Below are 42,524 nucleotides of genomic sequence, written 5' to 3' on the forward strand. Positions count from 1 at the left end.
CCGGGCTGGTGTTCTCCCGGGTGCGCAGCGCCCGGCCGACGATCTCTTCGCCGTCGAGCAGCGGGGAGAAGTCACCGCGCCGGGGCCCGGGGGCCTCGTAGGTGAACGTGAACGGGTTCTTGCCGACGCCGATCACCGGCAGCCCGGTGAGCACGCCCAGGTGGCTGGCGAGTCCGAAGCGGCGCGGGTGCGCCAGACCGTAGCCGTCGCAGACGACGAGACCGGGGTCGGCGCTCAGCTCTTCCAGGGCCTCCAGCACGGTGGGGATCTCCCGGAACGCCAGAAGCCCGGGAACGTACGGGAAGGAGACCTTGCCGACGGCGGTGGCCTCCTCGATCGTCTCCAGCGTGGCGGCGTCCAGCACCACGGCCGCCGCCACGACGACGTCCTTCACATCGTCGTAGGCCACGTCCACCCCGGTGACCAGCCCGGTTCCGGGCTCCGGCCCCGCCTCGTCCAGGATCACCCGGCCGCGCAGCCGGTCCTGGATCGCCCGGCCCTCGGCTTCGTCAGCAGGGGTTTCATGGGCGGGGGTGGGGGAGGTCGTCATGTCCGGAAGCTTATGCGGTGTCGGGACCTCTCCCGTTACGCGGTGTGCCGGAGGCCGCCCGCCGCGGGACCTCGGAGCGGTGTGCCGGAGGCCGCCCGCCGCGGGACCTCGGAGCGGCGGGCCGGGATCCCGTAGCCTGACGATCATGTTCGTACTCGAATTGACCTACACGGCTCCGGTCGAGCGCGTCGACGCGCTCATGCGGGAGCACATCGCCTGGCTCGACGAGCAGTACGCGGCCGGCGTCTTCATCGCATCGGGTCGCAAGAACCCCCGGGACGGCGGGGTGATCCTGGCCGTCGGGGACGACCGGGGCGCGATCGAGAAGGTCGCGGCGGCCGATCCCTTCGCGGCGCACGGTGTGTGCGCGTACCGGATCACCGAGTTCATCGCGACGAAGACCTCCCCCGAACTCGCTCCGTATCGGCAGCAGTTGCCGTAGCGGCGGGCCCGCCCCGCTCGGTTCGCCCGTGGCCGATGAGTTTCCCGGGCGGGGCCGGTCTGCACGGGTATGGAGACCTACACACTCGACACAGCCGGCGCCGATCTCGTCCACGACGTTCGCGGGCCCCTGCCGACCGCCGACGGCCGGCCGCCGTTGTTCATGATCGGGCAGCCGATGGACGCCACCGGGTTCGTCGCGCTCGCGGCCCGCTTTCCCGAGCGGACCGTTGTCACCTACGACCCGCGGGGGCTCGGCCGCAGCACCCGTAAGGACGGGCGGACCGACCACACACCGGAAACCCAGGCCGATGACGTGCATGCCGTCATCAAGGCGCTCGGCGCCGGGCCGGTCGAGATGTTCGCCAGCAGTGGCGGGGCGGTCACCGCGCTCGCCCTCGTGGCGCGGCACCCCGGTGACGTGGTCACCCTCGTCGCGCACGAGCCGCCGCTCATCACGCTCACCCCGGACGGCCCGGCGGCCGTCCGGGCGCGGGCCGGGGTCCGGGACGCGTACGAGAAGCGGGGGTGGGGCGCCGGGATGGCCGCGTTCGTGGCCATGACCTCGTGGGAGGGCGAGTTCACCGACGCGTACTTCGCGCGGCCCACGCCCGATCCCGCCGCGTTCGGCATGCCCACCGAGGACGACGGTTCACGTGACGACCCGCTGCTGTCCGACCGGTCGTGGGCGATCAGCGACCACCGGCCGGACGTCGACGCCATCGCCGCGGCCGGCACCCGCGTGGTGATCGCCGTGGGCGAGGAGTCCCGGAGCGTGCAGACCGGGCGCACGTCCGACGCGACCGCCGCGCTGCTCGGGCAGCGGGCGACCGTCTTCCCGAGCCATCACGGCGGCTTCCTCGACGGGGAGTTCGGCTATCCGGGGAAGCCGGACGCGTTCGGGCGCCGGCTGCGGGAGGTGCTCGACGGCGCCCGGGACGTGTCGGCCGCTTCCTAGAACCCCAGCCGGGCCACCCGCCCCTTCTCGCCCGCCGCCCAGCAGCCCAGGTCGGGCGTGCAGTCGACGGTGTCGTACGAGCCGGAGTCGACCGTTCGCCAGGTGCGTCCGCCGTCCAGGGTGAGGTCGGTGCCCGTCGGGCCGACGGCCAGGGCGGCGGAGCGGCTGTACGGCAGCCAGCTGACGCCGGAGCGGTAGGCGGGCGGCGGGGTGGTGGACTGCCGCCAGGTCCGACCGCCGTCCCCGGTGACGGCGGCGGCCTTCGGGGAGGCCTCCTCGGGGCGGTAGTCCCCGCCGACGGCGATGCCGTGCCCACGGTCGCGGAAGGCCACGGCGAAGACCCCGCGGGCCGGGTCGCCCGCCGGGAGGGTCGACGCGCTCGCCGTCCAGGTCAGGCCCCGGTCCCGGGAGTGCAGGACGCGGGCGGTCGACGCTCCCCCGGTGGTCAGCCAGACGTCCTTGGCGCCGGAGCTGACCAGGCACTGGCCGCTCGCCGCGAAGCCGGCCTCACCCGGCAGGGCGGCGGGCATCCCCGTGTCGGGCAGGACCCGCCAGGAACGGCCGCCGTCCGCCGTGGACAGGACCCGGAACTTCCCGTCCACCGGGTCGCCCGCCGCGAGACCGTGCCGGCTGTCGAAGAACGTCAGGCAGTTGAAGAAGGCACGGGGGTCAGTGTTGCGGAAGGACTCGGTCCAGGTCGCTCCGCCGTCCTCGGTGCGCAGGACCCGGGAGGCCTCACCCTCGCCGATGGCCAGGGCGACGGCCCGGCGGCCGTCGAACGCCTCGATGTCCCGCAGTTCCAGGTCGGCCGCGCCGGGCGGTGACACGTCCCGCCAGGTGCGGCCGCCGTCGCCGGTGCGCAGGACCGTACCCTTCGACCCGGCGACCCAGGCGGTGGTGCGGCTGACCGGGGCCAGCCCCCGGAAGCGGGCGTCGGTGCCGGTGTCGGTGAGCTGCCAGCCGGGCAGGAGCCCGCGGGCGACCGCGTCCCCGGCCGGCTGCCTGGACTCGGCTCCCCCGGACGCGCTCCCGGAAGGCGGTGCCGCGTGTGCGCCCGGCGCGACCAGTACGGCGGCCAGCGCCGCACCGCCGGTCACCAGTGCCATCAGCCGTCTCGTGTTCCCCATGGCCTTCATGGCGCTGGAAGCTAGCCCACGGGTTCCGGCCCGTCCAGGGTGCGTTGCCGCCGAACGGGCAGGAGTGCGGGGGTGCGTGGAGGTCCGGACGGGACCGGCCGGAACCGGTGACGCAGCTCACGCCGCAAGCCGGTGCACGAAACGAGGAGTTCCGTCGTCTACTCCAGTGCCGGGAACCGTTCACCCAGCAGGGAGAGGGAGCAGGTCTTGTCCAGCGTTATCGAGCAGTCCGTGCAGGCCCGCATGGTCGCGTCCGCACCGCGGATGGAGACCCTGCCCGCCACTCTGAGTTACGACCGGCAGTATCCCTTCGCCGTACGCATGGCGTTCCCGGCCCCGGCGACCCTGGAGGGCACCGAGGTGTCCTGGGAGTTCTCCCGCGAGCTGCTGTCCACCGGGGTGGACTCCCCCACCGGGCAGGGAGACGTGCGCGTACGTCCTTTCGGGTACGAGCGGACCGTGCTGGAGTTCCACGCGCCCGAGGGCATCGCCATGGTCCATGTGCGCACCGAGGAGCTGCGGCGGTTCCTCCAGCGGGCGCAGGAGCTGGTTCCGGTGGGCGACGAGCACCGGTATCTGGACCTGGACCGGAGTCTGACCGACCTGCTCGGCGGCCCCTGCTGATCTCGGTTCCTCCGTCGGGGCCGAGGCGTAAATCCGGTTGCCGGGCCCGCGCCCCGGCCCTACCTTCGTGGTGGTTCCTGTTGTCGTCGATCGGAGTGGGACGTTGCTGATCTGAGGTCCTGTGCACACCGTGCAGCGCCCGCCGCGCCTTGCCGTGGCCGGAGCGCCCGTGTGCGATCTCGGTTTTCTCAGCCGTCCTCAGTCGTTCCCCGACGTCCACGGGAGATCCGTATGTCTGCTTCCGACACCCACATCAGCTGTACCTCCCTCGCCTTCTCCTGGCCCGACGGCAGCGAGGTCTTCTCCGGCTTCGATCTGGCCGTGGGCCCCGGCCGCACCGGTCTGATCGGCCTCAACGGCTGTGGCAAGTCGACCCTGTTGCGGCTGCTCGCCGGTGAACTCGCCCCGCAGGACGGCGTGATCAAGGTCCGGGGCGACCTGGGGTATCTGCCGCAGACCCTCGTCCTGGACACCGCGCTGCGGGTCGACGAGGTGCTCGGCGTCGCGGACCGGCGCGCGGCGCTCGACGCGGTCGAGTCGGGCGACGTCCGGCCCGAGCACTTCGCGGTGATCGGCGACGACTGGGACGTCGAGGAACGGTCTCTCGCCACCCTGGACGGGCTCGGCCTCGGGCACATCGGGCTCGACCGCACCATCGGGGAGATGTCCGGCGGCGAGTGCGTCCTGCTGCGGCTGGCCGCGCTGCTGCTGGACCGGCCCGGGGTGCTGCTGCTGGACGAGCCGACGAACAACCTGGACGCGTACGCCCGTCGGCGGCTGTACGACGCGGTCGACGCCTGGACGGGGGCGCTCCTCGTCGTCAGCCACGACCGGGAGCTGCTGGAGCGGGTGGACCGGATCGCGGATCTGCGCGAGGGTTCGGTCACCTGGTACGGCGGGAATCTGTCGGCGTACGAGGAGGCGCTCGCCGTCGAGCAGGAGGCGGCGCAGCGCATGGTGCGGGCCGCCGAGTCGGACGTTCAGCGGCAGAAGCGCGAACTGTCCGACGCCCACATGAAGTTGGCCCGGCGCAAACGCTACGGGCAGAAGATGTGGGACACCAAGCGTGAACCCAAGGTCGTGATGGGGCAGCGCAAGCGCTCCGCGCAGGAGTCGGCCGGCAAGCACCGCATCCTGCACACGGAGCGGCTGGCCGCGGCGAGGGAGCGGCTGGACGAGGCGGAGCTGGCGGTGCGGGAGGACGAGGAGATCCGGGTCGAGCTGCCGGGGACCCGGGTCCACCCGGGCGGCGAGGTGCTGCTGCTGCGCGATCCGGTGCCGCCCTACGGGCCGCCGCTGCGGGGCGAGTTGATGGTGCGGGGTCCCGAGCGGATCGCGCTGACCGGGCGCAACGGGGCCGGAAAGACGGCGCTGCTCCGGACGATCGCGGGGCAGCTGGCTCCCCTCTCGGGCGAGGCGAGCCCCTTGGTCCCGACGGGGTTCCTGCCGCAGCGGCTGGATCTGCTGGACGACGCGTCGTCGGTGGCGCGGAACGTGGCCCGGTCGGCCCCCGGCAGCACGGACAACGCCGTCCGGGCGCGGCTGGCCCGCTTCCTGTTCAAGGGGGCCGCGGCGGACCGCCCGGCGGGGACCCTGTCGGGCGGGGAGCGGTTCCGGGCGACGCTGGCGATGCTGTTGCTGGCCGATCCGGCGCCCCGGCTGCTGCTGCTCGACGAGCCGACGAACAGCCTCGATCTGGCGAGCGTACGGCGGCTGACCGAGGCGCTGGAGGCGTACGAGGGGGCGCTGATCGTGGCGAGCCACGATGTGCCGTTCCTGGAGTCGATCGGGATCACCCGCTGGCTCGCGCTCGACGGCGGGTTGCGGGACACGACGGCGGAGGCGGTGCGCGAGGGGCGCTGAGTCCGCGCGGTGGTCACGGTTCCGGGCTCCGGCGGGCCGCGTCGGAGAGCGTGCGCAGGCTCCGCAGGAAGCTCTCCCGGTCGGCGTCCGCCAGCCGTCCCAGCCAGGACTCCTCGCGCCGCTGGATCTCGTCCCTCACGGAGTCCCGGAGCCGGCGGCCTTCGGGCGTGAGGGAGAGCAACCGGGCCCGGCGGTCCTTCGGGTCGGGCCTGCGCACGAGCAGGTCGCGCGACTCCAGGTCGTCCAGCACGGTGATGATGCGGGTCTTGTCGGCGTTGATGGCCGCCGCCAGTGCGGCCTGGGTGCGCACGGGGGTCTCGCCGAGGGCCGACAGCACCACGTATCCCCACATGCTCAGCCCATGCGCGTCCAGGACGGGTTGCTCGTCGGCCATCAGCGCCCGCCCGAGGGGGACGATCATCGCGGCGAGGTCGGGGCGGGGCTCGTCTTCGGCGGCAGCGTTCACGGTGCCGAATCCAATCATTGACAAGTGATAAGTGCAAGCAGATCATCTGTGCATGCCTACTAAAATCCTGAGGTCCTCCTGGACGGCCGGGCAGCTGGACGGCCTGCCCGGCCCGGTCCTGGTGAGCATCACCGACTTCGTACCCCGCAGACGTGTGGACCTGCCCGGGATATACCGGGCGGCCCGCCGCCTGTCCGCCGGCTGGCAGGAGCTGGAGGGGGCGCACGGGATGTGGCTGTGGGCGGAGCGCACCGGCCGGCGCTGCGGAGCCGTGGCGGTCTGGTGCGATCACGACGCCCTGCGTGGCTTCGTCGCCTGGCCGCCGCACATGGAGATCATGCGGACCTACCGCGGCAGGGGGCGGCTGACCTCGACCACCTGGAGAGCCGAGTCCTTCGAACCGGGCGTCGTCTGGACGCGGTCCCGGGCGCGCCTCCTCGGCGCGGCCGCGGGCGGGTGACCGTCGAATCGCCCGGAAAAGGCGACAGAAGCTGTCGGGTATCCCGCCTAGCGTCGCCCGCATGGATCGCTTCCCCCAGCGCGACGCGCAGCCGCACACCCCCGGCTCCGCGCACCGCGACATCGTCATCACCGGCGCGCGCGAGAACAATCTGCGCGACGTCTCCCTCCGCATCCCCAAGGGCCGGATCACCGTCTTCACCGGTGTGTCCGGTTCGGGCAAGTCGTCGGTCGTCTTCGACACGATCGCCGTGGAGTCGCAGCGGCAGCTGAACGAGACCTTCACCTCCTTCCTCCGCAACCGGCTGCCGAAGTACGAGCGGCCGCACGTCGAGTCCGTCGAGGACCTGTCGGTGGCCATCGTGATCGACCAGAAGCCGCTGGGCGGCAACGTCCGCTCCACGGTGGGTACGGCGACCGACATCTGGTCGGTGATCCGGGTGCTGTTCTCCCGGTGCGGGAGCCCCAGCGCGGGCGGGGCGACCGCGTATTCGTTCAACGACCCCGCCGGGATGTGCCCGGAGTGCGACGGGGTGGGGCGGACGGTCCAGCTGGATCTCGACCGGGCGATCGACCGGTCGAAGTCGCTGAACGAGGGGGCCCTGCTGCTGCCCGGTCTGTCGGTGGGCAGCTGGGAGTGGAATCTGTACGGGGGTTCGGGGCGCTTCGACAATGATCTGCCGCTGGCCGAGTTCGGCGAGGAGGAGCGCCAACTCCTGCTGTACGGCTCGGGTTTCACCGTCCGTATCGACATGCGGACCGGCTCGGCCGACATGCGGTTCGAAGGGGTCGTGACCCGCTTCGAGCGGCTGTACCTCAAGCGCGACACCGCCGCGCTGTCGGAGAAGCGGCGCGAGGCGGCCGCCCGGTTCACCGTGGAGCGGGTGTGCGGGGCCTGCGGCGGGGCACGGCTGAACGCGGCGGCGCTCGCCACCCGGATCGACGGGCTCTCGCCCGCCGACTACGCGCGGATGGAGGTCGCCGAACTCGTCGGCGTACTGGAGCGGATCGACGATCCGGTGGGCGCCCCCATCGCCGCCGCGGCCCGGGAACGGCTGGAGCGGCTGGCCGGCATCGGGCTCGGGTATCTGAGCCTGGACCGGGAGACCACGACCCTGTCGGGAGGCGAGGGCCAGCGGCTCAAGATGGTGCGGCATCTGGGCAGTTCGCTCACCGGGCTGACGTTCGTCTTCGACGAGCCCAGCGTCGGCCTGCATCCGCGCGACGTCGGACGGCTGGGCGATCTGCTGGTGCGGCTGCGCGACAAGGGCAACACCGTGCTGGTCGTCGAGCACGATCCGGATGTGATGGCCGTCGCCGACCATGTCGTCGACATGGGGCCGCGGGCCGGGGCCGACGGCGGTCACGTCGTCTTCGAGGGGCCCTTCGAGCGGCTGCGCGAGGCGGATACGCTCACCGGCCGGTCGCTGCGCCGCCGCACCCCGCTCAAGGGGACCGTCCGCTCCCCCACCGGCCAACTCCCTGTGTACGGGGCGGATCTGCACAACCTCAAGGGTCTGGACGTGTCGTTCCCCGCCGGGGTGCTGACCGCGGTGACGGGGGTGGCGGGTTCCGGGAAGTCGACCCTGGTGTCACGGGTGTTCACCGCGGCGTACCCGGAGGCGGTGGTGATCGACCAGAGCGCGATCACGGCCTCGTCGCGCTCCACCCCCGCCTCGTACATCGGCGCACTGGACGCCATCCGCAAGGTGTTCGCCCGGGAGAACGGGGTGGACGCGGGGTTGTTCAGCTTCAACTCCGCCGGGGCCTGCGCGGGTTGCTCGGGGCGCGGGGAGATCTCGACGGATCTGGCGTTCATGGATCCGGTCACCACGACCTGCCCGGAGTGCGAGGGCCGCCGCTTCCACGACGACGTGCTGAAGCACCGGGTCGGGGGCCGGTCGATCGTGGACGTCCTGGACATGACGGCGGCGCGGGCGGCCGGACTGTTCGAGGATCCGGTGCTGCTGCGGAAGCTGCGCACCCTCGACGCGGTCGGGCTCACCTACCTCACGCTGGGGCAGCCGCTCTCCTCGCTGTCGGGCGGCGAGCGGCAGCGGATCAAGCTCGCGACCCAGTTGCACCGCACTTCCAGCGTGTACGTGCTGGACGAGCCGACGACCGGACTGCACCTGGCGGACACGGGCGCGCTGGTGGATCTGCTGGACCGGCTGGTCGACGCGGGGAACACGGTGATCTGCGTGGAGCACAACCTGGATGTGGTCAAGCGGGCGGACTGGGTGATCGAACTCGGTCCGGACGGCGGCAAGGGCGGCGGGGAGCTGGTCTTCGCGGGGACGCCCGCCGGTCTGCTCGCGCATCCGACGTCCGTCACCGGGCGGTATCTGCGCCGGGATCCAGGGGTGGAATCACTGATTCCTGGGTAGCGGAACGGGGCTCCGGAAGGGCCCCCAGGGGGTCCCCGCACAACAGCCCACCTGCACACATGACCCTGTGTAGCCGATCACTGGCGGGAGCGGGCTTGGCTTTGGCCTTAACGTCGCTTTAACCTACGGTCACGTAACCTACGAAGCCGTAGGTAATTCTCCCGTCCCCAGGAGCTCCCCGTGACGATCACCTCTCCCCACCTCGGCAGTTCGAAGGCGTGGACCGACGCCCAACTGCTGTACGCGCTGGAAGAGGTGGTGGAGAAGGAACTCAACCGCCATCTCAAGGTCGCCAAGGACTGGATGCCGCACGAGTACGTTCCGTTCTCCGACGGGCGCAACTTCCCCGGCATCTTCGACGACGGCGAGGCGTGGGCGGCGGACCAGTCCAAGGTCACCGACATCGGCAAGATCGCCCTCGTGGTGAACCTGCTGACCGAGGACAACCTCCCCAGCTACCACCACGAGATCGCCTCCCTCTTCGGCCGCGACGGCGCGTGGGGCACCTGGGTGCACCGCTGGACCGCCGAGGAGGGCCGCCACGGCATCGTCATGCGCGACTACCTGCTCACCTCGCGCGCCGTGGACCCGGACAAGCTGGAGCAGTTCCGCATGGCGCACATGGCGGAGGGCTTCGAGTCGGACAACCGGCACTCGATGCTGCACTCCGTCGCGTACGTCGCCTTCCAGGAGCTGGCCACCCGCGTCTCGCACCGCAACACGGGTCACCAGTCCGGCGACCCGGTCTGTGACCGGATGCTGGCCCGGATCGCGACCGACGAGAACCTCCACATGGTCTTCTACCGCAACCTCCTGGGCGCCGCCTTCGAGCTGGCCCCGGACCTGACCATGCAGGCCGTGCGCGACGTCGTCGTCAACTTCCGGATGCCCGGACACGGCATGCCCGGCTTCGAGCGGGCCGCCGCGCAGATGGCTATCGGCGAGATCTACAACATGCGCATCCACCACGACGACGTGATCCAGCCCGTGCTGCGCTACCTGAAGGTCATGGACATCGACGGGCTCGGCCCGGAGGGCATGAAGGCGCAGGAGGAGCTCGGTCTGTACATGGGCGGGCTGGACAGCGAGGCGTCGAAGTTCGACGAGAAGCTCGCCGCCCGCAAGGCCCGGCTGGTGGCGCGCGGCCGCGCCTGATCCAGCTCCTCCCGCCCTCACTCCTCGGCGGTGGCCTGGGCGTACGCCACGTCGCGTACATCGTCCGAGGAGTGCTGGCGGAGCATCCGCAGCTGGGTGCGCCACGGCCCGGTCCACCCGGTGCGCAGGCCGCACGCCACGGTCAGTTCGGCGGCGAGCAGACCCTCGGCCGGGTCCCCCGTCGCCGCCAGCCGTGCGACGACGAGCAGCAGCGTTTCCGGGTCGCCGGCCTGCGACCCCGGGAATCCGACCAGCCGCCTGCCGACGGTCTGCGCGGTCCTGGCGGCGAGTGCCGGACGGCCGGTGTGCAGGGCGGCGAGCTCGACCAGCCCGGTGTGCACCGTGTCCGGGTCCGCCGCCAGCTCCACGGAGCGCGCGAGCAGGGCGACGGCGTCCGGCAGATGGTCGCGGTGGGCGGCCAGGGTCCGGCCCGCCTCGGCGAGCACCACCGAGGCGGGCCTGTTGTTCGGACCGGCCCGCAGCGACAGCGTCCTGGCCAGATGGCCGAGCCGCCGGCGGGCGGGCCGGTCCCGCTCCGCCCCCGCGTCGTCCGCCGTCTCACCGGTGGCCAGCAGGGACAGGGCGCGGTTCAGGGCCCCGACCGCCTCCGGGGTGGTCCGGGCGGCGTCCACGAGGGCCTCGGCGGCCGAGCGCCACCTCCCCCGCCGGTCCAGATCGGTGACCGCGTCGACCAGGACCGCCGCCGCGTGCGGGGCCCAGGGCAGCCAGGGGACCAGCGCGGTGTGGGCGAGGGCGGCCAGCGTGTCGTCGTCGGTACGGCCCACGTCCTGGATCAGCCGGGCGTAGCGCGGTCGCAGGGCCGGGTCCAGCTCCGTCGGGTGCGCCCGCAACACCGCCACCCGCAGCGCCCGTTCGCCGCCCGCCGCGTCCTCGGTCACCTCCCACATGCGTACGTCGCCGAGCAGCGGCGTACCTGCGTCCACACAGGCGGCCCGTACGTCGAGGTGCTGGCCGGGCTGTGCGTACGCGTCGGCGAGGAGGCCGGCCGCCTCCGCGCGCGGCAGCAGACCGGCGGCGAGCCGGACCATCTCCTTGCGGCTCGTCACCTTGCCGGTGCCCGGAGCCGTACGGGCGGCGAGCAGCGGGGCCAGCAGGGAGGGCCGGGTGCGGGCGGCGGCCCGGCCCGCCGCGTACACAGCGACGCGCGCCCGGTCGTCGCCCGCGTGCGCGAGCAGTTCGGGCAGCACCTCGGCTGGCCGGTCGGTGTACGCGAGGGCGGCGAGGGCTGCCTCGGCGATCACCACGTCCCCGTCGTCGGTCCAGGCGCGTACGGCGTCGGCGCCCCGCCCGGGTATCCGGGCGAGCTGCGCCAGGGCGGCGGTGCGCAGGTACAGCGGCAGCTTCTCGTCCGCCGCCGTGCGCTCCACCGCGCGCAGTGCGGCCCGCTGCTGACGGGGCGTCCAGCGTTCGGATCCGGTGACGTCGACGGTCCAGGGTGCGCCGGGCGCGAGGAACCGGCCCCGGGGCGGCGTCCCGTCGAGGTACGCCTCCAGCAGGTCCGTCCGGCGGCCGGTCACGACGCGCCGGACCTCCGGGAGCGCGACGGCGGAGGGGTGCCGGGCGAGCAGCCGCTCCACCCGCTCGTCCCGGCCGGCCGGGACCCGGAGCCAGAGGGCGGCGGCGCTCCGGGCGGCCGAGGGCTCGCCGTAGTTCACGGCCTGCCACAGCAGGTCCTGGAGACCGGGCATGGCGTCGGCGCGACGGCCCACGGCGCGGGCCAGGGCCAGGACGAGGCCGTAGTCGGAGCGTTCCGCGCCCGCTTCCAGCCAGGGCCGCAGCGCGTCGAACACCGTGTGCTCCTGGCCCCGGCGCAGCGACCGGTCCAGGCGGCCCAGGTCGGCGCTGCCGCTGCTGCCGGTGATCCGGACCAGGGTGCGCAGCGCCCAGTTGAGCAGGTCGCGCTGCCCGGTCGCCGCGTGCTCGCGCAGCACACCGACGGCCAGGGAGCCGAGGGCGGAACGGGTGGCGGCGGAGGAGTCGCGGGCCTCCACGGCGTCGGCGGCGATGCGGTCGAGCAGCGGTTCCACCGCGTCGGTGAAGAGGGCGGGCTCCACATCGTTCAGGGCGGTGAGGGCCGCGGAGCGGACGGGATCCTGTTCGTTGCGCAGGCGCAGCAGGTCCTCCAGCACGGTGGCGACGCGGGCCGGGTCGCCGGAGCGGCCCGCGCTGCCGACGAGCAGCGACCAGGCCGTGGCGCGGTCGTCGGGGGCCGGGCCCCGGGTGGCCGCCAGGAGCGGTTCGCGTGCCTCGTCGAAGGGGAGGTAGGACGTGGCGGCGAGGACGGCGGCGATGTCTCCGCGCGCCCGGGCCCGCTCCGCCGTCCGCCGGGCGACGGCCACCACCCCGCTGCGGGGCAGCGCGTCCAGCAGCCGGGTGTCGACGGTGCTCCCCGCCGCACCCTCGCCCCTGTCCTCGGTGACCGCTTCGTGGAGCGCGGTGCGACGGCCGGGCGGCAGGGCGCGCAGGAGCCGGGGCAGCAGCCCGTCGGGGTCCGGTGCGCTGCGGCCCAGTTCGACGAGGAGGGGGTCGGGCAGGGCGCGGACGAGGCGGCGCAGTCCGGTTCCGCTGAGTGCGTGGTGCACGTGCGCGCTGACATCGGGCCTGATGGCGAGCCGGGCGACCCGGGCGGGGTCGGCGGCGACGAGTCGTCCCAGGCGGCGGTGCAGGACGACCGGCAGCCGGGTGGGGCCGAGGTGTTCGAGGAGGTCGAGCACCCGGTGCGGGAGGGCCACCGCCGCGACGGCGACGCCCCGGGGGTGGCCGGGCCCCTGCCACCAGGCGTCCCGTCCCGCCACGGGGAGTCCGGTCAGTTCCTCCTCCGCGGAGTCCAGGACCGGTCCGGGGTGGTGGTGGCCGAGCGAGGGCCAGCAGTCCGCCGAGCGCCGCAGCTCCGGCAGCAGCGTCCTGACCGTGGCGGCCGAGCAGCCGGGCAGCAGACGGGCCGCCTCGAGGTCGCCCCAGGTGTCGCGCAGGACGGTGACCAGGCGGTCGGCGAGCGCGGTGCGGCGGTCGGCGACGATCGCCCGCACCAGTTGTCGGCGTACGGCGCCGGGCGCGTCGGCGAGGGCCGTCTCGTACGCCGTGTCCGGCACCCCGAGCACCCGCGCGGCGCGCAGGGCATGCCCGCGCACGACGGCGTCCTCGTCGGCGAGGTGCGCGGCGATCCACTCGGCGTCCCGGCCGACCGAAGCGGCCAGCGCCGCGATCCGGCGCTCGTACGGGTCGCCGTCCTCCAGTTCGTCGAGGACGGCGCGCAGCGAACCCTCGGCGGCCAGCCGGCCGGCCCGCACCGCCAGTTCGCTGACGCGCTGCGCATGGGGCAGCGGTTCGAGCGCGTCGAGGAGGGCGGCGGCGAGGACGAGCGGCGGGGCGTCGGTCATGGACCCGATTGTGCCGGGCCTGGCCCGAACACCCCAGGGGTTTACGGTGCGTGGGTGCGGCCGGGGGCGTTCAGCCCCGGTCGCGTCCTTCTCTGCGCAGCCGCTCGCGCTCCTTTTCGGACAGCCCGCCCCAGACGCCGAACCGCTCGTCGTTGGCGAGTGCGTACTCCAGGCAGGCCAGACGCCCTTCGCAGGCGTTGCACAGTTGCTTGGCCTCGCGGGTCGAACTGCCCGGGGCCGGGAAGAAGAACTCGGGTCCGGCCTGCGCGCACAGCGCGGTCTCCTGCCAGGCGAGCGCGTCGTCGGTCACGGTGTTGATCAGCATGGGGACCACGGTGCCCGGTGGCGATAAACAACTGATCAACGATTCATCAATCCGCCTCGCCGGTCCCGCCGCTACTGCCTCGGCTCGGGCCTCATGACCGCGAAGACCGCCCCGTACGGATCGGCGATGTTGGCCATCTTGCCGACGCCGGGCACCTCCATGGCGGCCAGGGTCTCCGTGCCGCCGAGCCGCTTCGCCCCGGCCACCGTGGCGTCGACGTCGGCCACGTCGAAATACGGCAGCCAGTGGGGGCCGCGGGCGGCCTCGGACGGGACGTCGCCCATCCGGACCAGGCCGCCGAACGACGCCTCCGGGCCGGCGCCGGCCGGGTGGACCGTGGTGTAGGTGTAGTCGGTGCCCTCCACCTTCAGCTCGTCGGTCCGCCAGCCGAGGACGCTTCCGAAGAACGCGGCCGCCGCCGGGACGTCGGTGGTGTACAGCTCGGCCCAGAGGAACGAGCCAGGCTCCTGGACGACGCCGAAGCCTTGGTGCTCCTTCGGCTGCCAGACACCGAAATACGCTCCGGCCGGGTCCGTGAAGCCGCCCATGCGGCCGTAGTCGAGGACGTCCATCGTCTCGAACGCGGCGCTTCCGCCCGCCTTCGTGATCGCCTCGGCGGTGGCGTCGACGTCGGGTGACTGGAAGGAGACCGACCAGGCACTCGGCGACTCCTCCTCGGACACCGTCATCACCCCGCCGACGTACCGGCCGTTCAGAGTGAGCATGCCGTACCCGCCGACCTCGGGGCCGCCGGGGATCAGGTCCCAGCCGAACAGCTCGCCGTAGAAGGCGGTGGCCCCTTCGAGGTCGGGCGTGCCGAGATCGACCCAGCTGGGCGCTCCGTCAAGGAAGGTGGGGCTGATCATGGCGCACTCCTCAGTCGGTCCGGGTGGTCCTGCTCGTCGGTACTGCCGGGGTTGTTCCTCTCGTTCCGAGTCTTGCACCGGGCACGGACGACCGCAGTCCGCGCGGGGCCGGCCGGGGCGCGGCCCACCGGCGGTGGTCACGTCCGCCGTGCGGCCCAGGGTAGGCATCGCGGGCCCGCCGGGGCGAAGCGTTGGACCGGCGCGTCGCCGGTGCGCCGCCCCGCGCACCGGCCGCCGCGACGGGGCCGGGAGTGTCGGCGGGGCATGGCACGATGACGAGGAGGCCGGAAGAGAGCGGGGTCCCGGGGCTGCGAGACGCCCCCTCGGGAGCAGAAGGACGCACATGAAGCAGAGCGGGGCGGCGGGCGGCACGGCCCTCGGGACACGCGCGCGCGGGGCCGCCGAGGGTCCGGTGCCCACGGGCGGCGCGGCCCGTGAGCTGCTCGCGCGGGCGGAGCGGCTCCTGGAGAGCGCCCGTGCCGTGCCGGCGGACCGGGCGAGCGCCGCGGACGCCGTACGTTCCGTGCTCGATCCGCTCCTCGACTCCCTGGTGGGCGGGGAGCTGGACCGTATCCCCGTCGCCCGGCTCAAGGACGTCACCGAGGGACGGCTGCGTCTCGGCGCGCTGGAGCAGGCCGGGTTCGGCACGGTCGGGCAGGTCCACGGCACGGGCCGCTACGCGCTCCGGCAGCTCCCCGGGGTGGGTGCGCACACCGCCGACCAGGCGCTGGCCGCCGCCGGGCAGATCGCCCACGCGGTGCGCGACACCGTCTCGGTGCGGATCGACGTGGACGCCCCGGACGACACGAGCACCGCCCTGGTGATCGCCCTGCACCGGCTGGTCGAGGCCGGTGCGGACGCGCGGCGGGCGGTGGACGCGGCCCGCCGGCTGACCGAGCTGCTCGGCCCTCCGGTGGTGGCGGCCGCACCGGCCGGGAGCCGGCTGCGGATGCTGTTCACCGGGCGGGAGGCACGGGCGCGGGTGCGGGAGGCGCTCGGTACGGTGCGGTCGGCCGTGGCGGACGCCGTGGAGCGGGGTCTGCCGGTGCTCCTCGCCCAGGCGTCGGCCGACCTGCTGCGGTCCCCGGCCTCGCCGGCCGAGGCCTGGGTGGACTTCGAGCTGCGGTCCGCCGAGTACTACAGCCTGCTGGCCGAGCTGTCCGGCAGCGGGCCCGACCGCGATGCCGCCGAGGGGTTCCTGCCCGCCGGGATCGCGGACCGGGTGCGGGCGCTGCGCCTCGACGACACGCATCTACGGGTGTCGCTGCGCGGCTACCAGGCGTTCGGGGCGCGCTTCGCGCTGGCACAGAAGCGGGTCGTCATCGGGGACGAGATGGGGCTCGGCAAGACCGTGCAGGCCATCGCCGCCCTCGCCCATCTCGCCGCCCACGGTGAGAGCCACTTCCTCGTGGTGTGCCCGGCGAGCGTGCTGATCAACTGGACCCGGGAGATCCGGGCCCGCTCCACGCTCCGCGCCGTTCCGGTGCACGGCGCGGAGCGGACCGAGGCGTTCGCGGACTGGCGGGAGAGCGGCGGGGTGGCGGTGACCACCTTCGACGCGCTGCGTCTGCTGCCCGAGGGCGCGGCGGCCGAGGTGCGGCCCGGGATGTTGGTGGTGGACGAGGCGCACTTCGTGAAGAACCCCGAGGCCCGCCGGTCCCGGGCGGTCGCCGCATGGGCGGAGCGGGTGGAGCGGGTGCTGTTCCTCACGGGCACCCCGATGGAGAACCGGGTCGAGGAGTTCCGCAGCCTGGTGCGCCAGCTGCGCCCCGAACTCGCCCCGGCGGTCAGCTCCACGCACGGCGCGGCCGGTTCGCGGGCCTTCCGCCGGGCCGTCGCCCCCGCCTATCTGCGCCGCAACCAGGTGGACGTGCTGGCCGAACTCCCGGCGCTGGTCCAGGTGGACGAGTGGGAGGAGTTCGGCTCCGAGGACCGGGACGCCTACCGCGAGGCGGTCGCCTCGGGGCGGTTCATGCGGATGCGCCGGGCCGCGTACGCCGTGCCCGAGGCGTCCGCCAAGCTGGAGCGGCTGCGCGAACTGGTCGACGAGGCACGGGACAACGGCCTGAAGGTGGTCGTCTTCTCCTACTTCCGCGAGGTCCTCGCGACGGTCGGCGATGCCCTGGGTCCGGAGGCGTACGGTCCGCTGTCCGGAAGCGTCCCGCCCGCCCGGCGACAGGAGTTGGTCGACGCGTTCTCCGCCGTGGACGGGCACGCGGTGCTGCTGAGCCAGATCCAGGCGGGCGGCACCGGGCTGAACATGCAGGCCGCGTCCGTGGTCATCCTGTGCGAGCCGCAGATCAAGCCCACCCTCGAACACCAGGCCGTCGCCCGCGCCCACCGGATGGGCCAGGTGCGCACGGTCCAGGTGCACCGGCTGCTCGCCACGGACAGCGTGGACCAGCGCCTGGTGGATCTGCTGGCCCGCAAGGACCGGCTCTTCGACGCGTACGCCCGGCGCAGCGACCTCGCGGAGACCACCCCGGACGCGGTGGACGTCTCCGACGCCGAGCTGGCCCGGCGCATCGTCGAGGAGGAGCAGCAGCGGCTGGCGGACGACACCCGCCGTCCGTGACAGGGCCCGCCCCCTCCGCGGGCTCCGTGACGGACGGGGTCAGTGCTGGTGCTCCGCCGCGCCCGCTTCGGAGCCCTTCTTCCCGTCCTTCTCTGTCTTCTCCGCCTTCTCGGTCTTCTCGGTCTTCTTCTCCGTGCCGCCCGCCGCGTGGTGGGGTTCGTAGCCCGGGATCGTGCCGTCGGCCTTCTTGATCAGCAGGAGCCCCGCCATCCCCATGTCGGAGTGGCTCTGGACGTGGCAGTGGTACATCCACGCGCCCGCGCCCACGCGTTCGCCCGCGATGATCTGGAGGCCGAAGGAGTCCGCGGGGCCGCAGATCTTGTTGTCGATGACCCGGCTGGGATCGTCCGGGCCGGTCAGCAGGCCGGTGCGGTTGTCGGCCCAGCGGTGACCGTGGATATGGAAGGTGTGGTAGTACTCGCCGTGCGTGATCATCACGAATTCGAGCCGATCACCCACCGTGGCCTCGAAGTTGGTGCTGTTGTGCTCGGCCTTGTTGTTGATCGTCATGTCGTTGAAGACGACCGTGCACGTCTGGTCCGGCAGGATGTCGCCCTTGCGGCGCACGATGACCGGCCCGTAGAGCCCCTTGCGGATGCCGCCGGTGCCGTGGTCCGTGCCGACGACATGGTCGTGGTAGTGCCAGTAGCCCGCGCTGCCCGGCTCCCAGGTGCCGTCCTTGCGGCGGCCCGGGGCGTGGGTGCGCCAGGTGTACGTCCGGGTGCCGCCGGGCTCGACATGGCTCTTGTTCATCCGGGTGCCGTCGTTGGCGATGTCGTAGTCGACGCCGTGGACATGGAGGCTGGCGTCGACGTCGGTGAGGTTCTCGAACTCGATGTGCAGCGTGTCGCCCTCGTTGACCTCGATGAGGGGGCCGGGGATCGAGGCCTTGCCCTTCTCGAAGCCGTAGCCCAGCTCGCCGTTCGGCAACTTCTCGGCGTACATCTTCAGTCGGCGCGTGACGCCGCCCGCCGGGGCCGTACGCGGCGGGTTCTCGGCCGAGCTTGCCTCCACCGCTCCGAGCGACAACGATGTCACCCCGGTCGCGGCCACGGCCGCGCCACCGACCAGCATCCGCCGGCTGAAGGTCCTTCGGTCCATGTCGAACTCCCCACTGCGATAAGGAAACTGGCGGAACCGCCGATACGGAACGGCCTCACGAGATCGCCGGAACGGGCCATACCGTAGCCGGGGCACTTCCGTTTATCCACACCCAGGACAAAGTTCGTGCGATTGCTGCCATAGCTATTGGCGGACCACGAAAAGAGGTCTAGCTTCGTGCGCTGTCGCAGTGAATCAAGTAGCACCGACGAAGAACTGACGCAGAGTGAGCAAGCCACAGTCACCGAGAGGTGCAGTGACCACAGAGGGGTGGGTGACCACATGCAGCGCGCATCACATCACCGGTCCAGATCACGACGCGGCCTCGCGGCGGCCGTGGCGGCCGGCGCACTGACCGTGTCCATGCTGGGCAGCGGCGGCCCGGCCAGCGCGGATCCGTCGCCGGACCGGGCCCTGGTGGAGAAGATGGCGACAACGTTGTCCCTGCCGTCCCCGCCGGGTGCCGCGAACCAGGTCAAGGTGCTGGTCTTCCACGCGTCGGCGGGCGACGAGGCACCGTACGCGGAGGCCGGGATCGCGGCGATCGAGAAGATCGGGCAGACCGGCCCGGAGGCCGGGCGGTTCACGACCGTGGCCACCGACAACCCGAACGTCTTCACCAACGGCAAGCGGCTCGGCTCCTTCCACGCCGTCGTCTTCCTGACCGGCGGGGGCGACGTCCTCGACCCGGAGCAGGAAGCGGGCCTGGAGGCGTACATGGAAGCCGGCGGCGGCTTCCTCGGCGTCCATGACGCGGCCCGCACCGAGCCGTACTCGGACTGGTTCACCGGTCTGGTCGGAGCCCGCCCGGCGGCGGACAGCCCGGCGTCCGTGCAGCGGGCGACCGTCGAGATCGGCGACCGGGTCCACCCGGCCACCAAGAGCCTGCCGTTGGAGTGGAAGCGCCCCGACAAGTGGCTGAACTGGACGAAGAACCCGTCCGGTGACGTCCACACCGTGGCGCGCGTACGGGAGTTGACGTACCAGCCGGGCGCGAGCGCCAACGGCTGGGACCACCCGGTCTCCTGGTGCCGCGACTACGACGGCGGCCGCTCCTTCTACACGGCGATGGGCGGCACGGCGGACAGCTTCGCCGAGACCGACTTCCGGGATCATCTGCGCGGCGCGCTCGCCTGGACCAACCGGACCTCGCAGGCCGACTGCAAGGCGACGATCACCTCCAACTACACCGCCGAGCGGGTCACCGAGCCCAACCAGCCGGGCCAGAACGACCAGATCGGCGAACCGCACGGTCTGGTGACCGCCCCGGACGGGCGGGTCTTCTACATCGGGCGCGGCGGGGCCGACAGCTCCCAGCCGGTCGTCATCGACTGGAACGACCCGGACATCGGCAAGGGCAAGGGCGAGATCCACGTCTACGACCCGGAGACGAAGAAGGTCACCCTGGCGGGTGCGCTGGACGTCTTCGGCAACAAGGGCGGCGGCGACGAACTGGTCAAGGTCGAGGAGGGGTTGCTCGGCATCGAGCTGGACCCGGACTTCGCGTCGAACGGGTGGGTGTATCTGCACTACACGCCGCACGCGAAGATCGACCGCGACAAGCGCATGGCGGTCCGGCAGGTCTCCCGCTTCACCTTCGACTCCGCGACGAACAAGCTGGACCTGGCCTCGGAGAAGGTGCTGCTCGACTGGCCGGTGCAGATCAACAGCTGCTGCCACGCGGGTGGTGGCCTGGCCTGGGACTCGAAGGACAACCTGTACATCGCGACCGGTGACAACAACTCCTCCGGTTTCAGCGACGGTTACTCCGGCAACAACCCGGAGCCGAACTACAAGGGCGTCTCCTTCGCCGACGCGCGGCGCACCTCGGGCAACACCAACAACCTCAACGGGAAGATCCTGCGGATCCACCCGGAAGACGACGGCACGTACACCCTGCCGTCCGGCAACCTCTTCACCGGCGAGGAGCCGGACGAGGGCGGCGGCAAGACCCGCGGCGAGATCTATGTGATGGGCGTGCGCAACCCGGCCCGGATCTCGATCGACACCTCGACGGACACGCTGTACGCGGGCTGGGTCGGCCCCGACGCGGGCGCGCCGTCCACCACCTGGGGCCCGGCGAAGTACGACACGTTCGCCGCGATCACCAAGGCGGGCAACCACGGCTGGCCGTACTGCATGGGCAACAACCAGCCCTACCGGGACCGTAATCTGCCGGACCCGACCAAGCCGCTGGGCTGGTACGACTGCAACGCCCCGAAGAACGAGTCGCCGAACAACGACGGGCTGGTCAAGCTGCCGCCGGTGACCCCGAACACCATCTGGTACTCCCCGCAGGGCGGCGGGGTCGACTACCCGCGCGACGAGAACGGCGTACCGAGCTACAAGACGGACGAGGGCAAGGAACTCCTGCCCTGGCTCAAGGGCGGCGGGCAGGCCACGATGAACGGCCCGGTCTACCGCTACGACGCACAGAGCGAGTCAGCAGCGAAGTGGCCGGCCTACTGGGACGGCAAGTGGTTCGTCGGCGACTTCTACGACGACACCCAGCCCCGGCACGCCGTGCTGACCGACCCGAAGACGGTCGGCAAGGGCGGACTGCCCACGCACGCCGAGTCGTTGAAGAAGATCATCCCGGTCGGGGCCGACGGCATCCGCAACCTGATGGACTGGAAGTTCGCGCCGGACGGTTCGCTGTACGTCCTGGACTACGGGCGCGGCTTCTTCACCTCGGACTCCGCGTCCGCGCTGTGGCGCGTCTCGTACAAGGGCGGCGACGCGACCCCGGCCGCCAAGGATCTCGTCGGAAAGGCGGCGGCGAAGTGAGACACCACTCGCTCCTTGCACGGAGGCGGCATCGTCCGCCGAGCTTCTGGGTGGCCCTGCTGGCCTCCCTCGTGATGGTCCTCGGGCTGACCTCCACCGCCGCGTACGGCAAGGGCGGCGACACTCCGGCGGCCAAGGCCGCCGACCAGGTCCTGACCTGGACCGCCGGCGACCCGATCGACCACTATCTGACGGCTCCGGAGACGGCGGTGGCCGGCAAGGCGACCATCGTCTTCGAGAACAGCACGGCCACCGGGAACACGACGAGCATGCCGCACACGCTGACGTTCAGCGTGTCGGACCCGGAGTACAACACCGACGTCCAGCTGAACATCCTGGCCAACCCCGGTGACTCCGAGGGCGGCAAGCACAGCGTCGAGGTCACGCTCACGCCGGGGAAGTACTTCTACCACTGCACGATCCCCGGCCACGGTGAGATGAAGGGCGTCCTGACCGTCACCGAGGACGGTGGCGGCGAGGACACCGAGGCCCCCGCGACCTCGGCGAAGGTCGACGGCGACCAGAACGGCGACGGCGCGTACATCGGCCAGGCCTCGGTCAGTGTCGAGGCCACCGACGCGGGCTCCGGCGTCGACACCGTCGAGTTCGCCCTGGGGGCCGACGGCGCGTGGCAGCCGTACACCGCGCCCGTCGTGGTGAACGAGGTGGGCGACCACACGGTCCGCTACCGGGCCACCGACAAGGCGGGCAACGCGTCCGAGGAGAAGTCCGTCGACTTCGCGGTCGCCGCCCCGCCGACCGACGACGAGACCCCGCCGGAGACCTCGGCGACCGTCTCGGGCGAGCAGGACGAGGCAGGCGCGTACCTGGGCATGGCCACGGTCACCGTGACCGCGTCCGACACCGGGTCGGGCGTCAACACCATCGAGTACGCGCTCGGCGCGGACGGCGCGTGGCAGCCGTACACGGAACCCGTGATGGTCCACGAGGTGGGCGAGCACACGGTCCGCTACCGGGCCACCGACCGCTCGGGCAATGTCGCGGACGAGCAGTCCGTCGACTTCACCGTGGTGGAGCCGCCGTCGCAGGATCAGACGGCTCCGGAGACCTCGGTGACCGTGGAGGGGAACAAGAACTCCGACGGCGCGTTCATCACCAGCGCCAAGGCGACCGTCACCGCGACCGACGACGACTCGGGCGTGGAGAAGGTCGAGTACAGCCTCGACGGCGGACCGTACCTCGCGTACACCGCCCCGGTGATCGTCGACCGGGTCGGCCACCACTCGATCGCCCACCGGGCGACGGACAAGGCGGGCAACACCTCCGAGGCGAAGAAGGCGTCGTTCACCATCGCCCAGGGCGGCGGCGTTCCCGCGCCGAACTGCGCGGAGTTCGACGAGCGGCACACCGTCTTCGTCGGCACGATCGACACGGGCGTCCCGAACCGGATCACCGGCAACCGCTGCACGATCAACGAGCTGATCGAGGACGAGAAGGACTGGTCCTCCAACGCGCTGTTCCTCAAGCACGTGAAGGCGGTCCTCGACAAGCTGAAGACCGACGGTGTCATCGACCAGCGCGAGCGCAAGGCGATCAACCAGGCCGCCAAGCAGTCGGGCATCGGCAAGCCGGGCCAGTCCGAGGGCTACACCAAGCTCTTCGACGGCACGACGGCCTCGCTCGCCAAGTGGGAGCAGGTGGGCGGCGGCAAGTTCGAGCTGAACGAGGAGGAGGGCTCGATCACCAGCTCCACCACGGTGGACGGGATGGGCATGCTGTGGCTGCCGAACCGGGCCTACGGCGACTACTCGCTGAAGCTCCAGTGGCGGGACGACGCCCCGGGCTCGGGCAACGCCAACGGCGGGGTCTTCGTCCGCTTCCCGAAGGTCCACGACCACCCGGAGGAGTCGCGTCCGGAGTGGGTCGCCATCAAGTACGGCCATGAGATCCAGGTCAACGACCGGCCGGACGGCGACATGTACAAGACCGGTTCGGTGTACGGCTTCGACCGCGTCGGTCTCGGCGGCGCCGGGGTCACCCCCAAGGGCACCTGGAACGACTACGAGATCAAGGTGGTGGACCAGCACTACGAGATCTACCGCAACGGTGTCCTGATCAACGAGTTCGACAACACCGGCGGTCAGCTCTTCGAGCCGCCGCGCGGCGACGACCCGGGCACCGACGGCCGGCGGTTCGCCTCCGGTTACATCGGGCTCCAGGTCCACGGAGTCACGGACGTCATCTCGTACCGCGACATCCGGATCAAGGAGCTGTAACCCGCGCGGAAGGTCTCAGGTGGCCGCGGCCGCATGCTCCGGCGTGCGGGCGCGGCCACCGGGGTGTCGGTGCCGCCACACCCAGAAGACCGCGCAGGAGACCAGCGCCCAGCCGGCGAGGACCAGGTACGGGAAGACGAACTGGTGGCCCTGGTAGTAGACGGCGGTGTGCTGGGCGTTGACGGAGGCTCCCGGCGGCAGCCAGCGGCCGATGTGGCCGAGCGCCGAGGGCAGCAGCGGCCAGGACACCGCCCCGCCGGACGACGGGTTGCCGAGCAGCACCATGACGCCCCAGGTCGGGATCATCGCCCAGCGGCCCATCAGGGTGTTGAACATGGTGAAGACCATGCCGGAGGTGAACATCGTGAACGCCAGGATCAGCCAGGACTGGACGAACGGCAGGTCCACCGCCCCGAGCCACCAGTCGACGGCCGCCGCGATGGCGAAGCCGCCGAGCAGGGCGTACGCGGCGGTGAAGGCGATCCGCTCGGCCGGGTTCAGGCCGTGGGCGTGCACGCTGAGCTGGATCGCGCCGAGGAAGCCCATGATCACTGCGGCCAGCGAGATGTAGAACAGGGCGAGCCCGCGTGGATCGCCCCTCTGGAGCGGCTTCACGTCCCGGACGGTGACCTCGACCCCGGTGGCGTCGCCCACCTTCAGCCCCGCCTCGCCCAGCAGTTCGGCCACGGACGCCCCCGAGGCCCCGGCCACGTCGAGCGCCACCCCGCCGCTGTCGGACGCGCGCACGATGGCGAAGACCTTCTGCTCGTCCAGGGCGCGGCGGGCGTCCGCGACGTCCGGGTAGTCACGCAGTTCGAGGGAGGCGTCGAGGGCCTTCTCCATCCCCGCGACGAACGCCTCACCGCGCTCCGCCGCCGGCCGGGTGACCAGGGCGGCGGGGATGCGGTGCGGAGTGGGGTCGGCCATGGCGTACGTGTAGGAGCCGGCGAAGAGGCCGGCCGCGGCGGCGACGATGAGGACGAGGACGGTCGCGGGGAGGAACGGGCTGTTCTTGTAGGCCTCCCAGCGTTCGCGCAGGGTGAGCGGCCGCCCGTGTGCGCCGTGCCTCTCACTGCTTCCGCCCTGCTCGCCGCCGTTCTCGTCGCTCCCGCTCACGCCATCTCGCCGTCGTCGTCATCGTGGCGGGCGCGGCTGGGCTGGACGCGCTTGGGCTCGCCGGGCATCTTCGGATACTCCGGCGGATAGGGCATGTCGCCGAGCCCGCGCTCCTTCTCGTCCCGGTCGGCCAGCTCCAGCAGCCCGTCGAGCCGGAACGCCTCCTGGTCCATGTCGGCGTGGACGTCGCCGAGTTCGGCGTAGCGCCCCGGCATCGTGCGGAGGTCGAAGTCGCGCGGTTCGGCGTCGTCGATCTCCTCCCAGCGCAGCGGCGCGGAGACCGGGGCGTGCGGGAAGGGGCGTACGGAGTAGGCGGAGGCGATGGTGCGGTCGCGGGCGGTCTGGTTGAAGTCGACGAAGATCCGCTCGCCGCGCTCCTCCTTCCACCAGGCGGTCGTCACCCGCTCGGGCATCCGCCGCTCCAGCTCGCGCCCGGCGGCGATGGCGGCGCGCCGCACCTCGACGAAGGTCCAGGCGGGCTCGATGGGCACGAAGACGTGCATCCCGCGGCCGCCGGAGGTCTTGGGCCAGCCGCGAACGCCGTGGTCCTCCAGGACGGAGCGCAGCTCGTGGGCGGCGGTGACGGCGTCGGCGTAGTCGGTGCCGGGCTGCGGGTCCAGGTCGATGCGGAGTTCGTCCGGGTGGTCGGTGTCCCCGGCGCGGACCGGCCACGGGTGGAAGGTGAGGGTGCCGAGGTTGGCGGCCCAGATCACGGCGGCGAGCTCGGTGGGGCAGAGCTCGTCGGCGGGGCGGCCGCTGGGAAAGGCGATACGGGCGGTGGGGATCCACTCGGGGAGGTTCTTCGGGGCGCGCTTCTGGTAGAAGAAGTCGCCCTCGACCCCGTCCACGAAGCGCTGGAGCGTGGTCGGCCGGTGGTTCAGGGCACGCGTGATCCCGGGGCCGACCGCCAGGAAGTACTCGGCCACGTCCCTCTTGGTGTAGCCCTTCTCCGGGAAGTACACCTTGTCCGGGTTGGACAGCCTCACGGCCCGTCCGCCCGCGTCCAGCTCCACCGCTGCTCCCATGACGGCCACGGTAGGCCGGTCGCACATATGCCGCACATCGGGAGACATGGGTGGGTAGGCGGTCCAGAATCGGGCCATGGACCTGCCGGTGATGCCGCCCGTGAAGCCGATGCTCGCCAAGTCGGTGGCCAAGATCCCGCCGGGCATGAGCTACGAGGCGAAGTGGGACGGCTTCCGGGCGATCGTGTACCGCGACGGCGACGAGGTGGAGATCGGCAGCCGCACCGGAAAGCCGCTGACCCGCTACTTCCCCGACCTGGTCGACGCCGTACGGGACAACCTCCCGCCGCGCTGTGTGATCGACGGGGAGATCGTCATCGCCCACGAGGGGCGGCTCGACTTCGACCGGCTCAGCGAGCGCATCCATCCGGCGGACTCCCGGGTCCGGATGCTGGCCGAGCAGACCCCGGCGAGCTTCATCGCCTTCGACGTCCTCGCGATCGATGACACCTCTCTCCTCTCCACCCGGCAGGCGGACCGGCGGGAGGTGCTCCGAGCGGCGCTCTCCGGCGCGGACGCGCCCGTCCTCCTCGCCCCGTCGACCACGGACATCGAGATCGCCCGGGAGTGGTTCGAACGGTACGAGGGGGCCGGGCTCGACGGGGTGGTGGCCAAACCGCTCGATCTGCCCTACCGGCCCGACACCCGGGCGATGTACAAGATCAAGCACGAGCGGACCGCCGACGTCGTGGTGGCGGGCTACCGCGAGCACAAGAGCGGACCGGTCGTCGGCTCGCTGCTGCTCGGCCTGTACGACGCCGAAGGCGTGCTCCAGCACGTCGGGGTCTGCGCGGCCTTCCCGATGAAGCGGCGCGCCGAGCTCGCCGAGGAACTCGCCCCGCTGCGCGCCGAGTTCGCCGAGCACCCGTGGGGCGCGTGGGCGGACGCGGCGGCGCACGAGCAGTCGCGGCTGCCGGGGACGCAGAACCGCTGGTCGGGCAAGAAGGACCAGTCCTGGATTCCGCTGCGCCCCGAGCGGGTGTGCGAGGTGGCCTACGACCACATGGAGGGCGACCGGTTCCGGCACACCACCCAGTTCCGCCGGTGGCGTCCGGACCGGTCCCCCGCCGGCTGTACGTACGCGCAGTTGGAGGAGGTCGTCTCCTACGACCTGTCCGAGGTGTTGTCAGGCGGCTGACTCCGGGTCACCGGTCGGCGTGGCGCAGGGCTCGTCCGACGCGCCCGGGTCGGGCGTACCGGCGTCACCGGACGGGGACGGCGACGGGGTGTCGTCGGGGCAGCCCGGACCGGTCTCGCCCGGGTCGGGGTCCGGCGGTGTGGTGGGCCCGGTCGGGTCGGGGTCCGGGCCCGGGTCGGTGGGGCCCGGGTCGGTCGGGTCCGTCGGGTCGGGGCTCGGGCCGGGGTCGGTGGGGCCGGGGTCCGTCGGGTCGGGGCTCGGGCTCGGCGAGCCGGGATCCGTGGGGCGCGGTGTGGGCGTCGGGCTCGGCGGCCGGGTGGGCTGCGGGCCGACGACGACGCCTCCGTCGTCCTTGCCGGGACGTCCCGGCGCGCCGGGGCCGCCGACCGGGGCCTTGGCCGGGGTCTTCCCGCCGGGTCCTGGGCTGGCCGGGAGAACGCCCTCGCCGTCGGCGACCGGGTGGCTGCCCTTGCGGTAGAACTCCAGCCAGGACAGCACCGTCCGCAGATAGGTGTCGGAGCGGTTGTAGCTGAGGATCGCCCGGTCCAGGTCGGCGCGGCGGGTCAGGTCGCGGGGCCCGGCGCAGAGGTAGTGCCCGGCGGCGAGCGCCGCGTCGTAGATGTTGTTCGGGTCCTTGCGGCCGTCGCCGTTGCCGTCCGCGCCCCAGGCCGCCCAGGTGGACGGGATGAACTGCATCGGCCCGACGGCCCGGTCGAAGGTCCGGTCGCCGTCGTACGCCCCGTTGTCGGTGTCCCGGATCAGCGCGAAGCCGTTGCCGTCGAGCGCGGGGCCGAGGATCGGGGTGAGCGTCGTCCCGCTCGCGTCGACCCGCCCTCCGGAGGCCTGGCCGGACTCGACCTTGCCGATCGCCGCGAGCAGTTGCCACGGCAGTCCGCAGCCCGGGTCACTGCGGCCCACCGCGGTCTCGGCCTTGCGGTAGGCGGCCAGCACGGTGGCCGGGATGCCCGCCTCGGACCAGGCACGCGCCACGACGGGGTCGGGTTTCGTGCCGGGCTTCAGGGGCGCCGGCGGCTTCGGGGACCGCAGCGGCGGTAACTCGGTGTGGTAGACGTCGTCGCCCGGCACCTCGGTCCATACGACGTCGTCGGAGGCCGCCGCCTTCTCCTGCCGGGGCTCGGGCAGGGCGAACCCCGGAGCCTGGGACGCGGTGAGCGCGGTCATCGCGGCGACGGCGGTGGCCGTGGTGCTCAGTCGGCGGCGCACGGTGCGGTCGAACCTCATGGGGGCACCCCTCTCCGGGTCTCAGCGAGTGAACGTATCGATGGCGGCGATCAGCCAGGTGTCCCCGCGGCGAACGGCGTCCACGGCGAACATGGCCGCCGCGTACGTCGTCTCCTCGTCCTTGCCCGTACGGGTGTTGCTCTGGTCGGCGAAGACCAGCAGCCGGGCGCGGTCGCCGTCGAGGAACTCCACCCCGCTCTCGGTGACGGTGGTCGTCAGGACGAGCTTCTGCTTCGGGGCCTGCTCCCGTACGTCGGCGAGCATGTCCTTGTGCTGCTGCACGGCCCGGCCGGTCAGATAGGTGCTCGCCGCACGGTCGGACCGGGCGGGCGAGGCGTAGTCGTACGAGAACACCGCGCCGACCGCCTCACTGATCCGGCCCTTCACCTCGCTGGTCCGGCCGATGTCGGTGAGCGCGGTGTTCTGCCGGGCCGGTTCGTCGCGGAGGTCGCCGGCCGAGGCGAACGCCCAGGCGGCGAAGGCCCCGAGGAGGACGGTGAGGGCGCAGAGGACGACGGGGAGGGTGAGGTGAGGACGGCGTCGGGCCTGCTTGCGAGGGCTCTCCCCCGGCGTATCGGGAGCGGTGTCCGCCTCAGTCTGTGGTTCGGGCTCGGTGGCTGTGGCTGTGGCTGTGCCGGTAGTGGCGGCGATGGGGGTGACCGCCTCGGCTGCCGGGTCCGGCTCGGTCCCCGGGGTACGCGGTGGTGCCGTGGCCAGCCGGCGGCGGCGGTTGACGAGGTGGCGGGTCGTCGACATGGGCGGGGTCCTCTCCGGGGCGTGCGGGGCGGTGCGAGCGGGTCGGCTGTTGCGGGGGCTGAGGTCAGCCGCCCGTGCTGCCGACGGGTGCCTGGCCCAGTGCGCTGAGCTTCCACCCGTCGGCGGTCCGGGTGAGGCCGCCGAGCAACCGGCTCTCCTTCACCGCCGGTTCGCCCTTCGGCGCGGTCACGGTGACCCGGATCGCCACCATCACCCCTGCCCGGCCCGCCCGTTGGTCCAGTTCGGTGACCGCACCGGAGAGGACCTTGGCTGTGCTGACCGTCTTCGCCTCGGCGATCTGCTTGGCGAACGCGTCGCGTCCGTCGATGAGTTGGCGGTGCAGGTCGCCGGTGGTGGACTGCTCCCAGCTGTCGAGCCCCTTCTCCAGCGAGCGGTGGTCCAGGGTGTTCATGTTCTGCACCGCCTGCTCGCCCGCCGCCAGCGCGTCGTCCCGCTCCTGTGCGAAGGACGCCGCGTCGTCGTGCGTGGCCTCGTAGCGCGACCAGCCGCCCCAGCCCGCCGCTCCGGCCGCGCACACCGCCAGGGCCAGCGCGGCGATCACCAGCGGATTCCGTGCTCCGGCCCGTACCTTCCCGGCCGGCGCGTCTGCCGCGTCCTGCTGTGCTGTGCGCTCCCGTGCCATGTGCTGCCTCTCCCCTGCCTGCCGAACCGGACCGGTGCGCCATCGCCTCCGGCCCGCCGTCATGTGGAGCCGATCTCGACGATCCACCAGCGTCCGTCGCGCAGTTCGGCGGTCACCGTGAGCTGCGCGGAGGCGGTGGTGGGGGCGCGGCCCCGGCGCTCGTAGACCTGGTCGAGGAAGACCAGGAGGTGCGCGCTGCTGCCGGTCAGCCGGGTCACCCCGGCCTTGACGACCTCGGTGGTGAGCGTCAGCTTCTGGTCGGCGGACTGCCGCTCGACCTGGCCGAACAGTGCGGCGTACTGCTGGAGCGCCTTGCCCGCCAGGACCTCCTTCGCCGCCGCCCTGGTGACGGCGGTGGCCCCGGGGCCGTACGAGAAGACCTTCCCGAGCGCGCTGCTGACGTCGCCGGTGACACGGGCGGTCGCCTCGGCGTCGGTGAGCGCGAGGTTCGCGGTGGCCGGGGTGTCGCGCAGATGGCGTCCCTCGGCGTACAGCGCGCCGCCCGTGGCGATCAGGGCGACCGTCAGAAGGACGCCGAGGATGCGCGGCCACCGGCGGCGGGGCACCTCCACGGCATCCGTCGAGTCCACCGCGACCGTCTCCGCCGCAGTGTCCTCCGCGTCCGCCACGTCCGTCGCGTCCGTCGCGCCTGTCGTCGTGCTGGTCACCGTGGGCGTCCCTCCTCCTGCTCTCATCGGCCGCCGCCCGTTCCGATCGCCGTGAGCGCCTTGACCTTCCAGCCGTCGGCCGTACGGGCGAGGGTCGCCGTGAACCGCTTGCGCTGGGTGCCGGGCGCGCCGGTGCGCGGGGTGACCTCGACGTCCACGGTGGCGATCAGCTCCGCCGTGCCCGTGCGCTCGTCCAATGCGGTCAGCGCCGCCGATGTGACCTTGCCCCGCGCCGTGTCGCCCGCGGTCGTCAGGGACTTCGCGTCGGCCTTCCTGGTCCGCTTCAGCTGATCGTGCAGCGGTCCCGTCGAGGAGTCCAGCCAGGCCCGCAGCCCGGCATCCACCCGCTTCGCGTTCTCGCCGTCGAGGCTGTTCAGCGCGGCGAGGTGCCGCTTGCCCTCGGTCAGGGCCGTGTCGCGGGCCTTCGCGTAGGAGAGGGTGCGGTCGCCGCGCGCCTGCCCGTACGACCAGGCCCCCAGGCCGCAGAGCAGGGCGGCGACGAGCAGCACGGCCCAGCCGGCCCGGCGTCGGGTGCGGGGGGTCATGAGCCGCCTCCCAGGCCGAGCAGACCGGCCATGCCCTCGGCCGGCGGCTGCGTGGTCGCGGGCCCGCCGTCCACGGCTCCGGGCAGCTTCATCGAGCCGGGAACGGCCGGTTTCGGGGGCGGGCCGCCCTTGGGGGCGTTGGCGCTGCCCCGGACGTTGATGCCGGTGCCGGGCGAGGACGTACAGCGGGCGGCGGTGTTCACGGCGGGCCCGGCCGAGGTGTCGAGGCCGTTGCGGTAGACCGTGCCGCCGTAGCCGGCGGTGCAGGGCAGCGGTTCGAAGAAGGTGACGGACATCCCGAACCGGGCGCCGTCGTCATCGACCGCGCTCGCCCCGGCGGCGGCGACTGCGGGGAGCTTCACGAGGAGTTCCTCCAGGCCGCGCTGTCGGGTGACGGCGACCTCCGAGGTGGTGAGGAGGTTGGCGACGACCACGCCGAAGGCCGGGTCCAGGTCGCGCAGCAGTCCGCTGATCTGGACGGCGGCGTCCGGGGTGGTGGCGATGAGGCGGCGCAGGTCGGCGTCGGAGCCCTTGAGTTCGGCGGCCAGTTCCTTGGCTCCTGCGGCGAAGCCCTTGAGAGCCTGGCCCTGTTCGGCCTGGGTCCGCAGGACGCGCTCGCCGTCGGCCATCAGCCGGGTGGTGACCGGCAGGGCCTGGTCGGCTGCCTCGATGAAGTCGCCGCCGGTGTCCAGCAGGACCTGGAGGTCGTCGCCGCGCCCTTCGAAGGCGGCTCCGAACTCCTCGACGACGGTCCGCAGGCTCTCCAGGTCCACCGAGCTCGCCAGGTCGTCGACGCTGGTGAGGACGTCGGTCGGGGGTGCGGGGATGGTGGTGTCGGCCGCGTCGATGACCGACCCGTTGCCCAGGAAGGGGCCGTCCTTACGGGTGGGCCGCAGATCCACGTACTGCTCGCCGACCGCCGAGAGGTTCGCGACGACGGCGGTGAGGCTGTCCGGGATCGGCGGGGCGTCCTTCTCGATCCGCAGCTCGGCCTCGACGCCCTCCTCGGTCAGCTCGATCGGCCCGACGCGGCCCACGGAGACGCCCCGGTAGGTGACGTTGGAGTGGGTGTACAGGCCGCCCGTCTGCGGGAGTTGGACCGTGACGGTGTAGTAGCTGCGGAGGCCGACGTAATGGCCGAGATCGGCGTACCGCACGCCCAGATAGCCGAGGACGAGGACGGCGATGATGAGGAAGGCGAGGTTCTTCAGCCGGATGGCGAGGGTGATCACGGTGTCGTCTCCTCCTTCGCGGTCTTCGGCGTGCCGGCCGCTTCCGGCGTCGGCGTGCCCGGAGCGGTGCTCTTCGGCGTGCCCGACACGGCGGGCAGCGGCAGCGGAAGCGCGCTCCGGGCCGCCGCGCCCTCGCCCTCGGCCGGGGGCAACGGGATGCCGGGCTCGTCCGGGGTGAGCGGCGGGATGATCTGCGTACCGGGCAGGGCCGTCACATCCAGGTAGACGTTGAGGTAGTCGCCCTTGACGCCGCGCAGCACCTCGTCCGTGAACGGGTAGGTCAGCAGCACCTGGAGGGAGTCGGGGAGGTCCTGGCCGGAGTCCGCGAGCGCCTTGAGGGTCGGGGCGAGCGCCTTGAGGTCGGCGATCATGTCGGCTTTGCTCCGGTTGATCGTGTCGACGGCCACGGTGGAGAGGGTGTCGAGGGAGCGCAGCATGGTCAGCAGGGAGCCGCGCTGCTTCTCCAGGACCTTGAGTCCGGGGCTGAGCCCGGTCAGGACCGTGCCGACGTCCTGCTTGCGGGTGGCGAGGGTGGCGGCGAGCCGGTTGACCCCGTCGAGGGCCTTGGTGATGTCACCCTTGTTCTCGTCCAGGTTGGTCACGAGGGTGTCGACCCGCTTCAGCATGGAGCGGATCTGCGGTTCCTGTCCGGCGAGCGCCTTGTTCAGCTCGGTGGTGATGGTCTTGAGCTGGTTGACGCCACCCCCGTTGAGGAGCAGGGACAGTGCTCCGAAGACCTCCTCGACCTCCGGGTTCCTGTTGGTGCGGGAGAGCGGGATGCGGCCGCCGGAGGCGAGCGAGCCGCGTGCGGTGCCCTCGGGGGGCGGGGCGAGCTGGATGAACTTCTCGCCGAGGAGGCTGGACTGTTCGAGCCGGGCGTAGGCGTTCGCGGGGAGCTTGATCCTCCCGTTGACCCGCATGGTGACCCGGGCCCGCCAGCCGTCCGGGGCGAGGGCGATCTTCGTGACGCGCCCGACGGACACGTCGTTGACCTTCACCGAGGACTGCGGGGCGAGGCTGAGGACGTCGCCGAACTCGGCGGTGACCTCGTACGGGCGGTCGCCGAGGTCCGCGCCGCCGGGCAGGGGGAACTGTTCGATGCCGGTGAAGGAGGGAACGTCGGGGCGGACCACGACCAGGGCGATCAGGGCGCCGGTGGCGAGCAGGGCCACGGCTGAGACAGCGGCACGTACGACGGGTCCGCGCCGGGCGTCGTCGTTCATCGTTCCGCCCCCTTCTGCTTGCCGGGCTGCTTGCCGGGCTGCTTCTCGGGCCGCTTCTCGGGGGTGCCGTAGACCGTGCCGACCTCCGGCAACGGCAGGACGGGCAGGGCCTTGCGGCGGTTCGCGTCGACGGGGGCGAGGCCGGTGAGCCGGCCGGCCGCTTCGGCGGCCCCGGGGTCGACGAGCGGTCCGCCCATGGACAGTTCGTTGAGGTTGGTGCGCCCGTTGAGGGTGCGGTTGGCCGGGTCGTACGCGTTGAGGACGTTTCCGGCGGCGAGCGGCAGGGTGTCCATCGCCTCGGCGAGTGAGGCGCGCTGGTCGACGAGGGCCTGGGTGACGGGCACCAGCGCCTCCACGTTCTTCTTGAGCGCGCCGCGGTTCTTCGCGATGAACGTCTTGACCTGGCCGAGGGCGGTGCCGAGTTCCTTGAGGGCCGCGCTCAGGTTCTTCTTGTCGTCGGCGAGGAAGGAGGTGACCGTGTTCAGCTGCTGCTCGGCGCTGCGGACGTTGCCGTCGTTCTCCTTGAGCATGGTGGTGAAGGTCTGGAGGTGGGTCAGGGTGTCGAACAGGTCGCCGCTGCTCCTGTCGAGCGTCTTGGTGGCCTTGCCGAACTGCTCGATGGAGTCCCCGATGGCCTTGCCGTTGCCGTCGAGGTTCTTCGCCCCGGTGTCCAGGAGCCGGGCGAGCGCCCCGTCGGCGTTGGCCCCGTTCGGGCCGAGCGCGGTGGAGAGTTCGGTGATGGAGGCGTACAGCTCGTCGACCTCCACGGGGGTGGCGTTGCGGGCGGCGGGCAGGACCGCCCGGTCGGCGAGCCGGGGGCCGCCGTCGTAGGCGGGGGCGAGCTGGATGTAGCGGTCGGCGACGAGGCTGGGGGCGACGACGACGGCGTGGGCGTCCTGGGGGACGTCGATGCCCCGGTCGAGGCGCAGCACGACCTTCACCTCCTTGCCGCGCGGCTCGACGGAGTCGACGGTGCCGACCTTGACGCCGAGGATCCGCAGATCGGATCCGGCGTAGACGCCGGTCGCCCGGTCGAAGTAGGCGGTGACCGTGGTCTTCCCGTCCTCCTCCAGGGCGCTCACGCCGGTGGCGGCCGCGACGGCCACGAGGGCGAGTCCGGCGGTGATGCCGATGATGCGGGTGCGTCTCATGTCAGCGGCCCCCTTGCTGCCGGGGTGGCATGCATCCGGTCGCCGGGGGTGTGCCGGCGGGGAGGTAGTTCTTGGGCACGACGCCGCAGACGTAGTTGTCGAACCAGCGCCCGCTGCCGAGGGTGTTGCCGACGAGCCGGCTGTACGAGCCGGTCATGGCGAGGACCTTGTCCAGGCTCTTGCGGTTCTTCACCAGGACGGCGGTGACCCGGCCGAGGGAGTCCAGGGTCGGCCCGAGCTGCTTGTTGTTGTCCCGGACGAGTCCGGTGAGCTGGGTGCCGAGGTCGCGGGTGCCGGTGAGCAGCAGATGGATGGAGTCGCGGCGCGCCTGGATCTCGCCGAGGAGCAGGTTCCCGTCCTCCAGGAGCGTTTCGAAGCTGCTCTTCTTTCCGGCGAGGGTCTTGGTGAGCTGCTTGCTGCTGCGGAGCAGGGTAGCGAGCTGGGCGTCGCGTGCGGAGACCGTACGGGAGAGGGCGGAGAGCCCGTCGGCGGCGCTGCGGACGTGCGGCGGGGAATCCTTGAAGGTGGCGGAGATCGCCTCGAAGCTCTTGGCGAGCTGTTCGGTGTCGATCTCGCCGATGGTGTCCCCGAGCCCGTTGAACGCCTGCGTGATGTCGTACGGGGAGGTGGTGCGGCTCGCGGTGATGCGGGAGTCCGGGTCCTGCGGGGCGTCGCCGAGGGGGTCGACGGCGAGGTACTTGTCGCCGAGCAGGGTCTTGATGGCGATGCCGACGGTGGAGGAGTCGCCGATCCAGGCGTTCTTCACCCGGAAGTCGACCCGGACCTTCGCGCCGTCGAGGGAGACGCCGGTGACCTCGCCGACCTTCACTCCGGCGATGCGCACCTCATCGCCGTCGGCGAGCCCGGCGGACTCGGTGAAGTCGGCGCTGTAGGCGGTGCCGCTGTCGAGGAAGGGCAGCGAGTCGGCGCGCCAGGCGGCGAGGCCGAGCAGGGCCAGGACGAGGAGCCCGACGACGGCGACGGCGACCGGGTTGCGTTCCCGGATGGGGGTGATTCTCATGCCAGGCACCTCGGTTGGGTGATCGCGATGCCGGTGGGCGGCGTGCTGCCGTCGTCGTGGGTGACGCCGCTGACCTTCGCTTCGCAGAGGTAGAGGTTGAGCCACGATCCGTAGGACGTCAGCCGGGTGATCGCCGCCATCTTGGCCGGGGTCTTCTGGAGGAAGTTCTCGATCTGCGGGGTGCCCTTCTCCAACTGGCCGCTGAGCCGCCCGAGTTGCCGGATGTCGTCCTTGAGCGGCTTTCTGCCGTCCTGGAAGAGGTCGGCGGTGACGGTGGTGAGCGCGCCCATCGCGGTGATGGCCTCGCCGAGCGGTTTGCGGTCGCCGGAGAAGCCGGTGACGAGCTTCTGGAGGGTGACGACGAGGTCGTCGAAGCCCTCCTCCCGGTCGTTGACGGTCTTGAGGACCGTGTTGAGGTTCTTGATCACCTCGCCGATCACCTTGTCCTTCGCGGCGACGGTGGTGGTGAGCGAGCCGACGTGCCGCAGGATGCTGTCGACGGTGCCGCCCTCGCCCTGGAGGACCTGGACGATGGAGCCGGCGAGCTGGTTGACGTCGGGCGGCGACAGCCCCTCGAACAGGGGCTGGAAGCCGTTGAAGAGCTGGGTGAGGTCGAGCGCCGGGGTGGTGCGGGAGAGCGGGATGGTGTCCCCGGGCGCGAAGGCCCGGCCGACGGGTCCTGCCCCCTGGTCGAGGTCGACGTACCGCTGGCCGACCATGTTGAGGTATTTGATGGACGCCGTCACCGAGGCGGGGAGGGTGCGTCCCTTGCGTACGGCGAAGGCGACCTCGGCGACCCGCCGGTCGGCGACCCGCACGGACTCGACCTGGCCGACCTTCACCCCGGCGATCCGGACGCTGTCGCCGGGGATCAGCCCGGTGGCGTCGGTGAACCGCGCCTTGTACGTGGCGGTGTCCCCGACGCCCTTGTTGGCGATGGAGAGCCCGAGGACGGTGGTGGCCAGCACGGTGACCACGATGAAGACGAGGGACTTGGTGACCGGTCCCGCGAGCGAACGGCGTTTCACTTGAGCTTCACCTCCGCACCGCGGAAGGCCGGGCCGATGAGCACGCTGCTCCAGTCGGCGAGGTCTCCCGGCCGGACCTTCAGCGAGGGCGCGACCAGTTCGTTGACGAGCCGGGACTCCTGGGGCGAGTTGGGCAGGCCGAGCGCGGTGTCCGTACCGTCGCCGCCGCCGTCGTCGTCCGGGGTGGGCGGTGGTGCGGTGACGTCGGCGACCCGGCGGGTGTCGGCGGTCGGGGCGTGCTTGCCGACGTACGGCACCGAGTAGCACTGCGGTCCGCCGGAGGCGTTGTAGACCGGGGTGTCCCGGCCGGGGACGTACTTGCCCTGGGAGGGAACGGACTTGACCGACACATGCAGTCCCGGCTGGTCGGTTCCCTTGCCGAGGGCCTTGTCCATGGCGGGCACGAAGCCGGCCAGGGTGCGCAGGGTGCAGGGGAACGACTCGGCGTATTCGGCGAGGAGTTCGAGGGAGGGCCTGCTGGATGCGGAGAGCCGGATGAGGTTGTCCTTGTTCTCCCGCAGGAAGGAGGTGACGTCCTGCGCGGCGGCCGTGGTGGTGCCGTAGAGGCCGGCGAGCCGCGCCTCCTGGTCGGCGAGGGTGGAGCTGGTGACCGTGGCGTCGGTCAGCGCGTCGAGGACGTCCGGCGCGGCGTCCGCGTACAGCGTGCTCACCTTGACGAGTTCCTTGATGTCGGCGTTGAGGGTGGGGAGTTGGGGGTTGAACTTCTTCAAGTGCCCGTCCAGCGTGGTCAGCGTCTCGCCGAGGCGTTCACCGCGTCCCTCCAGCGCCTGGGATACGGCGTTGAGGGTGGCGGAGAGCTTTTCGGGCTTCACGGCGGTCAGCAGCGGCAGGACGTTGTCCAGGACCTGTTCCAGCTCGATGGCGTTGGAGGAGCGGTCCTGCGGGATGACGGCCCCGGCCCGCAGCGTGGATCCGGTGGGGATGCGGGGCGGGACGAGCGCGACGAACCGTGCGCCGAAGAGGGTGGTGGGCAGCATCTGGGCGGTGACGTCGGCGGGTATCTGCCCGAGCTTGTCCCGGTCGATGGCCAGGGTGAGGCGGGCGCCCTCGCCGTCGGTGGCGATGGAGCGGACCTGCCCGATGACGACGCCACGCAGCTTCACATCGGCGTTGTCGTGCATCTCGTTGCCGACCGATCCGGTGCGGACGGTGACGGTGGCGTCGTCGGTGAAGTCCTTCTCGTACACGGAGACCGAGACCCACACCAGGACGGCGGGCACCAGCAGGAAGGTGACTCCGGCCAGGCGTCGGCGGACCGTGCGGGTGCTGGAGGTACGCATCAGCCGGCCACCTTCACCGTCGTCGTGGCGCCCCAGATGGCGAGCGAGAGGAAGAAGTCGGTGACGCTGATGAGGACGATCGCGTTGCGCACCGACCGGCCGACCGCCACGCCCACGCCGGCCGGTCCGCCGGTGGCGTGGAAGCCGTAGTAGCAGTGGGCGAGGATCACCAGCACGCTGAAGATCAGCACTTTCAGCACCGACAGCAGGACGTCCTGCGGGGAGAGGAAGAGATTGAAGTAGTGGTCGTAGGTGCCCGCCGACTGTCCGTTGAAGAAGATGGTGATGTAGCGGGAGGCGACGTACGAGGAGAGCAGCCCGATCGCGTACAGCGGGATGATCGCGACGACTCCGGCGATGATCCGGGTGGTGACGAGGTAGGGCATGGACCGCACGCCCATCGCTTCCAGGGCGTCGACCTCCTCGTTGATCCGCATCGCGCCGAGCTGCGCGGTGAAGCCCGCGCCGACGGTGGCGGAGAGGGCGAGTCCGGCGACCAGCGGGGCGATCTCCCGGGTGTTGAAGTAGGCGGAGATGAATCCGGTGAACGCCGAGGTGCCGATCTGGTTGAGGGCCGCGTACCCCTGGAGTCCGACGACCGTGCCGGTGAACAGGGTCATGGCGACCATCACACCGATGGTGCCGCCGATGACACCGAGTCCGCCGCTGCCGAAGGCGACCTCGGCCAGCAGCCGCTGCACCTCCCGCAGATAGCGGCGCAGGGTGCGCGGGATCCAGACGAGTGCCTTGACGTAGAAGGTGAGTTGGTCGCCCGATCGGTCGAGCCAGCTGAGCATCGCCATCGGTCAGCTCCCCTTCGCGGGGACGATCTGGAGGTAGATCGCCGTGAGGACCATGTTCACGAAGAACAGCAGCATGAAGGTGATGACGACGGACTGGTTGACCGCGTCGCCGACGCCCTTGGGGCCGCCGCGTGGGTTGAGGCCCCGGTAGGCGGCGACGATGCCCGCGATGAAGCCGAAGATCAGCGCCTTGAACTCGCTGATGTAGAGGTCGGGCAGCTGGGCGAGGGCGGAGAAGCTCGCGAGGTACGCGCCCGGGGTGCCGTCCTGCATGATCACGTTGAAGAAGTAGCCGCCGAGCGTGCCGACCACCGAGATCAGCCCGTTGAGCAGGACGGCGACGAGCATGGTGGCCAACACGCGGGGCACGACCAGGCGTTGAATGGGCGAGACGCCCATGACCTCCATCGCGTCGAGCTCCTCGCGGATCTTGCGCGAGCCGAGGTCGGCGCAGATCGCGGATCCGGCGGCCCCGGAGATCAGCAGCGCCACGATGATCGGGCTCGCCTGCTGGATCACGGCGAGGACGCTGGCGCCGCCGGTGAAGGACTGGGCGCCGAGCTGCTGGGTGAGGGAGCCGACCTGGAGGGCGATGACCGCGCCGAACGGGATCGAGACGAGGGCGGCGGGCAGGATCGTAACGCTCGCGACGAACCAGAACTGCTCGATGAACTCCCGTACCTGGAACGGCCGGCGGAAGATGGCCCGGGCCACGGCGACGGCGAGCGCGAACAGCTTCCCGGTCTCGCGGAGCGGGGCGAGCAGCCGGGACGGGCGGCGCTGCTCGGGAGCCTTCCCGGGGACCTTGTCGGGGGTCTTCCCGGCGACGCCCTGCGGGGGTTTATCGGGCGGCTCGGGCGGCCGCACCGGCATCGGGGCGGTCACGCGCGCGCACCTCCCGCGGCCGGGGCGTAGCTGTTGAGGATCGCCGTACGGGCGGCCTCCGGCAGCTGGCCCATCATCGACATGACCCGCTCCCGGCGGCGCAGCGCGCCCTGGCGTACGGGCATGCCGGGCGAGGGCTCCAGCTGGGGGACGACGGTGCGCGGTCCGGTACGGAGCGGGGCGGTGTCGCCCAGCTGCTCGGCGGCGAGGGTGGCGGCGTCCTTCTCCTCGGACATGCCGATGGGTCCTTCGCGGCGTCCGGCGAGGAACTGGGAGACGACCGGGGTGTCGCTGGTGAGCAGCACCTCGCGCGGGCCGAAGGTGACGAGGTTGCGGCAGAACAGCATGCCCATGTTGTCGGGGACGGTGGCCGCGATGTCGAGGTTGTGGGTGACGATGAGCATCGTCGCGTCGATCTGCGCGTTGAGGTCGATGAGGAGCTGCGAGAGATAGGCGGTGCGCACCGGGTCCAGTCCGGAGTCCGGCTCGTCGCAGAGGATGATCTGCGGGTCCAGGACCAGGGCGCGGGCGAGGCCGGCCCGTTTGCGCATACCGCCGGATATCTCGCCCGGCAGCTTTCCCTCGGCGCCGAGGAGCCCGACGATGTCGATGCGCTCCATGACGATGCGGCGGATCTCGGATTCCTTCTTGCGGGTGTGCTCGCGCAGCGGGAAGGCGATGTTGTCGAAGAGCGACATCGAGCCGAAAAGGGCCCCGTCCTGGAACATGAGGCCGAAGAGCTTCCGGGTCTCCATGATGTCGCGCTCGGAGCTGTTCACCATGTCGACGCCGTTGATGAGGACGCGTCCCTGTTCGGGCTTGAGGAGCCCGATGATGGATTTCAGGAAAACGGTCTTTCCGGTTCCGGAAGGACCGAGCATGACGCTCACTTCACCGGCGGGCAGGGTGAGGCTGACGTCCTGCCAGATGTTCTGCTTGCCGAAGGACTTCGTCAGGCCTTCGACGACTACTTCGATTCCCATCGGCCCTCCCTCGAAGTGGCGGTGAACGTGTTCATCGTTAAGCGCTCCGGCTCTGAGAAAAGCGATGGCGGCTCGTCACACATGCACCGGGGGGCGCACGTTATGTCCGCCGAAACCGCCAGGGCAAGCCGTTGAACAGCGGAGATCGACGAACGCGGTACTGAGAACGGATCACTTGTCATTCGGTGACAAGGTCGGTTCCCGTCCTTGTCGGAATCTGCGCAAGCACCCGGGCGTTCCCGATCGGCACATCTGGGACGCTACGGGCCGGTAACCTGACTTCGCAATACTGGGTACAGGTTTTCCTCGGCGAGAATTCACGCGCCGCCACGGATTGTTGTCGGGTGAGTAATCCGCCTGTCAAACCTGTCGGATGATGAGGAAACACACGACCGGGCGGCCGGCCCCGCGGGCAGGAAAAGGAGCCCTTCCGGTCCTCGGGACCGGAAGGGCTCGGGGACCGGAAGGGCTCGGGGCTGTTCGGCTCACCGTTCGGGGTCGGGCACCTTCGGCGGGCAGTCCGGACCGTCCGGGTTCGTCGCCACGCACAGGGGCGCCTGGGTCATCTTGGTGTAGTTGTCGGCCTTCCTGCCCGGGCTGGAGATGGCCGAGGTGAAGATCGGGTCGAGGTCCTCGGTCACTCCGCACCCCTCGAACGGCGGGATGTGGGCGTACCCGGTCAGGGTGCCGCCGAACGCCACGAGGTAGCCGGCCGGCGGATAGCTCTGGCCGTAGCCCCGCAGCACCTGTTCGAAGGGCCGTTCCGTGCGGCAGCCGGGGCCCACGTCCAGGGGCACCCCGTTCACCTTCACGTCGGAGAGCCGCATCACGAGCTGGGCGGTGACCGTCGTCTCCTCCGGGTAGGTCGGGGTGTTGGTGACCGTGTGGGTGTGGATCGCGGCCGGAGGGCCCACCTGCTCCAGCGTCATGGTCGCGGTCGTCGGCATGAACCCGTAGCTGAGGAACGTGGCCTTCGTCGGGGGCAGTTGGCGGCGGCCCTCGTAGTCGAAGTCCACCTCCGAGCTGACGTCGACGGTCGAGGCGCAGGAGTCGTTGATGTAGCGCTTGTTCAGCACCACCTTCATGAACGCGGGCCCCAGCGCCGCCGCTCCGTCCAGCTTGGCGGCATTGGCGTAACCGGCCGCGTACGTCTCCGCTGTGGTCATCACCAACTCGGGCGGGATCTCGATCGGGCAGCTGCCCGGGTCGTCGTCGGCGAGCGCTTCGGCCTGTTCGTCGATGAGGGCGTCGATCTTCTCCCGTGCGGTGGACGGCAGGCCCTCGTCCGGGCGGCCGGGCGTCGGCTCCGGTGCGGGGCCGCTCTCGCCGGGCCGGGGAGCGGGGGCCGTGGGATCGGTGTCGCCGCGGACCGTGATCGCGGCCAGCTCGGGCTCCTGGCCCGGGACCGGTGCGCAGGCGACGTCGAGCCCCGGGGGCGTGGTCGGCTCGCCGGCCTCCGTGAGCGAGGAGAGCGAAAGGGCGAGTGCGGCGGGGGCCAGCGTCGCGCGGCCGGGGCTGCCGAAGGAGACCGTCGGTACGTCGCCGGTCGCGGTCAGGGCCAGGTCGCCCTCGTCGGGCAGGGCGACGGGCGGGGCGGTCAGGTCCTGCCAGGAGGCGTCGGCGGACCGGTCGCCGACGGTGTTGCGGACGGTGAGTCGCGCGGTGGCCGAGAGGGTTTCGGCGTCGAGGTCACGGAACCGGGCGAGCGCCGTGGGCGGCAGGCTCACGTCCACCGAGACCTGGCCGGGGCGGATCTCCTCGCCCGTACGGACCGAGGTGGGGAGCACCGCCGAGACGACGACGTCCACCTCCTCGGGCCCGGAGGGGAAGGGGCAGGCGTAGCGGAGGGCGACCTCCGACTTCTGTTCCGCGGCGGCCGATTCGGCGCTGGGGACGAGCGCGGTGGCGACGACGAGCGCCCCGCCCACGGCCCAGTGGATCGGTCGCCGCGCTGCGGCGCGTGCATCGACGGTCATACGGAGGTGTCCTTCCGGCGCGCGTGGGCCCAGAGGATGGGGTGGCTGCGGACAGCGGGTCCGCTGCTCGGCGACGGCTTCGCGGGCGGAGGCCGGGCGGACCGCGAACGGGCGTCGAGCGGGGTTCGGTTCAGCCGTACGTCGAGCGGGTCCGGCCGTATGCCGACCGGGGTTCGGCCGTACGTCGAGCGGGCGTCGGATCCCCCCTACCGACGGGTACGGTACGCACGCCGACGACGCCTGGGAAGGGCCGGGTTCCCGATCGGATCAGCGGCCCGCGGACTTTGGCAGACGGTGACAGTCCGCCGTCGCGTCCTTGTCGTCGGGTGCGCGAAAAACGGGGGCGTGGCCGGCCCGCGGGGGGGGGGGGGGGGGGGCCCCCCCCCGCGGGGGGGGGGGGGCCGGGGGGGGGGGGCCCCCCCGGGGGGGGGGGGGGGCGCCCGCCCCGCCCCCCCCG

General features: G+C 71.9%; 35 protein-coding genes (1 of these 35 running past the window's edge). 11 read left to right on the plus strand and 24 right to left on the minus strand.

Annotation, left to right across the window (positions count from 1 at the left end):
• On the minus strand, nt 1–550 hold the 5' portion of the coding sequence (locus ACIQPT_RS33490) for an endonuclease V (protein WP_401161526.1). The gene continues 143 nt to the left of window position 1, outside the view; the window shows 550 of its 693 coding nt (coding positions 1–550); the start codon lies at nt 548–550; its stop codon lies beyond the left edge, outside the window.
• A gap of 145 nt (nt 551–695) precedes the next feature.
• Between ACIQPT_RS33490 and ACIQPT_RS33495 the strand changes: the two genes are divergently transcribed.
• Together ACIQPT_RS33495 and ACIQPT_RS33500 are read left to right on the plus strand one after the other, a co-directional pair.
• A complete protein-coding gene (locus ACIQPT_RS33495; protein ID WP_401161528.1) occupies nt 696–992 on the plus strand; it encodes a YciI family protein in 297 nt (98 codons plus the stop codon).
• A gap of 69 nt (nt 993–1,061) precedes the next feature.
• Complete coding sequence (locus ACIQPT_RS33500; RefSeq protein WP_401161529.1) at nt 1,062–1,949, plus strand: alpha/beta fold hydrolase; 888 nt, start codon at nt 1,062–1,064, stop codon at nt 1,947–1,949.
• Here ACIQPT_RS33500 and ACIQPT_RS33505 read toward each other — a convergent pair.
• The gene (locus ACIQPT_RS33505; protein WP_401161531.1) at nt 1,946–3,085 is read right to left on the minus strand and encodes a WD40/YVTN/BNR-like repeat-containing protein; all 1,140 of its coding nucleotides are present in this window, start codon (nt 3,083–3,085) and stop codon (nt 1,946–1,948) included. The genes ACIQPT_RS33500 and ACIQPT_RS33505 overlap by 4 nt on opposite strands.
• Before the next feature lie 207 nt (nt 3,086–3,292).
• On the opposite strand from ACIQPT_RS33505, the gene ACIQPT_RS33510 reads away from it, so the two are divergent.
• A complete protein-coding gene (locus tag ACIQPT_RS33510) occupies nt 3,293–3,709 on the plus strand; it encodes an SsgA family sporulation/cell division regulator (RefSeq protein ID WP_401161533.1) in 417 nt (138 codons plus the stop codon).
• 231 nt (nt 3,710–3,940) lie between these two features.
• The gene (locus ACIQPT_RS33515) at nt 3,941–5,572 is read left to right on the plus strand and encodes an ABC-F family ATP-binding cassette domain-containing protein (protein ID WP_401161535.1); all 1,632 of its coding nucleotides are present in this window, start codon (nt 3,941–3,943) and stop codon (nt 5,570–5,572) included.
• A 13-nt stretch (nt 5,573–5,585) separates the two neighbouring features.
• On the opposite strand, the gene ACIQPT_RS33520 is transcribed toward ACIQPT_RS33515, so the two are convergent.
• Nucleotides 5,586–6,038 (minus strand): MarR family winged helix-turn-helix transcriptional regulator, encoded by a 453-nt coding sequence (locus ACIQPT_RS33520; RefSeq protein WP_401161536.1) that lies wholly within the window; start codon nt 6,036–6,038, stop codon nt 5,586–5,588.
• 52 nt (nt 6,039–6,090) lie between these two features.
• On the opposite strand from ACIQPT_RS33520, the gene ACIQPT_RS33525 reads away from it, so the two are divergent.
• The 3 genes from ACIQPT_RS33525 (at nt 6,091) to ACIQPT_RS33535 (ending at nt 10,039) form a co-directional block, all read left to right on the plus strand.
• A complete protein-coding gene (locus ACIQPT_RS33525; protein WP_401161538.1) occupies nt 6,091–6,498 on the plus strand; it encodes a hypothetical protein in 408 nt (135 codons plus the stop codon).
• Between the two features lie 61 nt (nt 6,499–6,559).
• Nucleotides 6,560–8,884 carry an ATP-binding cassette domain-containing protein gene (locus ACIQPT_RS33530; protein ID WP_401161540.1) on the plus strand — a complete coding sequence of 775 codons (2,325 nt, stop codon included), beginning with the start codon at nt 6,560–6,562 and terminating at the stop codon, nt 8,882–8,884.
• A 180-nt stretch (nt 8,885–9,064) separates the two neighbouring features.
• Nucleotides 9,065–10,039, plus strand: a complete 975-nt coding sequence (locus ACIQPT_RS33535) for an acyl-ACP desaturase (RefSeq protein ID WP_401161541.1) — start codon at nt 9,065–9,067, stop codon at nt 10,037–10,039.
• Between the two features lie 17 nt (nt 10,040–10,056).
• Here the strand turns inward: ACIQPT_RS33535 and ACIQPT_RS33540 are convergent, their stop codons facing one another.
• From ACIQPT_RS33540 to ACIQPT_RS33550, 3 genes are all read right to left on the minus strand, one after another.
• Nucleotides 10,057–13,440, minus strand: a complete 3,384-nt coding sequence (locus tag ACIQPT_RS33540) for a hypothetical protein (protein ID WP_401161543.1) — start codon at nt 13,438–13,440, stop codon at nt 10,057–10,059.
• 70 nt (nt 13,441–13,510) lie between these two features.
• Nucleotides 13,511–13,765 carry a WhiB family transcriptional regulator gene (locus ACIQPT_RS33545; RefSeq protein ID WP_006128884.1) on the minus strand — a complete coding sequence of 85 codons (255 nt, stop codon included), beginning with the start codon at nt 13,763–13,765 and terminating at the stop codon, nt 13,511–13,513.
• Nucleotides 13,766–13,836: 71 nt separating this feature from the next.
• Complete coding sequence (locus ACIQPT_RS33550; RefSeq protein WP_401161545.1) at nt 13,837–14,631, minus strand: VOC family protein; 795 nt, start codon at nt 14,629–14,631, stop codon at nt 13,837–13,839.
• 343 nt (nt 14,632–14,974) lie between these two features.
• Between ACIQPT_RS33550 and ACIQPT_RS33555 the strand changes: the two genes are divergently transcribed.
• Nucleotides 14,975–17,206, plus strand: coding sequence for a DEAD/DEAH box helicase (locus ACIQPT_RS33555; RefSeq protein ID WP_401161547.1), 2,232 nt, complete (start codon nt 14,975–14,977; stop codon nt 17,204–17,206).
• 39 nt (nt 17,207–17,245) lie between these two features.
• On the opposite strand, the gene ACIQPT_RS33560 is transcribed toward ACIQPT_RS33555, so the two are convergent.
• The gene (locus ACIQPT_RS33560) at nt 17,246–18,307 is read right to left on the minus strand and encodes a multicopper oxidase domain-containing protein (protein WP_401161549.1); all 1,062 of its coding nucleotides are present in this window, start codon (nt 18,305–18,307) and stop codon (nt 17,246–17,248) included.
• Between the two features lie 282 nt (nt 18,308–18,589).
• On the opposite strand from ACIQPT_RS33560, the gene ACIQPT_RS33565 reads away from it, so the two are divergent.
• Nucleotides 18,590–21,094, plus strand: a complete 2,505-nt coding sequence (locus ACIQPT_RS33565; protein ID WP_401161551.1) for a ThuA domain-containing protein — start codon at nt 18,590–18,592, stop codon at nt 21,092–21,094.
• Nucleotides 21,091–23,331 carry an OmpL47-type beta-barrel domain-containing protein gene (locus tag ACIQPT_RS33570; RefSeq protein WP_401161553.1) on the plus strand — a complete coding sequence of 747 codons (2,241 nt, stop codon included), beginning with the start codon at nt 21,091–21,093 and terminating at the stop codon, nt 23,329–23,331. The genes ACIQPT_RS33565 and ACIQPT_RS33570 overlap by 4 nt, the downstream gene beginning before the upstream one ends.
• 15 nt (nt 23,332–23,346) lie before the next feature.
• Here ACIQPT_RS33570 and ACIQPT_RS33575 read toward each other — a convergent pair whose 3' ends face one another.
• Entirely contained in the window at nt 23,347–24,447 is a 1,101-nt protein-coding gene (locus tag ACIQPT_RS33575; protein ID WP_401161555.1) for an ABC transporter permease, read from the minus strand.
• Entirely contained in the window at nt 24,444–25,472 is a 1,029-nt protein-coding gene (gene ligD / locus ACIQPT_RS33580) for a non-homologous end-joining DNA ligase (RefSeq protein WP_401161557.1), read from the minus strand. The genes ACIQPT_RS33575 and ligD overlap by 4 nt, the downstream gene beginning before the upstream one ends.
• 76 nt (nt 25,473–25,548) lie before the next feature.
• Here ligD and ACIQPT_RS33585 point away from each other — a divergent pair, with 76 nt between their 5' ends.
• A complete protein-coding gene (locus tag ACIQPT_RS33585; RefSeq protein WP_401161558.1) occupies nt 25,549–26,610 on the plus strand; it encodes an ATP-dependent DNA ligase in 1,062 nt (353 codons plus the stop codon).
• Here ACIQPT_RS33585 and ACIQPT_RS33590 read toward each other — a convergent pair.
• From ACIQPT_RS33590 to ACIQPT_RS33660, 15 genes are all read right to left on the minus strand, one after another.
• Entirely contained in the window at nt 26,599–27,852 is a 1,254-nt protein-coding gene (locus ACIQPT_RS33590) for a lytic transglycosylase domain-containing protein (RefSeq protein WP_401161560.1), read from the minus strand. The genes ACIQPT_RS33585 and ACIQPT_RS33590 overlap by 12 nt on opposite strands.
• Before the next feature lie 21 nt (nt 27,853–27,873).
• Entirely contained in the window at nt 27,874–28,608 is a 735-nt protein-coding gene (locus ACIQPT_RS33595; protein ID WP_401161561.1) for a hypothetical protein, read from the minus strand.
• Nucleotides 28,609–28,672: 64 nt separating this feature from the next.
• On the minus strand, nt 28,673–29,170 hold the full coding sequence (locus tag ACIQPT_RS33600) for a hypothetical protein (protein ID WP_401161586.1): 498 nt from the start codon (nt 29,168–29,170) through the stop codon (nt 28,673–28,675).
• 140 nt (nt 29,171–29,310) lie between these two features.
• The gene (locus ACIQPT_RS33605) at nt 29,311–29,946 is read right to left on the minus strand and encodes a hypothetical protein (RefSeq protein ID WP_401161563.1); all 636 of its coding nucleotides are present in this window, start codon (nt 29,944–29,946) and stop codon (nt 29,311–29,313) included.
• Entirely contained in the window at nt 29,943–30,464 is a 522-nt protein-coding gene (locus ACIQPT_RS33610; protein WP_401161565.1) for a hypothetical protein, read from the minus strand. The genes ACIQPT_RS33605 and ACIQPT_RS33610 overlap by 4 nt, the downstream gene beginning before the upstream one ends.
• Nucleotides 30,461–31,696 (minus strand): MCE family protein, encoded by a 1,236-nt coding sequence (locus ACIQPT_RS33615; RefSeq protein ID WP_401161567.1) that lies wholly within the window; start codon nt 31,694–31,696, stop codon nt 30,461–30,463. The genes ACIQPT_RS33610 and ACIQPT_RS33615 overlap by 4 nt, the downstream gene beginning before the upstream one ends.
• Complete coding sequence (locus tag ACIQPT_RS33620; RefSeq protein ID WP_401161569.1) at nt 31,693–32,919, minus strand: MCE family protein; 1,227 nt, start codon at nt 32,917–32,919, stop codon at nt 31,693–31,695. The genes ACIQPT_RS33615 and ACIQPT_RS33620 overlap by 4 nt, the downstream gene beginning before the upstream one ends.
• Nucleotides 32,916–34,070 (minus strand): MCE family protein, encoded by a 1,155-nt coding sequence (locus tag ACIQPT_RS33625; protein ID WP_401161570.1) that lies wholly within the window; start codon nt 34,068–34,070, stop codon nt 32,916–32,918. Before ACIQPT_RS33625 ends, ACIQPT_RS33620 begins: the two co-directional genes overlap by 4 nt.
• A 1-nt stretch (nt 34,071) precedes the next feature.
• A complete protein-coding gene (locus ACIQPT_RS33630; RefSeq protein WP_401161572.1) occupies nt 34,072–35,091 on the minus strand; it encodes an MCE family protein in 1,020 nt (339 codons plus the stop codon).
• On the minus strand, nt 35,088–36,119 hold the full coding sequence (locus ACIQPT_RS33635) for an MCE family protein (RefSeq protein ID WP_401161574.1): 1,032 nt from the start codon (nt 36,117–36,119) through the stop codon (nt 35,088–35,090). Before ACIQPT_RS33635 ends, ACIQPT_RS33630 begins: the two co-directional genes overlap by 4 nt.
• Complete coding sequence (locus tag ACIQPT_RS33640; protein WP_401161575.1) at nt 36,116–37,420, minus strand: MCE family protein; 1,305 nt, start codon at nt 37,418–37,420, stop codon at nt 36,116–36,118. The genes ACIQPT_RS33635 and ACIQPT_RS33640 overlap by 4 nt, the downstream gene beginning before the upstream one ends.
• Nucleotides 37,420–38,223: an ABC transporter permease gene (locus ACIQPT_RS33645; protein WP_097867568.1), complete on the minus strand. Its 804-nt coding sequence runs from the start codon at nt 38,221–38,223 to the stop codon at nt 37,420–37,422. The genes ACIQPT_RS33640 and ACIQPT_RS33645 overlap by 1 nt, the downstream gene beginning before the upstream one ends.
• Nucleotides 38,224–38,226: 3 nt before the next feature.
• Nucleotides 38,227–39,108, minus strand: a complete 882-nt coding sequence (locus ACIQPT_RS33650; protein WP_401161577.1) for an MlaE family ABC transporter permease — start codon at nt 39,106–39,108, stop codon at nt 38,227–38,229.
• On the minus strand, nt 39,105–40,091 hold the full coding sequence (locus tag ACIQPT_RS33655; RefSeq protein ID WP_401161579.1) for an ABC transporter ATP-binding protein: 987 nt from the start codon (nt 40,089–40,091) through the stop codon (nt 39,105–39,107). The genes ACIQPT_RS33650 and ACIQPT_RS33655 overlap by 4 nt, the downstream gene beginning before the upstream one ends.
• Nucleotides 40,092–40,576: 485 nt before the next feature.
• Complete coding sequence (locus tag ACIQPT_RS33660) at nt 40,577–42,067, minus strand: DUF6801 domain-containing protein (RefSeq protein WP_401161581.1); 1,491 nt, start codon at nt 42,065–42,067, stop codon at nt 40,577–40,579.
• Nucleotides 42,068–42,524: the final 457 nt, after the last annotated feature.

Origin of the sequence: Streptomyces sp. NPDC091289 (assembly GCF_044757365.1) — a bacterium.
Lineage (GTDB): Bacteria > Actinomycetota > Actinomycetes > Streptomycetales > Streptomycetaceae > Streptomyces.

Coding starts and splice junctions, on each gene's coding strand:
- ACIQPT_RS33545 (WP_006128884.1), bottom strand. CDS start 13,765: ATGCTGATCAACACCGTGACCGACGACGCGCTCGCCTGGCAGGAGACC.
- ACIQPT_RS33645 (WP_097867568.1), bottom strand. CDS start 38,223: ATGGCGATGCTCAGCTGGCTCGACCGATCGGGCGACCAACTCACCTTC.
- ACIQPT_RS33620 (WP_401161569.1), bottom strand. CDS start 32,919: ATGAACGACGACGCCCGGCGCGGACCCGTCGTACGTGCCGCTGTCTCA.
- ACIQPT_RS33515 (WP_401161535.1), top strand. CDS start 3,941: ATGTCTGCTTCCGACACCCACATCAGCTGTACCTCCCTCGCCTTCTCC.
- ACIQPT_RS33585 (WP_401161558.1), top strand. CDS start 25,549: ATGGACCTGCCGGTGATGCCGCCCGTGAAGCCGATGCTCGCCAAGTCG.
- ACIQPT_RS33640 (WP_401161575.1), bottom strand. CDS start 37,420: ATGCGTACCTCCAGCACCCGCACGGTCCGCCGACGCCTGGCCGGAGTC.
- ACIQPT_RS33560 (WP_401161549.1), bottom strand. CDS start 18,307: ATGGACCGAAGGACCTTCAGCCGGCGGATGCTGGTCGGTGGCGCGGCC.
- ACIQPT_RS33590 (WP_401161560.1), bottom strand. CDS start 27,852: ATGAGGTTCGACCGCACCGTGCGCCGCCGACTGAGCACCACGGCCACC.
- ACIQPT_RS33530 (WP_401161540.1), top strand. CDS start 6,560: ATGGATCGCTTCCCCCAGCGCGACGCGCAGCCGCACACCCCCGGCTCC.
- ligD (WP_401161557.1), bottom strand. CDS start 25,472: ATGGGAGCAGCGGTGGAGCTGGACGCGGGCGGACGGGCCGTGAGGCTG.
- ACIQPT_RS33525 (WP_401161538.1), top strand. CDS start 6,091: ATGCCTACTAAAATCCTGAGGTCCTCCTGGACGGCCGGGCAGCTGGAC.
- ACIQPT_RS33550 (WP_401161545.1), bottom strand. CDS start 14,631: ATGATCAGCCCCACCTTCCTTGACGGAGCGCCCAGCTGGGTCGATCTC.
- ACIQPT_RS33500 (WP_401161529.1), top strand. CDS start 1,062: ATGGAGACCTACACACTCGACACAGCCGGCGCCGATCTCGTCCACGAC.
- ACIQPT_RS33595 (WP_401161561.1), bottom strand. CDS start 28,608: ATGTCGACGACCCGCCACCTCGTCAACCGCCGCCGCCGGCTGGCCACG.
- ACIQPT_RS33630 (WP_401161572.1), bottom strand. CDS start 35,091: ATGAGAATCACCCCCATCCGGGAACGCAACCCGGTCGCCGTCGCCGTC.
- ACIQPT_RS33605 (WP_401161563.1), bottom strand. CDS start 29,946: ATGAGAGCAGGAGGAGGGACGCCCACGGTGACCAGCACGACGACAGGC.
- ACIQPT_RS33565 (WP_401161551.1), top strand. CDS start 18,590: ATGCAGCGCGCATCACATCACCGGTCCAGATCACGACGCGGCCTCGCG.
- ACIQPT_RS33495 (WP_401161528.1), top strand. CDS start 696: ATGTTCGTACTCGAATTGACCTACACGGCTCCGGTCGAGCGCGTCGAC.
- ACIQPT_RS33655 (WP_401161579.1), bottom strand. CDS start 40,091: ATGGGAATCGAAGTAGTCGTCGAAGGCCTGACGAAGTCCTTCGGCAAG.
- ACIQPT_RS33610 (WP_401161565.1), bottom strand. CDS start 30,464: ATGACCCCCCGCACCCGACGCCGGGCCGGCTGGGCCGTGCTGCTCGTC.
- ACIQPT_RS33505 (WP_401161531.1), bottom strand. CDS start 3,085: ATGAAGGCCATGGGGAACACGAGACGGCTGATGGCACTGGTGACCGGC.
- ACIQPT_RS33555 (WP_401161547.1), top strand. CDS start 14,975: ATGAAGCAGAGCGGGGCGGCGGGCGGCACGGCCCTCGGGACACGCGCG.
- ACIQPT_RS33625 (WP_401161570.1), bottom strand. CDS start 34,070: ATGAGACGCACCCGCATCATCGGCATCACCGCCGGACTCGCCCTCGTG.
- ACIQPT_RS33660 (WP_401161581.1), bottom strand. CDS start 42,067: ATGACCGTCGATGCACGCGCCGCAGCGCGGCGACCGATCCACTGGGCC.
- ACIQPT_RS33540 (WP_401161543.1), bottom strand. CDS start 13,440: ATGACCGACGCCCCGCCGCTCGTCCTCGCCGCCGCCCTCCTCGACGCG.